The organism is Caballeronia sp. AZ1_KS37 (assembly GCF_023631165.1).
GTDB classification, from domain to species: Bacteria; Pseudomonadota; Gammaproteobacteria; order Burkholderiales; family Burkholderiaceae; genus Caballeronia; species Caballeronia zhejiangensis.
Genome location: NZ_JALQDP010000037.1, coordinates 169,770 through 226,962 on the forward strand (window position 1 = coordinate 169,770; position 57,193 = coordinate 226,962).

The following is a 57,193-nucleotide window of genomic DNA, read 5'->3' on the forward strand; positions in this document are numbered from 1 at the left end:
TTGCCGCGATGGCCATGGCGCGTGGCCTGACGCTCGCCATTTCCGATGGCCGCACCAAGTTCGATTTTCCTGACGCGTTCACGATGTTCGGTGCGAAGACCGTTGCTGGCTTGCCTATGCCGATGGTCGTGATGCTCGTCGTGTTCGTCGTCGGACATGTGTTGCTACGCAAGACGACGTTCGGGCATCAGGTGTTCGCCGTCGGCGGGAATCAGGAAGCGGCGCGGCTTGCCGGGATTCCGGTTCGACGTGTGGTGTTCTTCACTTACATGCTTGCCGGTGCGACGGCGGCGATTGCAGGCATCGTGCTTGCCGGGCGGTTGAATTCCGCTTTGCCTTCGGCGGCTAATGGGCTGGAGTTGCAGGTTATCGCGGCTATTGTGATTGGGGGGACTTCGCTGGCGGGCGGGCGTGGGTCCATCGTCGGGACTTTTATCGGTGTCGTGCTGATTGGGGTCATCAATGTTGGACTCTCTCTTCTTGGGGTGAATCCGTTCTGGACGCAGTTCATTCAAGGCGGTGTCATCTTTGCTGCGGTCTTGCTCGATGCGCTTAGTCAGCGGAGGAAGGTTTGATGGTTTCTGCTTTTTATCGCCGGATCCCGCTGTCGTGTCGGTCTATTAGCGTTGCCCCTGTGCGGGGCGGCAGTCACTTTCTTTGCTGCTGCAAAGAAAGTAACCAAAGAAAGCAGCTCGTCACCGCCCGCGGTCACACGCAATTTGGGTAGTTCTCTCGTCCACGGCGGCACTCGCCTAAAGAGTGCCCTCATAAGCCCCATCCGGCTTGGCTCGCGCACGGTCCGCCGCCCAATAACTTCGAGCGCGCCGGTTCAGCACGAAACAGCTTCGGCACAGCGCTACGCGCTGCCGCCGGGTATGCAAGGGAAACCAAAGGGCGGCGAAGGCGGCGAGATGGAGACGTTAGCAGAGAAGCACATGCACTCCCGATTGACCCATCGGCCGCGAAGCGGGCCGGAGCTATTTGGTGCTGAACCCGTTTGGCGTGTGGTGCGATGAGACAGACCGTGCGCGAGCCAAGTCCGATGGGGCCTATGAGGGCACTCTTTAGGCAGCCCACGAAGGACGAGAGGACTACCCAAATTGCGTGTGACCGCGGGCGTATCGGAAGCTGCTTTCTTTGCTTACTTTCTTTGCAGCAGCAAAGAAAGTGAGTGCCGCCCCGCACAGGGGCAGTGCTAATAGACCGACACGAAATCAGGCTTCACACAAACGCAAGCGAACAGAACAGAACCGAACCGAAACAAGGAGCAAACAAAGAGATGAAGAAGATCATCAACAACCCTGAAGCCTTCGTCGATGAAATCATCGAATCCCTGCTGATAGCGCATCCAAAATGGATCAAACCCGCGACAGAAGACAAACGCGCACTCGTCCGCGCTGACGCCCCGACGCAAGGCCGCGTAGGTATCGTCACCGGCGGTGGCTCGGGCCACATGCCCGGCTTCCTCGGCTACGTAGGCGAGGGCCTATGCGCCGGCGTGGCAGTAGGCAACGTCTTCTCATCGCCATCATCGGAACAGATCTTCGAAGCGACGAAAGCAGTCAACGGCGATGCAGGCGTGCTCTACGTCTACGGCAACTACGGCGGCGACGTGCTCAACTTCGAACTCGCCGCGGACCTCGCGGAAGCCGAAGGCATCGACATCAAAACGGTCGTGCTGACCGACGATGTCGCCTCCGCACCGAAAGACCGCGCCGCCGACCGACGCGGCGTCGCCGGCATGGTCTTCGCATTCAAATGCGCTGGCGCCGCAGCAGAACGCGGCGATTCGCTCGACGACGTCGCGCGCATCTGCGCCAAGGCCAACGCGAATTGCCGCACGATGGGCGTCGGCCTCTCGCCGACCATCCTGCCCGCCGCAGGCAAACCGACGTTCACGCTGCCCGAAGGCGAGATGGAAATCGGCATCGGCATACACGGCGAACCCGGCACGCATCGCGGCAAGCTCGAATCCGCCGATGCCATCGCCGAGCGCATCACGAAGCAGATCGTCGGCGATCTCGCCGCGCCGAAAGGCTCGCGCGTCGCGTTGCTCGTCAACGGCCTCGGCGCGACGCCGCTCGAAGAGCTCTATCTGCTGTACCGGCATTCGGCGAAACTCATCGCCGATGAAGGGCTGAAAATCGCGCGCTCGTATGTCGGCGAATACGTGACGAGTCTCGAGATGGCGGGCGCATCGATCACGATCATGCTGCTCGACGACGAACTCGAGGCGCTGCTCGAAGCGCCCGCGCGTTCGCCGTTCTTCCGCGACGGCACCGAATCCTGAAAGGAGCGTGCAATGAGTGTGACGAGCAAGGAACTGCGGGATATCCTCACGCGCGCGCTGAACGCGCTTCCCGCACACGCCGATGAACTGCGCGATCTCGACGCGGCGCTCGGCGATGGCGATCTCGGCATCACGGTGCAGGCGGGATCGACGGCAGTCGTGAAAGCGTTGAACGCATTGCCCGACGAGGCGTCGTTGAACGACATCATGCTGGCCGCGGCCAAGGCATTCTCGACGGCGAATCCGTCGACGTTCGCGGCGCTCGTCGGCGGCGGATTGATCGCAGCGGCGAAGACGGTGAAGGACAAGGACGCGATCGGCCGCGACGATGCGCTTGCGATCGGTCAGGCGGTGGCGGCGCGCATCATCGAACGCGGCAAGAGCCAGGTCGGCGACAAGACCGTGCTCGATGCGCTCGTGCCGAGTCTCGATGTGCTGGCCGCATCGCAAGGCAGCGCGACGGACACGCTCGATGCCATGATCGCCAAGGCACGCGAGCAGGTCAGCGCGACTGCCACGATGCAGTCGAAGAAGGGCCGCGCGGCATGGGTGCAGGAGCGCAGCATCGGGCATGCGGATGCCGGTGCGACGGCTTACGTCAGGTTTCTAGAGGCGTTGAGAGATGCGGTCGGGGGATGAATGCCAACGCCTTCACGCTCGCTTCCTCTGCACCACGACCTCACGCTCGCGCTTGCCCGCCGGCACCACCTTCAACTTCTTGCGCGTAAGAGCGAGCGCTTCGGCCTTCGTTGCGACGCACGGCCCTGAGCCGAGCAAAGGCTGACGCGCCGTCTCGCGCAACGCGAGCACGGACACCACGCCAATCACGGATGCCGCCATCAGGTAATACGCGGGCATCATCAGATTGCCGGTCGCATCGACGAGCCACGCCGTGACGAGCGGCGTCGTGCCGCCGAAGAGCGACACGGATACGTTGAAACCGATGGCGAGCGCGCCATAACGAATGCGCGTCGGAAAGAGCGCGGGCAGCGATGAAGGCATCACGCCGGTGAACGTCGATAGCAGCGCGCCGAGTATCAGCAAGCCGAGAAACACCGGAAGCATCGCGCCCGTTTGCACGAGCAGCAACGCGGGAATCGACAGCGCGAAAAGCCCGATGCAGCCGATCATCATCACCGGCTTGCGGCCGATGAGATCGGAGAGATGGCCCGCGAAGAGCGTCATCGGGATCATCAGCATCATCACGAGCAACACGAGAAACAGGCCGTGCGTTTCATCGAAGTGCAGCGTCGCCGAAAGAAAGCTCGGCAGATAAGACAGCGCCATATAGTCGGTAACGTTGAAGATCAGCACGAGGCCGACGCATTGCATCATCGGCTTGAATTGCCGCGACAGCAGTTCGGCCAACGATTGTTTCGGACGCGACCGTTCATGCGCCTCCCGTGTCTCGGCTTCCTTCTTGAACGCGGGCGTCTCTTCGAGCTTCATGCGGATATACAAGCCGACCAGCCCGAGCGGACCCGCGATCATGAACGGCACGCGCCATCCCCATGAAAGCAGCGCGTCGTGCGGGAGCAGGGCGGTCAGCAACGCGACCGTGCCCGCGCCGAGGATATAGCCCGCGAGCGTGCCGACCTCCAGAAAGCTGCCATAGAAGCCGCGCCGCGCATCGGTCGAGAACTCAGCGATGAACGTCGCCGCGCCGCCGTATTCGCCGCCCGTCGAGAAGCCTTGCACGAGACGCGCGACGAGCAGGAGAACGGGCGCGAGAATGCCGATCGAGTGATAGCTCGGAATCAGGCCGATGCAGAACGTGCCGACGGCCATCATGATCATCGTCATTGCGAGCACGCGCTGGCGGCCGATCCTGTCGCCGAGCGGCCCGAAGACCATCCCGCCGACAGGACGCACGAGAAACGCAGCGGCGAACGTGCCGAAGGTCGCGATCAACTGCGCGGACGGACTGCTCGACGGAAAAAATACTTTCCCCAGCACGACGGCGATATAGCTATACACGCCAAAGTCGAACCATTCCATGGCGTTACCGAGCGCCATCGCGCCGACGGCACGCTTCAGCAAGGCATGGTCGACTACCGTGATATCGCCCAGCGTGAGATGCGGCGACGTTTTGCTTCGGGCGTTGCGCTCGTGCGAGAGGCTCAATTGTCTCACTCCTGATTTCGCGGCGAACGCGAGGGACTGCGTTGCGTTCGCGCGGAAGGCCGCCGATGGGGCGCGGGGCCCTCGGCACGATGAATGATCAGAGTGTGCGGGTCGCGCCGCGTGCATGCCTTCGCTCACGCGTCCTTGAATCGGCAGAAAACGACACTCGCATCATTGCAATGTCGGATTGCATCGCACACGCGACGCGCAAGCGTTGGCCTCGGTCCGACAGGAGCGCCTTGACGCGATCATCGCTCAACGCGCCAATCCCTTTACACGCAACGCTCACAGCGATTCAGCGCGTCATTGGCACGAGCCATGCATTTGATGAAGCGGGCGCGATGCCGCCGGCACGATGATTTCATTCCGGGAACCGTGTCGACGGATCGCGCCTCTTTTTATCGACGGATTCACGGGGTTGCCATGAAAGCGAAGACCATCGCCGTTCTTCTCGCCGCGAGCGCGGCGTCGTCGGCCGTGCCTGCGCTCGCGCACGATTGCGGCGCGGCGAACATGCAGTGCGAAAGCGCGGTGAAGCATGTATCGCACAAGGAGAACAGCGCGCGGGCGGTTCATGGGATGCGCGCGAAGAGCACCGGACACGAAATGCCCGACGCTGCCAAGACGCCGCCAATCGAACACGAGCAGCACGACAGCATCGATGCGTGGTATCGCGGCGGCTGATCGCTCAATCGAACGTGATGCCGTCGAAACGATGTCCGCCGAGCGGGCTGATCAGATAGCCATGCACGCGTTTCGATATCGGCTGGAAGATGTTGGCGTGCGCGAGCGGCGTGTACGGCACCTGATCCTTGAACACCACTTGCGCTTCTTCATAGAGCTTCGTGCGCGCGTTCTGATCGGTGACGAGACGCGCTTTCGCGAGCAGATCGTCGAACTGCCTGTTGCACCACTTCGCCATGTTGCTGCCGTGAACCGCGTCGCAACCGAGCGTCGTGCCGAGCCAGTTGTCTGGATCGCCGTTGTCGCCGAGCCAGCCGTAAAGAATCGCGTCGTGCTCGCCGTTCGTCTTCGCGCGCTTGTTGTACTCGGCCCATTCGTAAGTGACGATGTTCGCCTTCACGCCGATCTTCGCCCAGTCCGATTGAATCAGTTGCGCCATCAGACGCGCGTTCGGGTTATAGCCGCGCTGCACCGGCATCGCCCATAGCGTGATCGTGAAGCCGTTTGGAAAGCCCGCTTCCTTCAGCAGTTCCTTCGCCTTCGCGGGGTCGCGCGGTGCGTCCTTCAGCGCCTTGTTATACGACCATTGCGACGGCGGCATCGGATTCGTCGCGATGGTCGCTGCGCCTTCGTAGACCGTCTTGATGATCGCCTGCTTGTCGATCGCCATGTCGAGCGCGCGGCGCACGTTCACGTTATCGAGCGGCTTGTGCGTCGTGTTGTAGCCCACATACGCGACGTTGAAGCCGACGCCCGACAGCACCGTGAGCTTCGGATCCTGCTTCGCTGCGGCAATGTCGGCGGGACGCGGAAACGACGTCACCTGGCATTCTCCGCTCGATAGCTTCTGCTGACGCACGGCGGCATCGGGCGTGATCGAGAAAACCAGCTTGTCGATATGCACGTCCTTGCGGTTCCAGTAAGTCGGATTGGCGTCGTAGCGGATCGTCGCGTCCTTCTGATAGTCGCGGAACACGAACGCGCCCGTGCCCACTGGCTTCTGATTGAGGTCTTCCGGCTTGCCCTGCTTCAGCCGTTGCGCGGCATATTCCGCCGATACGATCGATGCGAACTCCATCGCGATGTTGCGCACGAACACGACATCAGGCGTCTTCAACGTGAAGCGCACGGTGTAGTCGTCGAGCTTGTCGACGGATGCAATGTTCTTGTCGTAGCCGAGATCGGTCAGATACGGGAAGCTGACGGGATGCGCCTTCTGAAGCGGCTCGTTCGGATCGATCATGCGCTTGAACGTGAATACGACATCGTCCGCGTCGAAGTCGCGCGTCGGCTTGAACCAGGCGGTCGACTGAAACTTCACGCCGCGCCGAAGATGAAACGTGAAGGTCTTCGCATCCGCGGACTCATCCCACTTCTCGGCGAGACCCGGCACGAGATCGAGCGTGCCGCGCTTGAATTCGACGAGCTGATCGTAGACCGCATGCGCGCCCGCATCGAAGTCGGTGCTCGTCGTGTATTGCGCGGAATCGAAACCGGCGGGGCTGCCTTCGGAACAGAACACGAGCGTCTTGTTCGCCGCCGATGCGGCTTGCGACGTCAATGCGAATGCGGCAAAGAGGGAAACGGCAAGGAGTCGATGCGTCAGAACCATTTTTCTTGTTTGCTCGGAAGAGTGGGCAAGCCGCCTCGCGGCGGGCGTGAGCCATACTCTACCAAGCAAACGTTTTTCGAGCTTGCTACATCGAGCGCAACGCGAAGCGCTTGAGCTTGCCCGTCTCGGTGCGCGGCAACGCCGTTAGAAACGTCACGATGCGCGGATACTTGTAAGGCGCGACAGTGCGCTTGACGAACGCCTGCAATTCAGCAATGAGCGCATCGTCGCCGGTGAAACCGGGATTGAGCACGACGAACGCCTTTACCGCTTGCCCGCGCGTTTCATCGGGCACGCCGATCACGCCGCATTCCGCCACCGCTTCATGCTGCATCAGCACGCTTTCCACTTCCGGCCCGGAGATGTTGTAGCCCGCCGATACGATCATGTCGTCGGCGCGCGCCTGATAGAACACGTAACCGTCATCATCGATCACGACGGAATCGCCGGGCAAGTTCCAGCCGTCGCGCACGAATTTCGACTGACGTTCATCGGCGAGATAGCGGCAACCCGTCGGGCCGCGCACCGCGAGCTTGCCGATGGTTCCGGGCGGCACCGGCTGCATCGCATCGTCGACGGCCTGCACGATATAGCCCGGCACCGCGCGTCCGATCGCGTGCTCGCGCACGTCCGCACCCGCCGACGAAACGAAGATATGGATCATCTCCGTGCCGCCGATGCCGTCGATCATTTCGATGCCGCTCGCTTCGCGCCATGACGCGCGCGTGGAATCGGGCAACGCTTCGCCCGCCGACACGGTCTTCTTCAGGCTCGACACATCGAAGCCTTCGATGAGCGGCGCCATCTGCCGATAGAACGTCGGCGCAGTGAACATGATCGTCGCGCGAAAGCGCTGCACGGTTTGCAGGAGCGTTTCGGGCGTGAGCTTTTCGAGCAGGATCGTCGACGCGCCCACGCGCAATGGAAAGCACAGCAGGCCGCCGAGGCCGAACGTGAACGCGAGCGGCGGCGTGCCGCAGAACACATCGTCGGCCGTGGGCTTCAGGATGTGTCGCGGGAACAGATCGCACATCGCAAGGACGTCGCGATGAAAGTGCATGCAGCCTTTCGGCGCGCCGGTCGTGCCGCTCGTGAATGCGATGAGGCACACGTCGTCGGCGGCGGTGTCGCAGGCATCGAAATGATCGGGCTTGCTTCGAGCCAGCGATTCGAGCGACGCGGGTGCATCGTCGTGAAACGTCAGCACTTGCGCGAGCGCTTCGCAATGGAAGTCGTCGCCTTTCGTCGTGCAGCGCTGCAGTTCTTCCATGAGACGCACATCGCATAGCGCCGCCGATATCCGCGCCTTCTCGATGATCTGCTTCAGTTCTTTCGCGCGCAGCAGCGGCATCGTCGGCACGACGACGAGACCGGCCTTCAGCGCCGCGAAGAACGCGACGGCCATCTGCAACGTATTCGGCCCGCGCAACAACACGCGATTGCCCGGACGCAAACCCATTTCATCGACGAGCACATGCGCGCTGCGATTCACGAGCGTGCGCAACTCGCGATACGTCGTTGCGTGCGGCTCGCCGTTCGCATCGGACCAGATTGCCGTGCGGTCGCCATGTCCGCTTTCGATCGCGCGATCCAGCAATTCGGTCGCGCAATTCACGCGCGCCGGATAAGCGACGTCCGCATTGTCGAGCATGAGCACCGGCCATTGTTCCTGCGGCGGCAAATGATCGCGCGCGAAAGTATCGATGTGTGCCGAGCGTTCCATCGTGTCCTCCGCTTAGTCGGGGATAACAGCCGTGGCTTCGATCTCCACCAGCGCATCGTCTTCGATGAGCGCGACGACTTGCACCGCACTCATCGCGATGTCGTAATCGCCGATCAGCTCGCGGAACGCCGCGCCGATTTCCTTCGCCGCCGCGAGATACGCGCGCTTGTCGGTCACGTACCACGTCATGCGAACGAGATGCTCCGGCTTGCCGCCCGCTTCGCGCAGCACGGCCACGATATTGCGCAGCGCCTGCGCGGCCTGAGCGCCGAATGCGTTGCTGACGAAGCGCGCCTCTTCGTCCCAGCCGATCTGCCCCGCGATGAACACCTGCGTGCCGCGCACCGCGACGCCGTTCGCGTAACCGCGCGGCTTGATCCAGTCCGAAGGCTGAAGGGTCTTTTTCATGAGCGTGATTCCTCTTGAAGTGCGCGGCTCGTGTCCGGCGCGAACCGTTCGATCGCGAGGGCGATGTCGCCGGGAATGGCGATCGAGCGGCCATCGTCGAGCGATGTCGTCACGAGGACCTGCTTCGCGCGAAAGCGCACTTCGCCGTCGCAATGACAGACGATGTCGATGCGGATCGAGCGCTGTCCGACGGAATCGACCGCGAGCGACAGCGTCACCGTTTCGCCCATGCGGCTCGGTCGCGAGAACTCGCAATTGAGCTTGACGATGGGAAGTCCGACGCGGCGCCGCGAGATCATGTGCGCGTAGTCGATGCCGAGCGCATCGTCGAACCAGTCTTCGACGAGCATGTTCGTCATCACCAGGTATTGCGGAAAGTACACGATGCCCGCCGGATCGCAGTGCGCGAAGCGGATTCGCATCGGCATGTCGAAGCGTTGTGTCATCGTTGATGTGCTCCGTGCGCCTTGAGCAAGTCGCGTCCGACGATCAACTGCTGCACTTCCGTCGCGCCTTCATAGATGCGCAGCGCGCGTATCTCGCGATACAGCGATTCGACCGCCGTACCGCTCTTCACGCCGAGGCCGCCCCACAACTGCACGGCTGCATCGATGACCTGTTGCGCGCCTTCGCTCGCGTGCCATTTCGCCATCGCGGCTTCGCGCGTCACGCTCTCGCCCTGATCGCGCAGCCACGCGGCGCGATACACGAGTAGCGCGCTCGTGTCGATGGTCAACGCCATCTGCGCGAGCTTCGCCTGCGTGAGCTGAAAGTCGCCGAGCGTCTGGCCGAACATCTTGCGCGATGCGGCGCGTTCGAGCCCTTCCTGCATCGCGTGACGCGCGAAGCCGAGCGATGCCGCCGCCACCGACGTGCGGAAGATATCGAGCGTGCGCATCGCGATCTTGAAGCCTTCGCCCGCGGCGCCCAGCATCTGACTGCGCGGCACGCGCGCGTTCTCGAAGTGCAGGCGCGCGAGCGGATGCGGCGCGATCACGTCGATGCGTTCGGCGATCTGCAAGCCGGGCGTATCCGCATCGACGATGAACGCGCTGATGCCGCGCGAGCCCGGCGCTTCGCCTGTGCGCGCGAACACGACATGGAAGTCCGCGATGCCGCCGTTCGATATCCACGTCTTGTCGCCGTTCAGCACGTAGGCGTCGCCATCGGCGCGCGCATCGAGCGACATCGCCGCGACATCCGATCCCGCTTCCGGTTCCGACAACGCGAACGCCGCCAATGCAGTGCCGTTCGCGACGCGCGGCAAATAGCGCTCTTTCTGCGCATCGGTGCCGGCGAGCGATATGGCGCCCGAGCCGAGCCCTTGCATCGCGAAGGCGAAGTCCGCGAGGCCGTCGTGTTTCGCGAGCGTTTCGCGCAGCAGGCACACGGCGCGCGTGTCGATCGTATCGTTCGATGCGCCGTATCGGGTGCCGCCGATGCAGTGCCTGAGCCATCCCGCATCGCCGAGCATGCGCACGAGGCGCTTGCAGGCCGCGTCGGTATCGGCGTGATCGACATGCTTCAGATGCTCGTTCGCCCATGCATCGGCATCGCGTGCGAGTTCGCGATGTCTCTCATCGAAGAAGGGCCATGCGAGCGCGCTGTGTGGATCGGCGTTCATTCAGTCTCCTTCGAACACGGGACGCGTCTTCCCCGCGAACGCGCGATAGGCGCGCTCGAAATCGCGCGTGCTCATGCAGATGGCTTGCGCCTGCGCTTCCGATTCGATCGCTTCGTCGATGCTCATGCTCCATTCCTGATGCAGCATCTTCTTCGTGATGCCGTGCGCGAAGGTCGGCCCGGCGACGAGTTCGGACGCGAGCTTCGCGGCTTCGTCGAGCAAGGTTTCGGGTGCGCAAAGGCGGTTGTAGAAGCCCCAGTGATAGCCTTCTTCGCCGCTTGCCGAGCGGCCCGTGAAGAGCAATTCGGCAGCGCGTCCCTGACCGATGATGCGCGGCAGAATCGAACACGCGCCCATGTCGCAGCCCGCGAGACCGACGCGCGCAAAGAGAAATGCGAGCTTGCTGCGCGCGGTGCCGAGACGCATGTCGGACGCCATCGCGAGGATCGCGCCCGCGCCCGCGCAGACGCCATCGACGGCGGCTATGATCGGCTGCGGGCAATGACGCATCGCCTTGACGAGATCGCCCGTCATGCGTGTGAAGAGCAATAGCTCGGGCATCGGTAGATCGATCAGCGGTGCGATGATTTCATGCACGTCGCCGCCGGAGCAGAAGTTGTCGCCCGCGCCGTGGATCACGACGGCTTTCACATCGGTCGCATAGGCGAGTTGCCGAAACAGATCGCGCAACTCCGCATACGATTCGAACGTCAGCGGGTTCTTGCGTTCGGGCCGGTTCAGCATGATCGTCGCGACATCGTTCGTGACGGACCATCCGAAGTGCGTCGCGCGATAGTCCGCGAGCGTTACGCGATTGCCGGCGAGAAGCGCATCGGCGCTCGATGAGCTCATCTGTGTCTCCTTAGTCCTTCAGCGTCTTCCGCAGATGCTGCTTTAGCTTGCCGAGCCGCTGATGCGTCTGCGATTTTTCGTTCAGTTCGAGACCGCCGAACATTTCGACGACCCATTGCTCATGCGCGGTCGCCATCTTGTCGAACGCGGCGCGGCCTTGCGGCGTGAGACGCACGCTCGTCGAACGGCGATCGTTCGGATCGGCATAACGCGATACCAGTCCTTCTTTTTCGAGCTGATCCGTGATGCCCGTCACATTGCCGCCGGTGACCATCATGCGGCGCGATAGCTCGGTCATCTTCAGGCCCTCGGGATGACGTTTGAGTTGGGCCATCAGGTCGAAGCGCGGCAACGTCGTATCGAACTCGGTGCGCAGGCGCTTGCGCAGTTCGGCTTGCACGAGGTTCGTCGTGGTCAGCATGCGCAGCCATAAGCGCAGTCCCATGTGGCTGTCGGCGCCGGTGCTCATCTCGAGATCGACGACGTTGTCCGCCGGTTTCTCCACGCCCTTGCGCGGCGCTTTCTGCTCGGTTGCGGCGTTCGTCTTCTTGTTGCCTGCGATGTTGCTCACGTTACTTCTCCACCTGATACGGATATCGACTGGCCGTTCATCGCATCGGAACCGGGCGCGCACAGCCATAGCACGGCGTTGGCGACTTCTTCCGGCTGCACGAAACGGCGTTGCGGGTTGTTGCGCACGAGCGCATCGCGTGCGTGCTGTTCGCTGCGCGCGGTCTTCGACATGATCTGATCGAGCGATGCGCGCAGCAGCTTGGTTTCGGTATAACCGGGGCATACCGCGTTGACGGTTATGCCCTTCGTCGCGACTTCGAGAGCGAGCGCGCGCGTGAGACCGATGACGCCATGCTTCGCTGCGCAATACGCCGCGACATACGCATAACCGATCTGTCCCGCCGTGCTCGCGACATTCACGATGCGGCCGAAGCCACGCTCCAGCATCGACGGCAACACGGCGCGCGTGCAGAAAAACACGCCGGTGAGATTGACGTCGATCATGCGTTGCCACAGTGCCGCATCGGTTTGCGTGAAAGGCGCGGCTTGCGCGTGGCCTGCGTTGTTCACGAGGATATCGGCCGGACCGGCGCGCGAGAAGGCTTCGGCGACGGCGGCTTCATTCGTCACATCGACGCGTATGCACGCGACGTCGGCGTAATCGCGCATCGCGTCGCGCTGCGCTTCGAGGCGCGCGAGATCGCGGCCCATCAGCGTGATGCGTGCGCCGGCATGCGCGAGCGCCTCTGCGCACGATGCGCCGATGCCGCTGCCACCGCCTGTCACGACCGCGTGTTTGTCGGCGAGAGTCGTCATGATCAGACCGTTCCTTCAGCGCGTTGCGCGCGTTCTTGCGGCGTGAGGCGCGCATTGTCGGCGGCCAGTGCGCGCTCGCGTTCGAGATTGCGTTCCAGTTGCGATTTGGCGGCCGCGTATTGCTTCGGCCACGCGATATCGAAGTAGCCGATCTTCGCGGCCTCGTTCAATGTCCACGATGGATTCGCGAGATGCGGGCGCGCCACCGCGCACAAGTCCGCACGTCCCGCGGCGATGATGCTGTTCACGTGATCCGCTTCCGAGATCGCGCCGACCGCGATGGTCGCGATACCCGCTTCATTGCGTATGCGATCCGCGAACGGCGTCTGGAACATGCGCCCGAACACAGGCTTCTCCTGCTTGCTGACTTGCCCTGAAGAGACGTCGATCATGTCCGCGCCGGCGGCCTTGAATGCGCGCGCGATCTCGACGGCGTCGTCGGGCGTCGTCCCGCCATCGACCCAATCGTGCGCGGAAATGCGAACGGACATCGGCTTGTCTTGCGGCCACACAGCGCGCATCGCCTTGAATACTTCGAGCGGATAACGCAGGCGATTTTCGAGCGAGCCGCCGTATTCGTCAGTGCGATGATTGGTCAGCGGCGAGAGAAAGCTCGACAGAAAGTAGCCATGCGCGCAGTGCAGTTCGAGCCAGTCGAAGCCTGCAAGCGCGGCCATTTCCGTGGCGCGCACGAACTGCGTTTCGATCTCGCGCAATTCGTCGTGCGATGCCTCGCGCGACCATTGGCTCACGCCTTGCAGATACTGTTGTGGCGATGCCGAAACCAGCGGCCAGTTGCCATCGGGAAGCGGCTGATCGATGCCTTCCCAGCTCACGCGCGTCGATGCCTTCGCGCCCGCATGGCCGAGCTGCATGCCGATCTTCGCATCCGATTGCGCATGCACGAAATCGACGATGCGCTTCCACGCCGCGAGATGCTCCGGCGCATACATGCCCGGACATCCCGGCGTGATGCGCGCTTCGGGCGACACGCAGGTCATCTCGGTCATCACGAGCGCGGCGCCGCCCATCGCGCGCGCGCCGAGATGCATCAGGTGATAGTCGCCCGCGATGCCATCGACGGCGGAATACTGCGCCATCGGCGAAACGACCACGCGATTCTTCAGCGTGACGCCGCGCAATGTGAACGGCGTGAACATCGGCGGAACGGATCGTTGCCGCGCGTTGCGCTCGATGCCCGCACGCGCGGCGAGCCAGTCTTCGAATGAGGCGAGATATCCTGCATCGCGCTCGCGCAGGTTTTCATGCGAAATGCGCTGCGAGCGCGTGAGCAACGAGTATGCAAACTGCTCGGGCTCGAACGACGCGTATCGATCCACATGCTCGAACCACTCCGTCGAATTGCGCGCGGCATTCTGAATGCGCAATACATCGACGCTGCGTACTTGCGTGTAATGCGCGAGCGCGCCGTCGAGATCGCCGTTCTTCATCGCGAACGCAGTGTCGATGCTGTTCGCGAGTTCGATCGCATCTTCGAGTGCGAGCTTCGTCCCCGATCCGATCGAAAAATGCGCGGTATGCGCGGCATCGCCCATCAACACGACGGGCGTCCGTTTGCCGTTCGCGGATTCGCGCCAATGCACCCATTCGCGATTGACGACGCGCGGAAAGCGGATCCATTGCGCCGATCCGCGCAAGTGCGTGGCGTTCGAGATCAGCGCGTGGCCGTCGAGATGCTTCGCAAAAAGCTTTTCGCAGAACGCGATGCCGTCTTCCTTGCTCATGTCGGCGAGGCCGGCCGCACGCCATACGCGTTCGGGCGCCTCGACGATGAACGTCGACGTGTCTTCATCGAAGCGATAAGCATGCGCCTGAAACCAGCCCCATTCGGTTTTTTCGAACGCGAACGTGAATGCGTCGAAGCACTTGTGCGTGCCGAGCCACACGAAGCGGCAATCGCGCATGTCGATATCGGGCTGATACGTCGACGCGTATTTCTGCCGAATCGCGCTGTTCAATCCGTCGCTCGCGATGATGAGATCGGCGTCGTAGTCCTCGTCGTTCGTGACTTGCGTTTCGAAGACGAGCTTCGCGCCGAGGTCTTCGCAACGCGCTTGCAGGATATTCAGCAGACGTTTGCGGCCGATGCCGCAGAAGCCGTGACCCGACGAGCGCACGGTGCGCCCGCCGATGTGGACGTCGATGTCGTCCCAGTGATTGAAGGCGTCGAGAATGGCATCGGCGCTTGGCGGGTCCGCCGCGCGCAGGTTGCCGAGCGTCTGGTCGGAGAACACGACGCCCCAGCCGAACGTGTCGTAAGGACGGTTGCGTTCGACCACGGTGATGTCGTAAGCGGGATGGCGGCGCTTCATCAAAAGCGCGAAATACAGGCCCGCCGGACCTCCGCCGATGCAGACGATACGCATGCTTGCTCTCCGACTCGTGTCTTTCCTCGTGATAATTTAGGTTTGGATAATTTAGATGTCAAGTAAAAAGACGACGGAGCGCACCGCGCGTCCGTACTTTCCCCCGCTAGTCTTCGCGGATTTCCCGTGCGCAACGCTGCAAGCGGATGAATGCCCGATACCGCGCGTCGTGAAGGCGCGCGAGATCGCCCGTTGCCGGCGCGTAGGTTTTTTCGACGCGCGCCATGCCGCTCATCGCCGATCGAACGTCGCCGAACAGGCCGCCCGCCACCGCGCCGAGCATCGCGGCGCCGAGCAGCACCGGCTCATCGACCTGCGTGGCCAGCACCGGCTTGCCGGTCGCATCGGCGAGCAGCTGCCGGACGAGATCGAGCCGGCCCGCGCCGCCGCTGATCATCACGCGCTCGATCGGCGCGCCGGCGTCCGCCTGCGCTTCGATGATCTGCCGCAGACCATAAGCGATGCTGCACACGCCGGCGACATACAGCGCGACCAGATTGTCGAGGCCGGCTTCCATGCCGAGACCGGCGATGACCGCGCGCGCGTGCGGATCGGCGAAGGGCGCGCGGTTGCCGAGAAACTCCGGGACGACGTGCAGGCCATCGGCGAGCTTCACCGCGTCCGACAGGCTGCCGGAGCCCTGAGCCGCCAAGCCGGCGAGCATGGCCGGCAGCGATTCGCCGCGCTCTTTCGCGCCAAGCGTGGCTTCGGCGGCGGCGGGATGCATCGCGAGCAGGCGCTCGATCGCCGCGCCGGCGACCGATTGACCGCCTTCGTTGAGCCACGCCTGCGGCACCATCGCCGAGAAGTACGGGCCCCAGACGCCGGGCACGAAGACCGGCTCGGCGGTCGTCGTCATCGTGCATGACGACGTGCCGAACACATAGGCGAGGCACGACTCCGGATCGCCCTGTGCGCCCACGGTGCCGATGCCGCCCGCATGGGCATCGATCACGCCCGCGCCGACCGGCGTGCCCGCGATCAGCCCGAGTTCCGCGGCGGCGCGTTCGGTCAGCCCGTTGCCGAGCCGCGTGCCCGGTTCGACCACCTGCTGGCCGATGCGCGCGAAGCCCTCGTCCGCCAGCGCGCCGAGACCGATGGTCCGGAAATAGCTCTCGTTCCAGCGCCGTTCATGCGCGAGATAGGTCCACTTGCAGGTCACGGTGCAGACCGACCGCGACGTATCGCCGGTCGCGCGCCATGTCAGGAAGTCGGTGAGATCGAAGAATTGCCATGCGGCGTCGAAGACGCGCGGACGGTTTTCCAGAAGCCACAACAGCTTCGGCGTCTCCATTTCCGGTGAGATCCTGCCGCCGACGTATTTCAGCACCGCGTGGCCGGTCGCGTTTATGCGCTCCGCCTGCCCGATCGCGCGATGATCCATCCAGACGACGATGTCGCGTTCCGCCTGCTCCGACGGTCCCACGGGCAGCGGTTTGCCGCCATCGCCGAGCACGACGAGCGAGCAGGTCGCATCGAAGCTGATGCCCGCGACGGACTCCGGCGCGATTGCCGCCTGCGCGAGCGCCGCTTTCACGGCGTGGCAGACGGCGCTCCAGATTTCCCCGCTCGATTGCTCGACGATGCCGCCGCTTTCGTGAAACAGCGTGATGTCCTTTTTCGCCGATGCGGCCATGTTGCCGGCGGTATCGAAAATTCCGGCGCGTGCGCTGCCGGTGCCGACGTCGACGCCAACGACGTAGCGTTCGCCGGCGCTGCGGTTGCTTGCGTTCATCTCTCTGTCCGTGGTTCGGGATAGGGGCGTCGCAGATCGACGCTGTTCGGCAAACCTGCCGCCGAGTAGTATGCCCGAACCCCGAATTCCGAAGACGGCAACGCGAGGCGCTCGTCTAAAGCCGCTACTTGATGAAGCTGAGTTCCTTGCTGATCTTTTCGAGGATCGGCTTCTTTCTCTCGTTGAAGACCGCCTTGTTTTCCTGGATGAGATTGTTGCCCTTGGTATCGATCGAGATGATCAGCGGGCCGAACTCCTTCACGCGGTTGATCCACAAGGTTTCGGGCATGCCGAGATCCTGCCATTCGGCGCCTTCGATTTCCTCGACGAGCGTCGCCGCGAGCACCGCGCATCCGCCCGGGAAGATCGCATGAACCGCCTTGTGCTCCATGCAGCCCGCGGCCGTTTCCGGTCCCATGCCGCCTTTGCCGACGATCAGCTTCACGCCGGTCTGCTCGATGAACTCGCGCTCGAATTTCTCCATGCGCATGCTCGTCGTCGGTCCGATGGACACCATCTCGAACGCGCCGTCGTCCTTCTTGCGCACGATCGGGCCCGCATGAAAGATCGCGCCGCCGTTGAGATCGACGGGCAGCTCGCGCCCTTGCTCGATCAATCGACGATGCGCGACATCGCGGCACGTCACCAGGCGCCCCGTCAGATAGACGACGTCGCCGACCTTCAGATCCTCGAGGTCTTCGCTTTTGATGGGGGTTGTCAGAACCTTCTTCACAGTACGACTCCTTCATGCGAGAGCACTTCGTAGGACATGTCTGCGTTGATGCGGATCTTGCCGCGGCGATGCGCCCAGCATCCGGTGTTGATGGCCACCCCGATGGTCGACGGATGCCGCGCCGACGATTCGATGTTGACGCCCATCACGCTATTGTTTCCGGTGAGCCCCTGAGGGCCGATGCCGACTTCGTTGAGCCCTTGTTCGAGCAACTCTTCCATCAGCGCGGCGCGCGGATTCGCGCTCTTCGAATCGACCGGACGAAGGATCGCCAGCTTCGACAGTCGCGCGGCAGTCTCGACCGAAGTGGATACGCCGACGCCGACGAGCAGCGGCGGGCACGCATTCACGCCGCGCTCGGTGATGACGTCCATCACGAATTCGGCGACGCCTTCATAGCCTTGCCCCGGCATCAGAACCTTCGCCGCGCCGGGAAGCGTGCAGCCGCCGCCCGCCATGTAGACGTCGATCGTGCAGCTGTCCTTCTCCGGCACGATGCGCCAGTCGAGCCACGGAATCTGCGTGCCGGTGTTCGTGCCCGTGTTCTTCTCGTCGAACGTTTCGACGGCGTTGTGACGCAAAGGCCCGAGCTTCGTCGCGCCGGCGGTGGCTTCCTGAAGGATTTCCTCGAGCTCGCCGAGCAGCGGAAAATTCGCGCCCGCCTCGACGAAATACTGGATCACGCCCGTGTCCTGACAGCTCGGACGGTTCAGCTTGTCGGCGGCGTCCTGGTTGCTGTCCATCGAATCGTAAATCGACTTGGCGAGCGGATTGGTTTCCATCGTGCGCAATTCCGCGAGCTTCGCCTTGACATCCTTCGGCAGGCGCTTGCCGATATAGGCGGTGAACTTCGCCATGGTGTCCGTGACGGACTGAATGGCCGCTTCCTTTTCCATCTTGATTCCTCTACGACGTGTTGAGTTGGGGGACGCGCGCGTGCTTTTTCAGTGTGCGGCGGCGTTGCTGGTCGATACCGAAGGCTTCTGCGAGCGGGCGAGAAGCAAGGTCAGCACGGCGGACATCACGAGAAGACCGGCGACGAAATAGAGGCCGCCCGCATAGCTGCCCGTCGATTCCTTGAGCCAGCCGATGACGACCGGACCGGCGAAGCCGCCCAGATTGCCGATCGAGTTGATCGTCGCGATGCCGGTGGCGGCCGCCGCGCCGGAGAGAAACATCGTCGGCATGGTCCAGAGCGGCGGCTTCGCGCAACTGATGCCGATGTTCACCAGCGTCAGCGAGGCGATCAGACCGACGACGCTATTGGCCATCGCCGCCACGATCAGGCCGACCGCCGCCGCGACGCACGCCAGCACGACGTGCCAGGTTCGCTCGCCGGTGCGATCCGAATGGCGCGACCACAGCACCATCGCGATGACGGACACGATCGGCGGAATCGCGTTGAGCAGGCCGACGGTCATCGACGACACGCCCAGTTGCTTGATGATCTGCGGCGCCCAGATGCCGAGCGTGTACAGCCCCGCCGACGTGCCGAAGTAAATCAGCGACAGCGCGATTACGCGGGGATTCGCAAGGCCGCTGATGATGCCGTGCTTCGCCGTGGTCGCGCGGCTGGCGGTTTCGGCGTTCATGACATCGACCAGCCAGTTGCGCTCGTCGTCCTTCAGCCATTTGGCCTTCTCGGGCTTGTCGGTCATGTAGAAGAAGACGACCACGCCGAGAATGAGCGCCGGCACGGCTTCGAGGATGAAGAGCCATTGCCATCCGTGCAGTCCCATTACGCCGTCCATTTCGAGCAGCGCGGCGGACAGCGGCGAGCCGAGCGCGGTGGAAAGCGGCGCGGCGGCCATGAAGAACGCGACGACGCCAGCGCGATGCCGCGCGGGAAACCAGTAGCTGAGATACAGGATGATGCCGGGGAAGAAGCCCGCTTCGGCCGCGCCCAGCAGGAAGCGGATGATGTAGAAGCTCGTCGGCCCGGTGACGAACGCCATCGCCGCCGAGATGATCGCCCACGTCACCATGACCCGCGCAATCCAGATGCGCGCGCCGACCTTGTGCAGCACGATGTTCGACGGCACTTCGAACAGGAAATAGCCCCAGAAGAAGATGCCCGCGCCGAAGCCGAGAATCGACGCGGTGAAGCCGAGGTCGGTCTTCATCGTGAGCGCCGCGAAGCCGATATTCACCCGGTCGATATACGCGATGAAGTACAGCAGCATGATGAACGGCACGATGCGCCAGCTGACCTTGCGCAGAGTGCGCTTCTCGATGTCCATTTCCATGGAACGTCTCCTGATTCCGATTGATAGGGTTCGAAACCGTCTGGTGCGGTTTTGATGCCGTCTTCGAACGTCGGCTCGAAGCGGGTCGCCCTTTACGTGAGCTGACGCCTAGGTTAAAACCGTTGGAATCGCGTATGAATCGACTTAAACTTAATTCATCATTGCAAAAAAATCACGAATGGGCACCGACTCGGAACTGGGATTCTTCTGCCTGCTGGTGAAGCAAGGCAGTCTGGCCGCGACCGCGCGAGAGCTGAATCTGACGCCGCCGGCGGTCTCGCGGCGGCTCTCTTCGCTGGAAGACCGGCTCGGCGTGCGCCTGCTCAACCGCACGACGCGGCGCATCAGCCTGACGAGCGAAGGCGAGGTGTATTTCGCGAACGCCCAGCGAATATTGAGCGACATCGACGACATGGAGCGGACGGTCTCCAGCAGCCGGGCCGCGCCGAAAGGACTGTTGCGCGTCAATGCGCCGTTGGGATTCGGGCGGTCGTATATCGGTCCGGCGATCTCGGAATTCAGCGAGGCGTTTCCCGATGTCGAAGTGCAACTGCATCTGACCGATCGGCCGATCAGCCTGCCGGACGAGAGCATCGACGTGTCCGTGCGCTTCGGGGAGATGCCGGATTCACGGCTGATCGCGAAGAAGATCGCGTCGAATCGGCGGCTTCTGGTGTCGTCGCCGGGATATTTGCGTGTGGCCGGGGAGCCGGCGCATCCGCATGATCTGACTTCGCATCAATGCATCGTACTGCGTCAGAACGAGGCCGCCTATGGCAACTGGCGTCTGACGCGCAGCGGGCGCACGGAGACCGTGAAAGTGCACGGCAAGCTCAGCACCAACGACGGCGAAGTGGCGCTGAACTGGGCGCTGGAAGGGCGCGGCATTCTCATGCGCGCGGAATGGGACGTCGCGAAGTATCTGCGCAGCGGAAGGCTGGTTCAGGTGTTGAGCGAATACGACACGCCGCCCGCCGATATCTACGCGGTCTATCCCGAACGGCTGAATCTGTCGCCGAAGGTCGCGGTTTTCGTCGATCATCTGCGTCACTATCTCGGCCAGCACGCCGACGGCCCGTCGCCCGCCGGCTCGCCGTGGTAGCGGCGCTTCACGCGTCGCCCTTCAGCTCCTGCGCGATGAAGTCGACGAACGTGCGAATGCGGTTCGACATCTGATGCCGCTGCGAGTAGACCGCGAAGATATCGGCGTTGGGCGTTTCGTGGTCGGGCAGCACGCGCACGAGCGAACCATCGGCCAGATACGGCTTCAAATCCCATTCGGCGCGCATCAGGATGCCGTGGCCTTCGAGCGCCCACTTCACGGCTATTTCGCCGTCGTTCGTCGTGAGCGTGCCGTCGATGCGCACCGCTTCCGTCTTGCGCGACGCGCCGCGTCCGGACGTGAGCCGCCACACGCCGTAGGCTTCGTCGCCCTGACGAATGCCGATGCAGTTATGCCGCGTCAGATCGTGCGGGACGAGCGGCATGCCATGCGCCTCGATATACGACGGCGCGGCGCACAACAGCCGCCGGTTTCCCGCGAGACGCCGCGCGATCACGCGCGTATCGGGCGGTTCGCCGAACCGGATGCAGACGTCGAACTTGTCGTCGGTGAGCGGCGGCGGCGTGACCGACAACTGCAACTGCACCGACACTTGCGGATACATCCTGCTGAAACGCGAAATCAGCGGCGCGACGTGACTGCGCCCGAAACCGAGCGTCGCGTTCACGCGCAGCAGACCTTTCGGGCTTTGCTTGGCGGCGCCGAGCAGTTCGGAGAGTTCGTCGATCTCGTCGAGAATCCGGCGCGCGTGTTCCAGATACAGCTCGCCTTCCGGCGTGAGCATCATCCGCCGCGTCGTGCGATTGACGAGCGCCACGCCGGCGCGCGCTTCCATCTGCGAAAGACGCTTGCTGACGGCCGCCGCCGTGAGGCCGAGCTCGCGCGCGGCCGCGCTCAGACTGCCTGCCGCCGACAGCGTGGAGAAGAAGCTCAGATCGGCGGGCTGGACGGCATCGGGCATCGGTTCATTCGTAACTTCAGGTTAAAGATGCTTTGAGTCTAGCACCGGTTTTGGAGCCGGAATGCGGTTAAAGTTCGCCCATACCCGACAACATCGAAGGACGGAGACATGAAGACCTATCGCATTGCAACGATTCCCGGCGACGGCATCGGCAAGGAAGTGGTTCCGGCGGGCCAGCAAGTGCTCGAAGCGCTCGCCAAGTCCACGCAGGCATTCGCTTTCGAATTCGAGAATTTCGACTGGGGCGCGGACTATTACCGTCAGCATGGCGTGATGATGCCCGCGAACGGACTCGATGCGATCCGGGACAAGGACGCCATTCTCTTCGGCTCGGCGGGCGATCCGGACGTGCCCGATCACATCACGCTGTGGGGCCTGCGTCTCAAGATTTGCCAGGGATTCGACCAGTACGCGAACGTGCGTCCGACGCGCATCCTGCCGGGCATCGACGCGCCGCTGAAGCGCTGCAAGCCCGAAGACCTGAACTGGGTGATCGTGCGCGAAAACTCGGAAGGCGAATATTCCGGCGTGGGCGGGCGCGTGCATCAAGGTCATCCGATCGAAGCCGCGACCGATGTGTCGATCATGACGCGCGCGGGCGTCGAGCGCATTCTGCGGTTCGCGTTCCGCCTCGCGCAGTCGCGTCCGCGCAAGCTGCTGACCGTCATCACGAAGAGCAACGCGCAACGTCACGCAATGGTCATGTGGGACGAGATCGCGAACGAAGTCGCCGCCGAATTCCCCGATGTCAAATGGGACAAGGAACTCGTCGACGCCGCCACCGCGCGCATGGTCAATCGTCCGCAGACGCTCGATACGATCGTCGCCACCAATCTTCACGCCGACATTCTCAGCGATCTCGCCGCCGCGCTCGCGGGCAGTCTCGGCATCGCGCCGACGGGCAACATCGATCCGGAGCGCCGCTATCCGTCGATGTTCGAACCGATTCACGGCTCCGCGTTCGACATCATGGGCAAGGGCCTGGCGAATCCCGTCGGCACGTTCTGGTCGGTCGTGATGCTGCTCGAACATCTCGGCGAGTTCGACGCGGCCAAACGCGTCATGCAGGCGATCGAAGCCGTGACATCCGACAAGTCGCTGCACACCGGCGATCTCGGCGGCACCGCGACGACGGCGCAAGTGACGGCCGCCGTCTGCGCGCTGGTCGACAAGCAGGCGGCTAACGCGGCCTGAATCGGTTGCCCGATGACGTTCCGCGAGCGCGTCTATTTCTCCGCGCCGATGGTCGTCACGGGCTGCCATTTCATCGACTTGACCTGATACAGCGTCGATGTCGGGTTGTTCAGATCGCCGAACTTGTCGAACGAGATATTTCCGGTGATGCCGTTGTACTGGATCGTGCGCAGCGTCTCGATGATCGCGGCGGGCTTCACGGAATTTGCCTTCTTCATCGCGGTGATGGCGAGCCACGCGCAGTCATACGCGAACGGCGCGTAGGTGAGCGTCTCCGCGCCGAAGCGCTTCTTGAATTTCGCGGCGAATGCGCGGCCTTCGGGCAATGAATCGACGGGCCGGCCGTATTCCCAGGCCATCGCGCCTTCAGCCGCGTTTCCCGCCGAACTGATGAACACACTGTCGGCAATCCCGCCGCTGCCGACGAACTGCGCGCGGATGCCGAGCTGCTTCATGCGCTTGACGATCAGCCCGGCCTGACCATCGAGTCCGCCGAAGTACAGAAGATCGGCGTTGGCGGCCTTGATGTTCGTCAGTTGCGCATTGAATTCGACGGCCTTGTCGTTGGTGTATTCCTCCGACACGACCTGGCCGCCCGCCGCCTGCACCGCCTTCCTGAACTCTTCGACCGCGCCTTGCCCGAAGGCGGTCCGGTCGTCCATGACCGCGATCCGCTTCGCCTTCGTGACCTTCACGGCATACGTGCCGGCGTTGCCGGAATTCTGCGTGTCGGTGGCGATGATGCGGAACACGTTGTTCAAGCCCTGACGCGTAATCGCGGGATTCGTCGCCGCGGGATCGAGCAGCGGAATGCCGGCCTTCCCGAAGATGGGCGCGGAAGGCAGCGCGACGCCGGAGTTGTAATAGCCGACGACCGCAACGACGCCATCGTCGACGAGCTTCTGCGCCACCTGAACGCCGATGCGCGGATCGCCCTGATCGTCGACGGATGCGAGCTCGAACTGGACCGGCTGTCCGTCGATGCTGATGTGCTGGGCGTTGGCTTCTTCGATCGCGAGCCGCACGCCGTTTTCCAGATCCTTGCCGTTCGCGGCGCTGATGCCGGTGAGCGGCGCGGACAGGCCGATCTTGACGGTCTGCTGCGCGCTTGCAATGAGCGGAACCAGGCAGAGCGCGGACGCCGCGAAGAGGGAAACGAACGTTTTCATGACAGGGCACTCCATCAAGTGAAGGTCATACGCGGTTCGGGCGTTCGCTTAACGCGGGCGAAGGCCGTCATTCGGCTTGTCGTATCGTTTCGGGACTTATTTTCTGTCGAATTCCGGCGGTTCGTATTCGGGGGAAAATACTGATTTCTCCGCGAGCGAACGATTGTTCTGCGGCGCGCCCATCATGAGTCGAGGATTTGCAGATGAATCGGACAGAGAAAGAAAAGATGCTGGCTGGCGAGCTGTACACGGCCAACGACGCAGAAATTCAGGCCGATCAGGCAGCGGCGCGCGCATGGATGGCGCGCTTCAATGGCGCGATGGACATGCCGCTCGCACAGCGGTACGGGTTGCTCGGCGAACGGTTCGCCGCCATCGGTCCGGACTCGATGGTCCGGCCGCCGTTTCATTGCGACTACGGCTACAACATCACGCTCGGCGCGGGCGTGTTCTTGAACTACAACTGCACGATTCTCGATGTCGTCGCCGTGGAGATCGGCGACATGACGCAGATCGCGACGGGCGTGCAGATTCTGACCGCCGATCATCCGCGCGATCCTGCCGTGCGCGCGACGGGCCTCGAACTGGGGCGTCCCGTGCGGATCGGCCGCAATGTGTGGATCGGCGCGGGCGCGATCATCCTGCCGGGCGTGACGATCGGCGATGACGCTTTGATCGGCGCAGGCAGCATCGTGACGCGCGATGTGCCCGCCGGCGCCACGGCGGTCGGGAATCCGGCGCGTGTTCGTCCTGCTGTCCGCGACTAGAAGTCCCGATCGCCGTTACCAGTTCTTCGATGCGAGCAGCGCCTTCACCTGTCCGGCGACGATGGTATAGCCGGCGTCGTTGAGATGGATCGCGTCGGAGCGCAGTGAAGACGGCGGAATGTCGTGGCTGTGATCGATGACGTCCTGAGGAAGGCTCGGATTGTAGGCATTGACGAGCGCAGACTCGACGTCGATGAAATTGTCGGGATACGCCGCCTTCAGGGACGCGTTGAGATCGTCGAGATATTTCGCGACTTCTCCGCCCGCATACTCACCGGTGAAATCGCCCTTGATGATCGAAAGCACCGCGAAGTGCGCGCCCGCGGGCTTGAGCCACTGTACGATGGACTTCACGTCCGCGAGGACGGTCTGTGCGTCATAGCCATTGTTGCGGCCGACCCAGATGATCGCGGTCCATGTGTCATAGCCTTCCGAATCGCCGAGGAATGCCGATCCGGCGGCGCAAGGCACTGCCGATCCGGCGCTGTCCCGCACGAACGTATAGGTTTCGGTCGTCGATGGCGGCCCGCCGTCCGCTGTGCGCTGGAGCGCGCCATGCACCGAGCAGAGCGTGCCCGGCTTGCTCCGAGCGACGTCATCGGCGGGTGTCGAGAGCATGTCGATCGACACGCTCGAAAGATGGACCGCCGTGTTGCCCGCCGGCACGGCGTCGCCATCGACCGTGACCGTCGATGGCAATGCTCCGACGCGCGCCGCGATCTGCGTCGATGTCTGCCCGCCGATGCCGAGATTCGCAAAGGTCCGATTATTTAGCATGCCGGACAAAATTGCCGGGTAGCCGCCGATATCCGATCCGACTCCCTGCGTCAGGCTATCGCCGATGGCAACGATATTCGGCGACGAACCCGCGGGCGTGGCAGCGGGAGCAGGCTCTGAAGCCGGCGTAGGCGCGGTCGCGGTGGACGTGCTTTGAACGCCCGAAGAACTGTCGCCGCCGCCGCCGCAAGCCGCCAGCAACGAAGTGGCGGCCAATGCCGCCAAGAGTGCCTGAATCCGGTTCATGTCTCCCCCAAGTCGACTGGACGTGGTTGTCATTGCCTGCGAGGGTACTGTCATGAAACCGGGGACATGCCGGCCGGACGGAAATCGCCAAGACCTTGTCGGCCTGGAACCTGTCCGGCGCGCGCATCCGCATGTCGCGTTGGGACTAACTGCTTACTCAAACTTCGCGATCGGGCAGCAGCGCCGCAAGCAGCCGCCGCAACTCGAGACATTCCTTTTTCGTCAGCCGCGCGGTGAGAATGCGCTCGACTTCCTCGACGCGCGGACGCAGCGCCGCCAGTTGCTTCTTTCCGGCCGGCGTCAGGAAGAGCACGTAACTTCGCTTGTCGACGGGATCGTCCGAGCGTTCGATGAGACCGTTGCGAACCATGCGCGCGACGAGATCGGCGATCGTCGAACGGTCCACATCGAGTTCATCGCCGAGCTGGCGCTGATTGACGCCTGGCGTTTCGTGCAGGACCTCGAGCGCCGCGTACTGCACGCTCGTAATCTCGGCGGAAACCTCGGCGAGCCACACCGCGACATGGCGCTGCTGCGCGCGACGCACGAGGCTGCCCGTGTATCGCGACAGCGCGCGGTCATCTTCTTTATTCGGCAATTTGATCAGTTCATGAGCGGGTTGAAGCACGCGGAAAGATCGGATCGAAAAAGGCGTTCAGTTCCGCGTACGCGTCCAGGGGCAGGACATGCGCGACGTATTGATCCGGACGGACCACGACGATCGCGCCCCGTTCACGATCGATGCCGCGCTCGTGGAAAATATCAGTCGCCGCATCGTTGGTAAATGCTTTCTCGTAGTCGACCAGACCATAGCGCCCCTTGCGCGGCAGGAGAATGCCCGGCAGTTCATTCAACGCGACGTCGCGATGATCCCGCTGCAACACCGCGCGCAGATCGAGAACGCTGTCCGGATCGGCGCCTTCCGGCGTCACGCGCCGCAGAACGGAATCGGGCGAAGCGCAAAGATGTTCGCACAGCGCATGCAGCGCGCGGCCGTTCCCATCAGCAAACGCATACAGACGCCAGCGGCCATCGGCGCGCGCGACGTGTCCGAGATGCATCGGCTTGGCATCGGCCAGACGAATCACGGGCGACGAGTGAAAGCGCGTGCCGATCGCGAAGCCGCTCGCGAGCGCCTGATGCGTCGGCTCGCCCGTCAGCATGGCCGGACGGTAGCGCGTCGCGACGCCCGCCGTGTAGCGGCCCGCGCGCACGAAGTACGCCTGAAGCTCGGCGGGATCGACGCCGCCCGCTTCGGGCCGGTTCGGGTCTTTGGGCGGTGCGGCCATCATGGCCGACCATTCTTTGTCGAAATCGATGAGCTCCTGCGCGATCGGCTGACGTTCGTCGGAATAGGTGCGCAGCAGGTCGGCGTCGCCGAGTCCGCGCAGCACCGCGCCGAGTTTCCAGCCGAGATTGAAGCCGTCCTGCATCGAGACGTTCATGCCCTGGCCGGCCTTCGCGCTATGCGTGTGGCAGGCATCGCCCGCGATGAACACGCGCGGCTCGCGACTCGTGCCATCGGCAGCGATGGCATCGTCGAAACGGTCCGTCAGACGCTGCCCGACCTCGTACACGGAGAACCACGCGACTTCCTTCACGTCGAGCGAATAGGGATGAAGGATACGTTGCGCGGTCTGAATGATGCGATCGACCTTGATCTGCTTGATGGTGTCGCGATTGTCCGCCGTGACCTCGCCCAGATCGACGTAAAAGCGCACCAGATACCCGCCTTCGCGCGGAATGATGAGCAGATTGCCTTCGCTCGCGGATTGAATCGCGACCTTCAGACGAATGTCGGGGAAGTCCGTGACAGCGAGCGCATCCATCACGCCCCACGCGTGATTGGCCGCATCGCCACGCAGCGTTTGCCCGATGGCCGTCCGCACGCGGCTGCGCGCGCCATCGCAACCCACGACATAACGCGCGCGCACGGTGACGGTCTCGTCGAGCCGCGCCGCATCGGTGCGCCGCAGCGTGACTTTCACCGGATGATCGCCGTCGCCGTCGCCGTCGCCGTCGCCGTCGTCGTCGCGCTCGACATCGACGACTTCGAGATCGTAGTCCGGTTCGAGACGCAAGGCGGAACGCCGCATCACACCCAGCAGATAGTCCTGCACGCGCGCCTGATTGACGATGACGTGCGGAAACTCCGACAAACCTGTTTCGGTATCCTGAACGCGGCCGGTACGCCTGATCGCGCCGCGATCTTCGGCATCGGGCCGCCAGAAAGCCGTTTCGTTGACCCAGTACGCCTCGCGCTGCAGGCGATCGCTCAGGCCGAACGCATTGAACATCTCGACGGTGCGGCACGCGACGCCGTCCGCCTGGCCCATCAAGAGCGGTCCGGAACGGCGCTCGACGATGCGCGTATCGATCGTCGGAAACTGCGAGAGTTGCGCGGCCAGCACGAGTCCCGCAGGCCCGCTGCCGACGATCAGGACATCGACCGTTTCGGGCATGTCGACGCGAGGCGCGTCGCTGGCGGCAGGTTCGATCGTCGGATCGCCGACGCGGAAACCGTCGAGATGAAATTGCATGGTGTCTCCCTCTTTGACTGGATGTCTCGATGGCCTGAAATATACTCCGTACACCAACTATATCAAAGCGATTCCGACGAACTGGATGTTTACCCCTAGATCGGCGCGTCTCGTGCAGCAAAGCATGACGGGTTGCGTCGGCTGGCTCGGGCCGCAGCGTGCGTTATGCGCGCGTGGCGGCATCGACGAATGCGGATATATTCAATTGCGTGGCGGCGGGCGATCGGCTCGTACATCTGATTCGCTCGGATCGGCGACGGCGATCTGGATCGTCAGCCGCACGGGCGGCTGAGCCGCGCATGTGATGGAGCAGCGCACGCAGACTTTCCTGCTGCGTCCGCGGGCGAAGTATGAGATGACGCCGTCATCCGAAAACGCGACCGGTTCGCAGGAATCGCGTGCGGCGGGAAACGATCAACCAAGGAGGCATCCATGGTCATCACGAACTCGCAGTCCGGCACGAACGTCGAGGAAATCGCCGCTGGCGTGTATCGCATCAACACGCCCGTGACGCTGCCCGGCGATGCGGGCGGTTTTTCCTTCAACCAGTATCTGATCGTCGATGACGATCCGCTGCTCTTTCATACCGGTCCGCGCAAGATGTTCCCGCTCGTGCGGGAAGCGCTCGCGAGCGTGATCGATCCGGCGCGCTTGCGGCACATCGCGTTCTCGCACGTCGAAGCGGACGAGTGCGGTTCGCTCAACGAGTGGCTTGCGGCGTCGCCCGATGCCACGCCGCTGTGCGGCACGGTTGCGGCGATGGTGTCGATCACCGATCTCGCCGATCGCGCGCCCGTCGCGCTCGCCGACGGAGAATCGATCTCGCTCGGACGTCATCGCGTGCGATGGATCGACACGCCGCATCTGCCGCACGCCTGGGAGTGCGGCTTCATGATGGAAGACAGCACGCGCACGCTGTTATGCGGCGATCTGTTCACGCAAGGCGGCGCGACGCTGCCCGCGTTGACCACCGGGGATATTCTGGGCCCGAGCGAAGCGTTCCGGCGCAGCATGGATTACTTCTCTCACACGCGTAACGCCGACGCGATGTTCGAGCGCCTCGCGCAACTCGCTCCGACCACGCTCGCCTGCATGCACGGCAGCGCGTGGAGCGGTGACGGCGCTGCGTTGCTGCGCGCATTGGCGCAGAGCGTGAAGCAATGAAACGTCCGACGTCATTCGATATCGAGTTTCGTCAGGCACATTCCTTTCGCCCCGACGACACAGCCCGTCACGACATCGAAACGCAGGCCGTGCGCGGGGCATTGAAGGATATGTCCGTCGAGCCGGCCGTTCGCGAGCGAAGCGCCGTTGTGCGGACATGAATTGTCGATCGCGTGAACGACGCCTTCGATATTGAAGAGCACGACGCTGCGTCCATCGACGAACGTGAGCGTGCGCGCGCCGGTCTGCGGCACGTTCTCCGGCGCGATCGATAGTTTGCGTGTCATCGCGGATTCAATGCCACGGACTCAGGTCATCGCACGGCGTGTGCGCGTCCATCCAGTCGTAGGGGCCGTATGACGCTCCCCACGCCCATGTCCGCGTGGACGTCGAGGTCGACGGGACCTCCGGCTTCGATTGTTCGACGGTGTCGGCGGTTTCGGTCGACGAAGCCGTGTGCAGGCGATCGGTCATTGCGGTTTCTCCTTGAAGTGGCGTGAATTTATCGGCTGATTTCGGTTGCTTGCTGCTCTGATGCACGTCCGCGCAGCGCGTCGATCTTGTCGAGATCGCGTGCATATCTCGCTCTGCCGAGCGCGAATGCGACCATTGCCGCCACGCCGACGAGCGGAATCACCTGTAAGGCGCCCAACAGACCGATGCGGTCGGCGATCGCGCCCGTCACGAGCGGGCCGGGCGCGAGGCCGAGCAGGTTGTTGGCGAGCGTGAGGGTCGCGAATGCGGAGGCGTGGATCGTCGATGGCGTGAGGTTGGCCACCATCGCGCCCGCCGGCCCCGACGTACCCGCGACGACCAGAATGCCCGCGCCGAGCAGCACGAGCTGCAATGCGCCGGGAGCAACGCGGAAGCCGATCGACAGCAGCACGATCGAGATCAGGCAATAGGCCAGCGCCGTGATCCACTTGCGCGACGGCGCGTTGCGGCAAATCTTGTCCGTGACGACACCGCACGCGACCATGCCGATGCCGCCGAGCAGCACGAAGACGGCGGCGCCTGCCGCGGCCTTGTCGGCGGGCATCGCGTAGTAGCGGTTGAGGAAGCTCGGCATCCACGCGATCACCGCGCCCATGATGAAAAGCTGCAAGCCGCTGCCGACGTACGCGCAGACGACGGAAACCGTCGAGAAGAGTCCGGCCAGCAGCGCGCGCAGACTCGTGCGGATGCCGTCCGCCTGTCGCGTGGCGGGTTGCGCGTCGCCATATCGCGCGGCGATGCGCTTGTCGGAAACCGTCAGACGATAGACGATCACGAGCACGATGCCGAAGATCGCCATCGCCGCGAACGAGGCACGCCATCCGAAGTGCATGGCGACGAAGCCGCCGAGCGCCATGCCGAGCACCGAGCCGAACGCACCGCCGGCCATGAACGCGCCGGTGAGCGTGGAGCGCAAGTGCGCGGGGAAAATGCTGAGAATCAGCGCGATGCCGACGCTGCCGTAAGCCGCCTCGCCGAGACCGACGCAGGCGCGCGCCACGAGCATTTCGCCGTAGTTGGTCGCGATCGCACAGCCGAGCGTCGCGAGACTCCAGAGCGTCGCCATCAGAACGAGGCTGCGCACGCGGCCCCAGCGGTCGGCGAGCACGGAAAGCGGAAAGGTGAGTAGGCCGACCATCAGCGCGACGACGCCGCTCAACGAGCCCAACTGCGTGTCGGAAAGGCCCCATGCCTGCTTGAGTAGCGGAAACACCGCGTTCAGCACTTGCCGGGACATGTAGTCCGATAAAAGCAGACCGAAGGTCAGCGCGAAAACGATCCACGCGTATTTGCGTGATTTGGCCGTGGCGGTGTTGTCGTCACACTTCGCCGGCTCGATGCAATGAATATCCAAGATTGTCTCCTCCGATGTCGGGCTTCCGGCAGGACGCGTGAGCATCCCGCCATCGCCGTGGAGTATTGATGTCAGGCCGCGCGCAGCGGCAGATTGACCTGGCCGGCCTTGCGGTTCGGCGCCATGCCGTTGGCGGCGAGCGTTTCGTCGATGGTTTCGTATTGCACGCCGATGCGATAGATCTCGCGCGCTTCCTTGCCGCTCGCGATCTCGCGTCCCAGTTCGCGCGCCACGCGCACGCACTGCTCGATCTGCTGCACCGACGTGAATCGGTTGCCGTGCTGATCGATGATCGTATCCTCGATGCCGCAGCGCGGATGCAGGCCCATCGACATCGCCATCATGTTGAACGGCAGCACGTTCTTCAGCAGCGACTCCGCCGTGAGCGTGCAGCCGTCCGGCGCGCGATGCACGAAGTTGAAGAAGTTGAACGGATTCGGACCGTCGAAGCCGCCGCCGATGCCGATCCACGTCAGATTCAGCGGCCCCTTGTACACGCCCTTGCGCACGAGGCGTTCGAGCGTCTCCAGCGCGTGGATGCCGGTCAACTGGAAATGCGGCTGGATGCCGGACGCCTGCAGACGGCGCAGATGCTCCTCGACCCATGCGGGGCCGGCGGGAACCGTCATTTCCGCGTAGGCGGCCATGAACGCCGGGTTGGAGAGCGAAGTGCCCGCCAGATACTCCGGATACAGCAGCTCCATGATGTTCATCTGCGTCGTGTTGATCGCGACGGTCACCTGATCGGGCTTCGGATCGAGTTCGGCGAGCATGTGACGCGTATCGTCGGAGAGCCACTTGGCCGCCTGACCGTCGTCTTCCGGCGCGAAAGAGATCGAACCGCCGACCTGGATGATCATGTCCGGCACCGCCGCGCGCACGCCGGCGATCAGCTCGTTGAACTTCGAGAGGCGCTTGCTGCCCTTGCCATCGAGTTCCCGCACATGCAGATGGAGAACGGTCGCGCCCGCGTTGTAGCAGTCGACGGCTTTCTGCACCTGCTCTTCCATCGTCACGGGGATATCTTCAGGGAAATCTTCCGGCATCCACTCGGGACCGTAAGGCGCAACGGTGATTACGACCTTGTCCTGGTTTTCGGGGTGCAGGGAATCGTCGAGGAATTGCATGTTCGCTCCTGTGAATTGGATTCGTTGACCTGAACCCATCGTAGTGGAGAGATGTCTCGTGCAACCCTCTCGCGTCGGGAGGGGAGGGCGCGATATTGAGGGCGCGATCTGCAGCCGTTGCCCCTCCCGCCGCGAGAGGGGTTTTGACCGCGCGCTTTCCGTATTCTTGCAACATGACTTCACGCGCCGTGAAGCGGCCGATTACGCGGCTGCCTTTTCGATCACGACGTCCGGAAGCAAAAAGATACGGAGACCTTATGAAACTCGGAAGAATTCCATGCTTCGCAGCGTTGCTCGCGTGCTCAGGCGCTGCGGCGGCACAAGGTTCGGTGACGCTTTACGGCGTCGTCGATGCAGGCTTGCTTTATCAGAGCACGTCGGCCGCGTCGTTCGCGCCGAACGCGCCCAATCTGGGCAAGGTGTATCGCTACAAGGACGGCGGCATCTACGCCAGCTACTGGGGCCTTAAAGGCTACGAAGATCTCGGCGGCGGATATCGCGTCAACTTCAGGCTGCAGGGCACCTTCGATTCGGGCAGCGGCCGCTTCGGTCTGTCCGATACACCCGGCGTGCCCGCGCAGTTCAACCAGTTCGCGACGCTCGGCATTTCCGGCCCGTTCGGCACGTTCAACGCGGGCCGCCAGATCGTGCCGATGGTCTACGCAATGTTCGATACCGACGTGCGCGGCGCGCAGTACTTCGGCAGCATTCTCACCGCGTGGCTCGGCATGAATCAGGCCGCCGGCTGGCCGGGCACCAGCACGAACGGTCCGATCGGCGCGCTGTACGACAGCAACGCGCTCGTCTACGAATCGCCGAAATTCTATGGCGCGTCGCTCGCGCTCGAATACGCGCCGGGCGGCGTACCGGGCGAATTCCAGGGCGGCACGCGCGAGTCCGCCGTGGTCAAGTATTCGAACTTCGGCCTCAACCTCGCGGCGGTCTACTACAACGGACACGATGCGAACCCGCTGCCCGGCGTCGCGGCGACCGGCCTCAACAACAACCGGCTCGTCTACTTCGGCGCGATGTACACGTTCAGCGACATTTCGGTGTCCGGCTCGTACAGCCACGGCAAGAATCCGGCGAACGCGGGCCGCGCGGACTACGACCTCTATTCGGCGGGCCTCGGCTATCGCTTCTCGCCGGTGTTCAAGATGACTTCGGGCTTCTATTACCTGAAGGACAACAACAACTCGACGAATCATTCGAGCGAATTCGCGCTCGGCGCGGAGTACAGCCTGTCGAAGCGCACGCTCGCTTATGCGCAAGTCGGCTATGTCGACAATCACGGCACGATGAACCAGACGATCGTCTATGGGCAACCCGTGGCTCCGGGCGAGTCGACCACCGCGGCGATGATCGGCCTGCGGCACAACTTCTAAGACGATAAACGGAGCAACCATGAAGAAAATCATGTCACGCAATGCGGTGGGCGGCGCAGCGATCGTGATGGCGTCGATGAGCGCCGGCCTCGAATCGAGCCAGTCGATCGCGGCGGCGAGCGCGCCTTCGATGGCCTCGGCCGCGAGCGCGCCTGTCGCGACGCGCAAGGAGAATCGCGCGCTGCGCAAGCTCGTGTACGCGGCGTTCGCGAAGGACAAGAGCATCGATGCGGGCGATATCGGCGTGAGCGCGAAAGACGGCGCGGTGACGCTGACGGGCACCGCGGCCGACGCGGCGCAGATCGAGAAGGCTGCAACGCTGGCGAAAGGCGTCCCGGGCGTGACGTCTGTCACGAACAAGCTGACCGTCCGGCGCAATTTCGCGCAATAACGGAGATTGCATGAGAACGATGGAATACAGCATGGCGACGATCGATGAATTCGTCGGCCAGGAATTGGGCGTGTCGGACTGGGTCATCGTCGATCAGGCGCGCATCGAGGCATTCGCGCAATGCACGGGCGACATGCAGTGGATTCACGTCAACGAGGAACGCGCGAAACGCGAGAGCCCGTTCGGCGGAACGATCGCGCACGGCTATCTGACGCTGTCGCTCCTGGCGACGCTCGCGATCGAAGTCGGCCTCATTCCGCCCGATGCATCCGCCGCGCTGAACTACGGACTCGACAAGGTGCGCTTCATGACGCCGGTGCGATCCGGCAAGCGCGTGCGATGCCGCGTCGTGCTCAGTGCGGTGGAGCGCAAGGACGGCGGACGCATCCTCGTGAAGACGGACAGTGAATTGCAGATCGAAGGCGAGACGAAGCCGGCGCTGATCGCACAAACGCTCGCAATGCTCGTCGCGTAACGGCGGCGCGTGGAAGGAATTTCAAATGATCAACGAGAACGAAGGCCTCACGGCCAGCGCCGCCGACGGCATGCTCGGACCCAACCCGTTCGTCGGATTGCGTGCGGTCGACATGTTTGCGGCTGCGGGACAGATCGGCGCTCAGGCGATGCTGCATCCCGCGTTGCTGATGGGACAGACCGCGGCGCTCGTCCGCGATCTGAGCTCGGCGGTCAACGGCGCTCACGCGCCTTCGCCGCAGCAAGGCGACAAGCGATTCGCCGATCCGGCATGGCGCGAACAGCCGCTGTATCGCACGACGCTGACGGGGTATCTGGCATGGCGCGATGCGCTCGCCGGATTCATCGATCGGTCCGCGCTCGACGATGCCAGCAAGGAGCGCGCGCAGTTCGTGATGTCGCTCCTGACCGATGCGCTCGCGCCGACCAACACGCTCGCGGGCAATCCGGCGGCGCTGCGCAAGCTCGTCGACACGCGCGGTGCGAGCGTCGTCGCCGGCATGCGCAACATGCTCACCGATACGCTCAACAACAAGGGCATGCCTTCGCAGGTCGACAAGCGAGCGTTTCGCGTCGGCGGGAATCTCGCGACGACGCCGGGCGCGGTCGTCTTCCGCAACGAAGTGCTCGAACTCATCCACTATGCGCCGGCGACGCCGAACGTCCGCGCGCGTCCGCAGCTCATCGTGCCGCCGCAGATCAACAAGTTCTATATCTTCGATCTGTCGGCGGGGAAGAGCATCGTCGAATATCTGGTGCAGAGCGAGTTCCAGGTGTTCGCCGTGAGCTGGCGCAATCCGACCGAGGCGCAGCGCGACTGGGACATGGACACGTATGTCGCCGCGCTCATCGAAGCGATCGACGCGGTGCGCGACATCACCGGTCACGCGGATGTGAACCTGCACGGCGCGTGCTCCGGCGCGATGACGATCTCCGCGCTGCTCGGCCATCTGGCGGCGCGCGGCGACAAGACGGTCCACGCGGCCACGCTGATGGTCGCCGTGCTCGACAGCAGCGCCGATTCGCAACTCGGTCTCTTTACGACGCCCGAAGCCATCGAAGTCGCCAAGCGCAACAGCCGCGCGAAGGGCGTGCTGCCCGGCGAGGAAATGGGCCGCGTGTTCGCATGGATGCGGCCGAACGATCTCGTCTGGAGCTTCTGGGTCAACAACTATCTGATGGGCGAGGCGCCGCCGGCCTTCGACATCCTCTACTGGAACAACGACACGACGCGCCTGCCCGCGAAGCTGCACGGCCAGTTGCTCGACATCTTCACGCGCAACCTGCTCAGCGAGCCGGGCAAGCTGACGGTGCTCGGCACGCCGGTCGATCTGTCGAAGGTCGAGTGCGACACGTATGTGATGGCCGGCATGACCGATCACATCACGCCGTGGAAGGGCGTCTACAACACGGCGCGCGCGTTCGGCGGCAAGACGCGCTATGTGCTGAGTTCGAGCGGGCATATCCAGAGCCTCATCAATCCGCCGGGCAATCCGAAGGCGAAGTTCTTCCGTAACGACGCATTGCCCGAAGACGCCGATGCATGGTTCGCCGGCGCGCGCCCCGAAGCGGATTCGTGGTGGAACGACTGGCGCGACTGGCTTGCGCAACGCTCGGGCGAACTGCGTCCCGCGCCGCGAGCCCTCGGCAACCGGCGTCACAAGCGACTGGCCGACGCGCCCGGAACGTATGTCAGCGAGGCCTGAAGCGAAGCGTCCAAACGGAAAACAAAGATGAAAAACGTGCGCGCACCGGAAATACAGACTGTTTCGCTGGATGGCCAAACGCTTCGCGTGGGCATCTGGCGTGGCAACGAGACTTCGCCGCCGCTCGTCGTGTTCAACGGCATCGGCGCGAATCTCGAACTGATTCAGCCATTCGCCGATGCGCTCGGCGATGTCGAAGTCGTCGTCTTCGATGTTCCCGGCGTCGGCGGATCGCCCGCGCCGCTCGTGCCGTATCGCTTCGCGACGCTCGCGGTGATGACCGACAAGCTGCTCGGGAAGCTCGGCTACGAAGGGCCGGTCGACATTCTCGGCGTGTCGTGGGGCGGCGCGCTGGCGCAACAGTTCGCGTATATGTATCCGTATCGCTGCCGCAGGCTGGTGTTGGCCGCGACATCGCCGGGCGTCATCATGGTGCCGGGGCGGCTATCGGTGCTGTCGAAGCTCGTCGGCGCGCGGCGTTATCGCGATCCGGACTATCTGCGGGAAGTGGGCGCGGAGATTTACGGCGGCGCTTACCGGCGCGATCCCGCGCTGCTGGCGGAACATGGCCGTCACATTCGCGCGCCGGGCGGACGCGGATACATGTATCAACTGCTCGCGACGTGCGGATGGAGCAGCCTGCTCTGGCTCGGCTCCCTGCGCCAGCCGACGCTCGTCATGCACGGCGACGACGATCCCATCGTTCCGCTCGTCAACGCGCAAATCCTTGCACGCCGCATCCGGCGCGCGACGCTGCATGTCATCGAGGACGGGCATCTGTTTCTCATCACGCGAACATGCGAAGTCGGGCCGCTGGTGCGCAGTTTCCTGGCGAGCGAATAGCGAAAGAAGCGCGTATCGTGTCGAATACCTCGGACTCGCATCGTGCTTCATGAACCTCATTCGCCTCGACATGCGGCGCGCGATCGTCATCGCCGCCGCCAGCTTCATGCTCGCGCTGACAGGATGCGCGTCTTCTTCACGCGATGCGCAATCGTCGCTCGATGCCGCGATTAACGGATCGCAACGCAGCGACAAGGCGAGGGCGCGCGACGTCTATCGTCATCCGAGAGAAACGCTGCAGTTCTTCGAGCTGACTCCGACACAGGCGGTGCTCGAAATCGCGCCGGGCGGCGGGTGGTACACGGACATACTCGCGCCCTATCTGCACGATTCGGGTCAGCTTTACGAGGCGCAATATCTGAGCATATCCGCCGATCTCGCCGCCGAGGACAGCGAAACCGACGCCGCTTATCGGCGCAAGCTCGCGGCTGCGCCCGCGGTGTATGGAAACGTCGTCGTCGGCACGTTGCACGCGGGGCGCTTCATCGGCTTTAACGCGCATGAGCGGTTCGACCGCGTGTTCACGTTCAGGAACATCCATAACTGGATCAAGGACGGCCAGATCGATGCAAACCTGCGCGCGTTCAATGACGCGCTCAAGCATGGCGGCGTGCTCGGCGTGGAGGAGCATCGCGCGCGGCCGGGAACGACCGTGCAGCAAATGATCGATTCCGGCTACGTGACCGAAGCATTCGTGATCGAGCACGCGCAAGCAGCGGGTTTCGTGCTGGTTGCGCGCAGCGAGATCAACGCGAATGCAAAGGATACGAAGGACTATCCGAACGGCGTGTGGTCCTTGCCGCCCACTTACCGGGGCGGCGATGTCGACCGGTCGCGTTACGCCGCCATCGGCGAGTCGGATCGCATGACGCTCAGGTTCGTCAAGCCTTAGTGACGTCTCAGACCTGAGCGATGCCGCCGTCCACGAAGAATTCCGCGCCCGCGACGAAGCTCGATTCATCGGATCCGAGGAACAGCACGACCTTCGCGACTTCGTCCGGATCGCCGACGCGTCCGAGCGGCACGTTCGACGCCATGTAGTCGAGCAGGCCTTGCTGCTGCGCCTGATCGGGGCCGGCCAGCTCGACGAGACCAGGCGTTTTCACCGGCCCCGGGCTGACGACGTTCACGCGAATTCCGCGATCCTTCAGGTCCAGCGTCCAGCTACGCGCGAGGTTGCGCACGGCCGCCTTCGACGCGCTATAGACGCTGAACGCGGCGGTGCCCACGCTGCCCGCCGTCGACCCGGTCAGGATCACCGACGCGCCGTCGCGCAGCAGCGGAAGCGCCTTCTGAACGGTGAAGATCGTGCCCTTCACGTTGCGCCCGAACGTGTCTTCGTAGTGCTCTTCGGTGATCGCGCCGAGCGGCAGCATCGAGCCGCCGCCGGCGTTGGCGAACAGCACGTCGATGTGCGAATGCTTCTGCTGAACGGCATCGTAGACGCGGTCGATATCCGAGAGGTTCGACATGTCCGCGCGGATGCCGACGACGCGGCCCTTCATCGACTCGACAGCCGCGTCGAGCTCCTTCTGACGACGGCCGGTGATGAACACCGACGCGCCTTCCGCCGCGAAACGCGCCGCCGTTGCATAGCCGATTCCGCTGGTGCCGCCCGTCACGACCACGACCTTGTTTTCGAATTTGCCAGTCATTTGAGTTCTCCGTTGGTTTCGCGTCGCACGTTGCGTCGCGTTGAAGACATCATGCCGATGAGACAATCGGCGCGGTAGACTGCGAAACTGGGTTTGATAGTTCCAAAAATGGGTCAATCGAGGCATTCGGCATGGCGGACATCAACGATTACGTTCTATTTGCGGAAGTCGTCGGGCATGGAGGCTTCGCGGCGGCGAGCCGCGTCCTGCGCACGCCTAAATCGACGATCAGCCGACGCATCGCCGGGCTCGAAGCGCGGCTCGGCGTGCGCCTGATCGAACGTTCGACGCGCCGCTTTCGCGTGACCGACGTCGGACAGGCGTTCTACGAGCGTTGCCGGACGATCGTGCTCGACGTACAGCAAGCCGATTCGGTCGTCTCCGAAGCGCTCAGCGAACCGCGCGGCGTGATCCGCTGCAGTTGTCCGCTCGGTCTCATGCCGACTTTGTCGAAGGCATACAACACGTTTCTCACGCGCTTTCCGAAGGCGCGCTTGCAGGTGATCGCCGTGGATCGTCCCGTCGATCTGATCGAGGAACGCATCGACATTGCCATTCGCGTGCGCGTCAGGCTGGACACGGACGCGTCGTTGATCGTGCGGACGCTGGGGCATTCGAGCCGCATTCTGGTGGCCGCGCCCGTCGTCGCGTCGCTTTGCACGAGCGGCGACATTGCGGTGTTATCGACATTGCCGACGCTCGCGACCACCGATCAGATGGGCGAGATCGAATGGCAATTCACCGGACCGGATGGCGCGTCGCATACGATCCGCAGCGAGCCGCGCATGACGTGCGTGGACTATGTCTCACTGCGCGATGCGACGATGGCTGGGCTCGGCGTCGCCTTGCTGCCGGATCACGTTTGTCGCGAGCAGGTTGCGAGCGGCGAGCTCGTGCATGTATTTCCGTCGTGGAAAACCGAAACCGGGATCGTCCACCTCGTCTTTACGACCCGTCGCGGGCTGCCGCCTGTCGTCCGCGCGTTCATCGATCATGTGGCGTCCATCTTTCAGCTTTGAATCTCGCTCACGGAATGCGATAGCTGCCGGTCTTCTTGCCGACGTAGTTATATGTCCCTTTGTCCGAGGGCAGGGCGACGACTTGCTGCCAGTCGAACTGACCTTCGATGCCCTTGTATTTTCCCGTGCCCGAGCCGATCGTTCCCTTGCCCTTGGGCGTGCCGCCCTGATACGTGTAGGACTCGATGAACTTGTCGCCGTCCTTGTCCGAATAGACGCAATATCCGGTCGCCGTGCCCGCGCTGAAGCCGGCTTCGACGCAGCGCGCGGTGACGTTCTGCATCAGCGGCGATTTGTTGTTCGTCATCAGGAGCGTGGATTCGAAGAGATACACGGCGTCATCGCCGCTCACGCTGATATTGCGCACATCCGCGCCGGATGCGGTGTACGTGGCTTCGATATTGCCTTGCTTCGGAAGCGTCTGCGCCCAAGCGGCGGATGCGCCTGCCATCAGGCTCAGAACCGGCAACGCAAGGAGTTTCGTTGAACAGGGGAAACGGGTCATGATCAACCTCCAAAATTTTCTTCAGAACATATGGTTCGAGTTCCTAACTAATTCGAGCGAGCTTCGTCGCGGACGGATGCCTTTCGGACGGCGCTTGCACATCCCGTTATAGAAGTTTCAATCTGAAAGGTCCAGCGATTCGTCCGCACCGGTCCGGACGTTCGCGATGAAGCACGAACGTACGCGTTCCGCGCTACGCCGCCCGGCGGCTATGACAAAATCGGCCTCATGAGGCCTCCTTCCCCAACCGTTCCCATCTCGGTCGTCAACGGCTTCCTTTCGGGCGCCGACCGCGCCGCGGTCATCCGGCTCGCGGAGCATTCCGGCATTCCGCACGAGCTGCTCGGCATGCCAGCCGCGCGCGTCACACAGGAGCAGTTTTCGACGCTTTATCGCCTGCTTGCGATGGAACTCGACGACGAGATGCCGGGAATCTTCGCGCGTCCGCTGCGCAACGGCACGCTCAAATTTCTGTGTTTGAGCCTGCTCGACGCGCCGCGTCTGGAGGTCGCGCTGCATCGCTTCGGGCAGTTCTTCCATCTGGTGCTCGATGAATTCCAGCTCGTGTCGCGCCGCGAGGGACCGTATGCGACCGTCGAATTCGTCGCGAATCCCGCTGGACCGCCCGCGAGCGCGCTCGCGCGGGAACTCGTGCTGAAGCTCGTGCACGGCGTCGCGTCGTGGCTGATCCGCGCGAAGATTCCACTCATCGAAGCGGCGTTCGAATTCATGCGGCCCGCGCAGTCCGGCGATCTGCTGTACCTGTTTCCGGGGCCGGTGCGTTTCGGCCGCGACCGCACGCTCATCGCGTTCGATGCGCGCTATCTCGACCGCCCGATCCGTCAGCGCAAATCCGACCTCGACGCGTTTCTTCAGCGCGCGCCGGAGGACTGGATTTTCGTGTCGTTCACGGAAGAGATGGTGTGTCATCGCGTGCGGCAGTGCATCGCGACGGGCCTGCCGTCGACGCCGACCGTCGATGCCGTCGCGCAGCAGTTGCACTATTCGATGCGCACGCTCTGCCGACGTCTCGAAGCCGAGGGCACGACCTTTCAGGCGATCAAGGACGAAGTGCGCCGCGACATCGCGATCCAGCGTCTCACCCGTTCGAACGATGCCATCGCGGCCATTGCATACGACGTCGGCTTCGATAATCCGACCGCGTTTCATCGCGCGTTCCGTCACTGGACCGGCAGCACGCCCGCGGCGTACCGGCAAAGAAAAGGCGAGTGACGCGCCCAAAAGCGGCCGGCGCGTTTGGCAGATTTTGTCAGTGAAAGGGCAGATTCCGGTAGCTAAGGATTTCGGCGGCGTTGATACCATGCATCGCAACACATCAACGTTTGTTTGCCACAGCGCGCGTTTCGTCGAAAGGCTGTGGGCCCAGGAGTCATCGATGAATTACACGCCGCCCGTCAAGGAAATGATGTTTGTCATGGAAGAGCTGGCAGATATTGCAAGCATCAGCCAGCTTCCCGGACTTGCCGATTCGAACGCGGACACAGCGCTTGCCATTCTCGACGAAGGCGCGAAACTCGCCGTCGAAGTCATCGCGCCGCTGAATGCGCGCGGCGACCAGCAGCCGAGCGAGTGGCGCGACGGCGAAGTGACGGCGACGCCCGGTTTCGCCGATGCCTTCCGTCGATACACGGAAGGCGGCTGGCAAGGCATCAGCCATCCGGCCGAATTCGGCGGACAAGGGCTCGCGAAACTGATCGCGTCGCCGTGCATCGAGATGCTGAACGCGTCGAACCTTTCCTTCGCGCTGTGCCCGCTGCTCACCGATGGCGCCATCGAAGCGTTGCTGCTCGCGGGCTCGGACGAACTGAAGGCGCGCTATCTGCCGAAGCTGATCGAAGGCGTCTGGACCGGCACGATGAATCTGACCGAGCCGCAAGCCGGCTCCGATCTCGCGCTCGTGCGTTCGCGCGCCGAACGGCAGGGCGACGGCACCTACAAGGTGTTCGGCACCAAGATTTTCATCACCTGGGGCGAGCACGACATGGCCGAGAACATCGTCCATCTCGTGCTGGCGCGCACGCCGGACGCGCCCGAAGGCGTGAAAGGCATCTCGCTGTTCGTCGTGCCGAAGTTGCTCGTCAACGACGACGGCAGCCTCGGCGCGCGCAACGACGTGCATTGCGTGTCGATCGAGCACAAGCTCGGCATCAAAGCGAGCCCGACCGCCGTGCTCCAGTACGGCGATAACGGCGGCGCGACCGGCTATCTCGTCGGCGAAGAGAATCGCGGCCTCGAATACATGTTCGTGATGATGAACGCGGCGCGCTTCGGCGTCGGCTTGCAGGGCATCGCGCTGTCCGACGCCGCTTATCAGAAGGCCGCCGACTATGCGAAGGAACGCGTGCAGAGCCGTCCCGTCGATGGTTCGAGCGCGGGTTCCGTCGCGATCATCCGTCATCCCGACGTGCGGCGCATGCTCGGCACGATGCGCGCGATGACCGAAGGCGCGCGTGCGCTCGCCTACGTCGCGGCTGCGCACGCGGATATCGCCCATCATCACGACGACGCCGACACGCGCGCCCGCCATCTCGCGCTCAACGAATTCCTCGTGCCGGTCGTGAAAGGCTGGAGCACCGAAATGGCGAACGACGTGACGAGCCTCGGCGTTCAGGTTCACGGCGGCATGGGTTTCATCGAGGAGACCGGCGCGGCGCAGCTCTATCGCGACGCGCGCATCCTCGCGATCTACGAAGGCACGACGGCGATTCAGGCGAACGATCTCGTCGGCCGCAAGACGCTGCGCGATCGCGGCGCGACGGCGCAGGTGCTGCTCGCGCAGATCGACGAGACGCTCGACGCTCTGAAATCCGTCGATGCCGGCGATGCCGCGCGCGTTTTCGATTCGATGCATCGCCGTCTCGCCGATGGCCGCGACGCGCTCGCGAACGTCGTCGCCTACGTGCTCGAATCCGCGAAGCGCGATCCGAACGCGGTGTTCGCGGGCAGCGTGCTGTATCTGAAGCTCGCGGGCATCGTGTTGTCGGGCTGGCAGATGGCGCGCGCGCTGCTCGTCGCGCAAGCCAGACGGGCCGACGATCCGGCGTTCCACGGCGCGAAGATCGCGACCGCGCACTGCTTCTCCGAATACGTGCTGACGCAGGCGCGCGCGCTGGAAACCGCGATCGTCTCGGCGCACGGCGACGATCCGCTGTTCACATTGAGCGAGGCGCAATTCTGACGCCTGCGCGCGAAATCAACAGGAGCGATGCAATGCGTGAAGTAGTGGTGGCAAGCGGCGTGCGAACTGCGATCGGCGACTTCGGCGGCAGCCTGAAGGATTTCTCTCCGACGCAACTCGGCGCGATGATCGTGCGCGAAACGCTTCAGCGCGCGAACGTCGCGGGCGACGACGTCGGTCACGTCGTCTTCGGCAATGTCGTGCATACGGAACCGAAGGACATGTATCTCGCGCGCGTCGCGGCGATCGACGGCGGCGTCGCGCAGCACGTTCCGGCGCTGACGGTGAACCGGCTGTGCGGATCGGGCTTGCAGGCCATCGTATCGGCTGCGCAGACGATCATGCTCGGCGACGCGGACATCGCGATCGGCGGCGGCGCGGAATCCATGAGCCGCGCGCTCTACGCGTTGCCGGGCGCGCGCTTCGGGCAGCGCATGGGCGACGGCAAGCTCGTCGACATGATGCTCGGCGCGCTGCACGATCCCTTTCAGACAATCCACATGGGCGTGACGGCGGAAAACGTGGCGCGCAAATACGGCATTTCCCGCGAGGCGCAGGACGCGCTCGCGCTCGAATCGCATCGCCGTGCGGCGCGTGCGATCGCGGAAGGCCGTTTCGGCGAGCAGATTCTGCCGATCACCGTGCGCGCGAAAAAAGGCGATGCCGTCTTCGACACCGACGAGCACGTCCGCCACGACGCGCGCCCGAGCGACTTCGAAAGCCTGAAGGCCGTGTTCGTCAAGGAGAACGGCACGGTGACGGCCGGCAACGCATCGGGCATCAACGACGCGGCGGCGGCCGTGCTGCTGATGGAGCGTGGCGAAGCCGAGCGGCGCGGCGCGAAACCGCTCGCGCGGCTCGTGTCCTACGCGCACGCGGGCGTCGATCCGGCGTATATGGGCATCGGTCCCGTGCCCGCGACGCGCAAGGCGCTGGAACGGGCGGGTCTGTCCGTCGATCAGCTCGATGTCGTCGAGGCCAACGAAGCGTTCGCCGCGCAGGCGTGCGCGGTGACGAACGAGCTCGGACTCGATCCGCGCAAGGTGAATCCGAACGGTTCGGGCATTTCGCTCGGGCATCCGGTCGGCGCGACGGGCGCGCTCATCACGGTGAAGGCGCTTTATGAACTGAAGCGCATCGGCGGGCGTTACGCGCTCGTCACGATGTGCATCGGCGGCGGTCAGGGCATCGCGGCGATCTTCGAAAATCTTCAGTGAATCAGCCGAACGCGGGGACGACCTGCAGGAGCGGCTCGGGCTTCACCGCGATCTCGCCGGAGAATGGGCGGTCGTGCGAGAGAATCAGCAGCATGGTCGTCGCGAGACTCGCGCAGAAGAGCCCGATCGCGACGGCCGATGTCAGCCGGTTTTCGCCATGAACGAGCGCGATCGCGAAGACGAGACACACGGCGAGAAAGCCGAGGCACAGCCATTTGATGCCGCTGACTTCGGACCGGCTCACCAGAATGCGCTCGCGGCGCGCTTCGAGCGCCCGTTCCAGCGATACCGCTACCTGCCGCTGCGCGGTCTGCTGTCCGGGGGTTATCGCGGGCAGGGCGAGCGCGAACTGAAGCGCCTTGTTCAGCGTCGGCGGACTGATTTTCAGCGTGACCGCGCCTTGCGCCATCATCGGCCATTCCGTATTGACGGTGTATTCGATGTATTCCCGGATCAGCTTGCGCAACTGGATCTGCGCGTCTGGCGGAAAAGCGGCGGACAGCACGACGACGGATCGCAGCGCGCCGGCTTCGGCATCGACGGCGCCGTTGGCGCGCGCGGTGTCGTTCCAGACCTGCGCGGCGGTGAACGCGATGAGCAAGCCGAAGATGACGCCGATCGGCGAAAGCAGGCCCGGCGAAAGCGTCGTGAAGGCGCGCCGATGCGCGCTGGCCGCGAGCCGGCCCGTTACGAAGTGGATCGCCGCCCCCGCGACGCCCGTCGCGCCGAATACCACGAGCGTCATCTGCCAAAGCGGAAGGTTGTGCAACCAGGTGCTCGTCATCGGATGCGCTCCGTGGACCCGAACGGAGCACATTAAATCACAGTCGATGGGGGGCTTCGAAGGTGCCCGTGCGGATTTCGCCGCTGGGCTGATAGCGGGTGATAGCCGCTTCCCGAACGTCAGCACATTCGCGGCGCGAAAATCGACGCGGCGGTGAGTGCGGGCCACGCGCTAGCGAATTTTCTGTTGGCGGTCGAGTTCGCCGAGGTTCGCGAAGAATTCGTTGCCGTCGACGTGGTCAGCGCGATCGATTTGCGTATGCCCGATGGCAAGGGATTGATCGTCGGTTTCATGGGGTCGGCTATGTTCACGGTCAATTCAGTCAAGGAATGAACAACCGAATCTCGACCATATTCAGTCCCGTAGCAACGCGATTCCGCCCAAAATCGCCCGATTCACCGCCAAAGCACCATAAAAAAATCCCGTATAGTTAATGACTTGCGGGATTTTTGTTTTGGCGACCCACAAAATGACCCACGTCTGTCACGGCCTTTGATGTGCCGTTGGTCTGACATTGAGCGTTGCCGTTCGAATTGATACAAACGGTCCTCACATCTTTCTTGTGGCGTGTCGGAGCGAAGAGCGACACGTCCTGACGCATCGCTAACTCGCACGACTTGGAATGCTCTCGCAAGCGGGGAGCAAGCGAGAGCGGGACTTACCCGACATCAATATGACGCTAGCTATTTCTGGCTATTGAACTTCGCGAACAATCCGCTTTCTGCAACCTTCGATAGACTTCTCGTCAGTCTGCGCTATTCCATACGCATATTTGCAATATTCAGAAAGCTCTTTTTGGATGTCAGGTGATAGCTCATTCGCAGGAAAAGGATTTCCCTCATTTGCGAACGGATTGACGAACTCTCTTCGAAGCGTCAGCCTCCTTTTCAAGAAGTAGATGACGTTATCCTCATGATCGATATAGGAATGGTAATATCCGATGCTCAACCAAAATCCGAGCGTGAGCAAAGCAAAAACCATAAAAATAGCAGCAACGTTTCTCTTTCTATTCATAGAAATTACTTCCCCGGATCGGCAAGTGACAGTTCCGAGCGCAGCAATTTAACAATATCCATTCCGAGATTTCCGGGGCACGCGCGTCCCTTTTTTGTTGCGAGTTGCTGATATTCACGGTGCCCGCCTAACCTTTGAATATCGAAGAATTCCACGAGCACGCTACACAACGCTTTGCTTGCCTTTATTTGTTCAAGCGTTGGTTTGTCATGCCACAAAACAACCTGGTCCGTTAAAATTCCGCGAATATTCTTAATCTTATCAACCAACGATAAGCGGCTATATTCTTCCTGATACGCTTCACCAGCTTGCACAAGATCGGCAAGAAAAACTATTCCTATCTTACCCGTGTTATCGCCGGCGACGTGCTCGCCGGTGAACCGTATATCGCGACCTTCATAGATTTCACCTTGGCACGAAATAGCGTAGTGGTATCCGGCATCATCAAATGGCGGGCTTCTACCCATGTCTTCTGCTTGAACGCGCTGCATTTCCTCAATAGAGGGCGCGCCACACGAATAACTTCGGCCAGCGTGATGCAAAACAATATCTTGGTAGTCCCAATAACTATCCTTCAATACTTTTCGCGGCGGTTTTGCGTGCCATTCCGATCGCTCGATCAGCTTGTAGCCCTTTCTTGAAAGCGCATTAATGATCGCCTGCCGGGTCGCCGCACGATTATTCACAGAGATGGCTATCGCATCATCTTTACTGCTTCCCAGCGCTGAACGACTCGATGTCCAGTGTTCGATCTTGTAATCCGTGCTCATGTGCTTAAGCTCCTCTTCCGGGGTTTAGCTCCCGTTTGGGTGACGAGAACGAGACGTGGATATCGATAGCACTCACGCCATCTGTCTCAATTTTTGCGTAGCCGTTGGCGTCTGTCTTTCCGGATTGTTCGACGCCGGACACGCGCGCAACATACTTCTGATCGCGTAGCGGCTCACCGGTAACGCTGTCCTGCACATAGAACCAACTCGTATGCTTGCCTTCGCGGGCTGCCTGTGTAGGTGGCGCTGCAATTGGAGCACCACCATCTGTTGATGTGTGAGTCCCGTCTCCTTTCCCGTCCCTTATCAAGAACTCGGGATGCCCCGAAAGCACGCGATTCTGCCCACACGGACAAAGCACTCGATCCATATGCCTGACGAGCGGTAGCCCTTCGTCGAGCATCGTGTCGGCAGTGCCCAATATCGGAAAACCACCTTCACAATTCCCACAACTAGCAATGTCGTTGCGGCGTGAGAGCGTTCGCCCGTTCTCCGCGAAGAACGACGAAGAGCCGCCTAGAACTCGGCCTCGCGTAGTCGTCCAATCGCCTTTTCCAACCAGCTTGTCAGTCATGCAATGCTCGCCGCTCTATCGGCAAGGATCATTGATTCGTTATGCTTGCTTTTTGGCATTTGTTTCTATCCCTGTCGTGAATGCTCGCCCGGTTTGAGCGGCATCGTCAGCATACGAAGGCAGCGACCACGCGCAAGCAGCCGACGACATAGACACGGCGAAATCAACGAATTTTTACGGCATCATAAAATCAGCGCTGCGGAGTTCTGTCGTATTCGGCGAATCTGGCGCGTGGTTGCGCAGGGACGGGCTTGGCAGCCTTTAGTGAGTTTTCCAACCCGCGACGGTCGCGCAATGCGAGCGAAGCGATAGAACCCCAAGCGCCAAAAGGACCGTTGACGCATGGTGCTTTGGCACGCCTATGGGCGGGACGTGGCAGGGAATCCGAAAGGGTTGCCGGTAATGGTTGTACTCACCCGGTCTGCCACCCTTGTCACTGTTCCCGCCCGCCCCTTCCATCGAAGGGCGCGGCTCCGGGCTTCACACAGGAGTGAGACATGGGTAATCGAAGCGTCCATTCTGTCACAGGCACAGTCAGGATCGAGCATCGGCTGAGTCAGACAGCCGTGACTATCAAACGGACGCAAGACATCATCGCACAACAGAAGCAGACGCTTTGCGCTGAACAGGCGGCAAAGCTGGATGCCGTTGAGTCCAGTCTGTTGGCGGCATTGGCAAATGCCAGATTGTCAATACAGCTTTTGCAATCGGTGCGCGCCATGCTTCGACCGATGGACGCCGCCGAACAACAGCTTTTCGATGAGCTTGTTAAATGCGGCGTCGTGTCAAAGACCAGCGCGCGAACATAAAGGGAACCGTCTATCGCTCGAATGTCCGCAATTGACATGCGAACGTTCGCGTGAGGCGTTCGCATTGTCCGCACCAATTCGCACCTGCGTCGGAACGTGCCAGTCTAAATGAGCATGAGTGCATTCGTTCATGCGTACACCTTTGCGAATACTTAGCTACTGAGTATTTGCGCGTCATCGCGCCCGCATAGCGATTCTGATTTAGGAAGGACCCGCGCCGCCGTTTTTCAACCACCCCCCGTGCGAAGCGCATTTCGGGGCATGGGGTGTCGATGCGAGTCATGTGTTGTTCGCCAGTCGCGCTCGGCATTCGCGCAGAAATTTGTTTAGGCGGCGCGCTCTTCCAGCCGCTGCGATGCGCTTCTATATAGGCGCTGGCGCATTCGTCGAACGTGATCGCTTTCGCTTTGGCCGTTTCGTCGGCGGCGCGGTCTTTCTGCTTGGCGTCGAGCGGGTCAATCCCGTCGAGCAGGAGCCGCCGACATTCGAGCGCGCGTACGGGCGTCGGCGAGTCCGATCGTGTGGAGTGGCCCGAGACCCATGTATCGGGCGCGGCCCTGCCGCATGTAGCGGAACAGCCACGTTGACGCCGTTCTTTGTAATCTGTAAGTACAGCCCGTTCCCGTCACAGTAGTTCCCGGCGCGGCAGTCTTGTTGGCGAACGCCTGAGAGAGACGATTGATTGCGTTTGCCATGATTGAACCCACATATCGACCCACAAAATAATAGCGGATTCGCGCGGAAAGGTGCGGATTGATGCGGTTAGCATTTCCCTCTATTTAATTGATGTATAAGGGATTCTTGGATCGATGTGCAAAAGCATGGAATGCAAATGGGCGGACCCACTCACCGCCCGAGCCCGCTCGCCGCGATCTGCTGCTCGACATACTGCGCGAAGAGCGCGTGCATGCGCGTCGTCGGATGCAGTTCGTCGGCGAACATGTACGTCTGGTCCGCGTTCGACGTCACGTAGGTCGCCGGCGAGCACAGCAGCGACGTATCGTGCGGCGTCTTCGACGGATCGCACGCCTGCGCCGTGTTCGACACGGTGAATCCGTTGGCCTGATAGTTCGCGATGGTCTGCGTCGTCCACGTATAGGAATCGACGACGATGACCTTGCCTTGCAGCCCGTTCGTCTGCAACGCCGAGGTCAGCGTCGCATTGAAAAGCTGCGACAGTTGCGTGAGGTTGCCGCCGCCATCGGACTGGCGGAGGCCATCGGGCGAGAGTCCGATATTCGGCACGTTCACCACCACCACATGCGTGGCTCCGCTCTGCACGATCTTGCCGACGAGTTGCGCGAGCGTCGTCGCGGCGGTCTGCACGGTCGTGTTGGCGGCGGGCGGCGTGCCCGCGCGCAGAACATCGTTCGCGCCGGCCCAAACGAGCACGAGCTGATTCGAATTGAAACTTCCGTGCGACGACAGATAGCTCGAAATCTGCTGATTGACCGGCATTTCAATATCGCCGATCACATCGGTCAGGAACTGGTTCTGATCGGCCGGCGTGGCGACCGTGGAACCGCCTTGCGCGTAGCCCAAACCGCTTTGCGGCTTCAACTCGTGTCCGAGGTCGATCGTGAATGCCGCCGTCAGCGTGTCGCCGTAATACTGCGCGACATCCTGCGTCCAGACCTGGCCCGGATTGGTCGTGAAGCGCCCGCCTTTGACCGCGCTCGCGATGGGCGCGTACGTGCCGACATCCGACAAGCTGTCGCCGAACGCGACGACCTGCAGCTTCACGCCGCCCGCCGGCGCGGACGGACTCGTTCCGCCCGAGTCGCTATCGCTGCCGCTGCCGCCGCCGCATGAGGTAAGCAGTGCAATCAGCACGGCAGAAATTGCGCGGCGAATGCCGGGCGTGATTCCGATCTGGCGCATCGCTCCTCCGTCTCATCCTTGTCCGGGGCGGCTTCGCGCGCGTCGACGGAATGTCGTCCGGCGAGGAAGAAGTCGCGGCTCCGGGTATCGATGGCAACGTCAAGCAAGAAAGATGCGCTTCCCACTCCAGCGTCAGTAACCCGCTTATTCCGTCCCGCAGTCGTTGCAGGTGTTGTCGATGTACCTCGCCGGTTTGCCGTGCGTGGGCGGGCTGATCTGCATATAGCCGCCATCCAGGATGTTGTGACGCACGACGTTCCCGCTATAGTCGACGCCGCCTTCACCATTCGCCCCGCCCGTGATGTTGCCCCCGTTGACCATGCGGTTGCATTCGAGCACGTTGCCGCCGGTGTCCTGCGTGGCGTCGTTGTTCTCGGGGCCCATGCGGCAGTTGTCGGCGAGGTTGTAGGCCACGCGCCCGTTCACCGAGCCCACGAGCGCGATGCCGTACAGCGGGCAGTTGGCGAACGAGTTGAACATCAGCACGGCGCCGGTGCCGCCGCCCTGGCCTTCGGTCTGGAACATAGACTGGCCGAAGAAATCGCGGAAGCTGTTGCCCGCGAGGACGAAGTTGTCGACCGCGCCATTGGTCTGGACGGGAATGTCGTATTCGCCGGGGCGATCCCATTCGCGGATACGCGTCGGATTCGCGCCCACGAAGTTGCAGCCGACGAGACTGTTGCCCGTCGACGGCCCTTCGTAATTGAACATGTTGCCGTTGTTGCGGATCGTCTTCCTGAGCGTCACGCCCGGCTCGCACTGTAGATGCCGGTTGCTGGCCGTGACGACGACCGTGTGATTGAGCAGATACGTGCCGGCGGGCACCAGCACATCGCCGGCATCGATGGCGGCCTGGAACGCCTTGGTGTCGTCGGTCTTGCCGTCGCCGGCCGCGCCGAAATCCTTCGGGCTGCGCGGATCGACGAGCTTCGGCGGCGTGAACGACGTCAGCGGACAACTCGGCGTCGCCGGGACCGGCGAACTCGTGAGCGTGGCGCGATGCGCGCCGCCGTAGTTCTCGTTCCTCAGCCGATGCCACCAGCGCACGAAGGTTTGCCAGTTCAGCCGGTTCAGAACCCGGCCATCGTCCCAGACTGCGTAGACCGTCTGCACATGCTGCGTCACGCGTGGTGTGTTTATCGCGAGCACGGAAACAACAATCATTATTACGACAACCCAAATGGATTTCTTCATTTGCCTTCCGTACGCGCATTGAGATTCACGATGACGAGGCTCCGATGACGCCGCGCGCAGCCGCCACTCTCGCACGTTATGAACGTGGACTTCTGCACGGTAGCGCACCCGGCAAGCGCGCAAACTGCCCGGGCGTGCCAGCATGACCGTGCAGAATCGCGGGGTTCGCGCATGGCATCGGCGCGCGCCGTGCTGTGGCGAACAGTTCGCGCATGCCGTTTGATGCACTCTCCCCCGGTGCGCAAGCAAGCATCCGTCTTGCGCGGATCGAGGTCAATTTGCCGGAGGGAGAGTGCTGACCGCAACAGTGCAATCGCTAAGAGAACGTCTGCTCGGGGTTCATCAGGATCACAAGCGCATCGCGAGGAGCGCCTTCGTCCTGCTGCTGTTCGTTCTTGCCGGGAAGCTGATCGGCGCATCGAAGGAAATGGCGATCGCGTATCGATACGGCGTCAGCGGCACCGTCGATGCCTATCAGCTCGCGCTCACGATCATTACCTGGCTGCCCGCGACGATCACGAATCAGTTGAGCGTGCTGCTCGTGCCCGCGCTCGTCGCGCTCAGGAACGACAAGCACCGGCAGAACCAGCTTCTCAGCGAGCTCGAGGGCGCGGGGCTTGCCATCGGCATCGTGGTATCGCTGCTGCTGTATTTTTTGTGGCCGCACATGGTCGGTCTCTTCGCCGGAACGCTCTCCGAATCGACGCGCGAAATGTGCCGGCAGATGGTCGTCGGGATGACGCCGGTCGGCGTGCTGGCCTTCACGATCTGCATTTCGGCGGCGCGGCTCCAGGCATCCGAAAGGCACATCAACACGCTGCTGGAATGCGTGCCGGCCATCGCGCTGCTGGTGTTCGTGCTGAGCGCGCGCAACAACACGTCGATCATGCCGCTCATCGTCGGCACGACGATCGGCATCGTGATTCAGGCCGTGTGGCTGCGCATCCTCGCCCGGCGCGCCGATGGCGTGCCCGCGCGCCCGCGTCTCTCCGTGCGCGCGCCGCATTGGCCGGGCATGACGCGCTCGCTCGGCATGTTGCTGATCGGCTCGGTGGTGGCGAACCTGTGGCTTCCCGTCGATCAATACTTCATGGCGCATATGGGCGATGGCGCCATCGCGACGCTCGGCTACGCGAACCGGCTGCTGTCGCTGCTCGTGAGCATGGGCGCGATCGCGATCAGTCGGGCGACCTTGCCGATTCTTTCGGAAATCCTGCATCGCGGCGATCACGCGCGGGCGCGCAGCACGGCGCGCAAATGGTCGTTCGTGATGCTGGGCGTGGGAACGGTCGGCGCGATGATCGCCTATGCGCTTGCGCCGTACGCGATCAAGCTGCTGTTCCAGAAGGGCGCGTTCACGAGCGAGGACACGATCGCGGTCACGAGCCTGTTCCGCTGCGGGCTTTCGCAGATTCCGTTTTCGTTCGGGATGTGCGTGCTCATTCAGTCGTTCGCGAGCGAGGCGCGCTACAAGGCGATCACGGTCATTTCCGTGCTGGGATTCGCGACCAAGCTAGCGGCCACGGCGATTCTGATCCGCTTTTTCGGATCGCAGGGCGTGCTGCTCGGGACCGGCGTGGGCGCGGCGAGCGTCTTCATCTCCTACTTCTTCCTCACCAGTTTCGCGCCGACCGCTACCGCACCGCGTTCCGATAGCCAGTGATTCATCGGCAGTCAGCCGCTCCGTTCGCGCGAGCGGCTGACCCGGTCCAAGTCCTACGCGCCCCGCACCATCACGCCATGACCGCGACGCTGCATTTCGGTGTCGTCCTCGGCGCTGTAGTCGCGGTCGAGCGCGGCAGCCGCCGCATACACGCCCGGTTCCTCGATGACGCCCGCATGGTTGCCCGGCACTTCCGCGACCGTCAGCCCACGGCGCGCAATCTTGCGCCAGAGCGGCAGCGGATCGCCCCGGTCTTCCTCGCGCGACGCGGCCCGTACGTAGACGATCGGGCCGCCTTCGTACGGCTTCGGCCGATAGTTGTTCATCGCGGCGCGGAACGTGTCGCGCATGCGCCGCAAAACCGGCGGCATCGGATCGGCGGATGCGACTTGCGCCGGCGTCTGCGGCACGCGGCCGAGGCGCATCGCCAGCTTGTTCCCGGCGGCCGACAATTTAGCGCCCGCAAAACCGACGCGTTCGCGCGGCGACATCCGCGCGAGCGTCTTCCATAGACGGCTCGCGTAATCGCGGCGGAATTCGAGCAGCGCGAACCACGGCAGCCAGCGTTCCTGCACGTAGGTGTCGAGCAGACACACGAACTCTGTCTGCTCGCCTGCGCCGAACAACTGCTGCGCGATTTCGAGCGCGACCAGTCCGCCGAACGAGAATCCGGCGAGCGCATACGGGCCGTTCGGCTGAACCTTGCGAATCTGCTCGACGTAAGTCTTCGCCATGTCCTCGACGCGGCGTTGCGGCGCCGTCTCGCCATCGAGCCCGAGCGCCTGAAGGCCGTACACCGGGCGCTCCTTGCGCATATTGCCGATCAGGCGCGTGCATTCGAGCACCGATCCCGTCACGCTATGCACGAGGAAGAGCGGGACGCCTTCGCCTTCGCGCATCGGCACGAGCACTTCCGATGTCTGCGGCAGCGCGCCGTTGTCGATGACATCGGCGAGCTTCGCGATGGTCGGCGCGCGCAACATCGTCGAGAGCGGGATTGGCCGTCCGATGATCGGTTGCAGTTCCGCCAGCAGACGCGCCGCAAGCAGCGAATGTCCGCCGAGTTCGAAGAAATTGTCGTCGCGAGCGATCGGGGCGAACGCGAAGAGCTGCTCCCATTTGGTCTGCAACAGCCGCTCCAGTTCCTCGCGCGTCGCGTAGCTCTGCGGCACGTCGCCGGATCGCGGCTGCAACGCGGGATGATGACGGATCGCATCGAGCGATGCCGGATTGCGCAGCGCGGCGGCGTTGGTCACATCGAGCCCGTTGACGGCATTGCGCACCGCGGCTTCCGTCAGCTTGCCGCTATGCGTGACCGGCAGATCGTCGACGGCCGCGATCACGTCGGGGACATGGGCGGCGGACGTGCGGCTCACGAGATCGCGCCGGATGCGCGCGATCAGCGTGCCGGTGAGCCGCGCGCCGGCTTTCAGCGTCACGAGCAGCACGAGCCGTTCGCCGACCGGATTGCCGGGCGCATCGGCATCGGCATCGGCGGCGCGCACGCGCTGCTGAACGACGATGCCCTCGCGAATCTCGGGAATGTCGTTGAGCACGCGATAGATCTCGCCCGGCCCGACATTGATGCCGCGCACGACGAGCACGCCGTCGCTGCGTCCGTGCAGACGCGCCGTGCCTTCCGGCGGAAACTCGATCTGATCGCCGTGCGTCCACAAGCCCGCATTGGCGCTGAAATACGCCTTGTGAAAGCGCTCGCCGTCCGGATCGTTGAGAAATCCGAGCGGGCGCGACGGGAACGGGTTCACGCACACCAGATCGCCGACGCCTTGCGTGCGCGCGCCGTCGCGCCACGCCTGCACATCGAACGCGAGGCTCTTGCATTGCGCCTCGCCCGCATAAACCGGCAGGTCCGGGTTGCCGAGCACGAAGCAGCCGAGGATGTCGGTGCCGCCGGAAATCGACTGCAATCGCAGCGGCTTCACGTTGTCGCGGACCCATTCGAACTGCGCGTCGAAGAGGATCGCGCCGGTGGACATCATCGCGTGAAGGCCGCCCAGATCGAATTCGCGCGACGGCACGAGCCCGGCGTCCTCGCACATCTTCAGATACGCGGGACTCGTGCCGAACACGTTGACGCGTTCTTCGGCGACGAGCCGCCACAACGTATCGACCGATGCGATCGGCCCGTCATAGGTAACGATTTCGACGCCCGACGCGAGCGCCGACAACTGCCAGTTCCACATCATCCACGCGCAACTCGTGTGGAAGAACATGCGGTCGCCCGGCCGGAGATCGCAATGCAGCCGATGCTCCTTCAGATGCTCGATGAGGCTCCCGCCCGCGCCGTGCACGATGCATTTGGGCTTGCCGGTCGTGCCGGACGAGAACATCACGAAGAGCGGGTGATTGAAGTTAAAGCGCTTCCATTCGACCCGCGCCGGATCGCCGGCCGCGAGCAGCGCGTCCAGCGAGTTGACGGGCGGCGCGGCATGCACGGCCGACGGATCGCCATCGAGACTGACGATGCCCGCAAGCGTTGGGAGCGCGTCGGCGAGCATCGATATCTTCTTGTCGAGCGGCGTGCCGGTGTCGAACGGCTTGGCGGCGGTATGCGCGAACAGGAAGCGCGGTTCGAGTTGCGTGAAGCGGTCGAGCAGCGTTTCGATGCCCATTTCCGGCGCGGCGGTGGACAGCGTCGCGCCGATCGCGGTCACGGCGAGCGCGGTGACGATCGCATCGGCGTCGTTGCGCATCACGCCCGCGACGCGGTCGCCTTCGCGCAGGCCGAGTTGCGTGAGCGCGTCGGCGAGACGAGCCACGCGCGCACGCAAGTCGCCGCGCGTAAAGCGCACGCGGCGGCCATCGGCGTGACAGGCGGTGAGCGCTGGCGAATCCGCGGGCGCAATCGAGAAGCCGAGCAGATTCTCAGCGTAATTCAGCGTGACGTCGGGGAAAAACCGCGCGTGTTCGCAACTATCGCCGACGCATACCGGCTCGGCTTTGCCCGACCACGTCAATCCTGGCGCCCATTGCAGAAAGGACTTCCAGAAGCCGCGGTAATCGCGGATCGAGAAGTCGTGTAACTCGCTAAAGTCTTTTAATGGCTGGCCGGATTGCGCTCGCAGCGCCGCGGTGAATGCGGATATCTGCGATGGTGTGGTTTGGACGGTTTCCTGGACAAAAATCGGCAGACGCGACTTCGCCTCGCCGGGCGATTCCGAACGATCCATGAAGTGGCTCCCTCAGCAGTTATGGCAATACCTTTGGGCACTCGGTTTGCCTTCTTTTTTAAATCTCTGGATTGTCTGCGGCGCTTTTTCGCGCTCTCGAATAGGTCCGATTCCGGCGGACATGTGCCATCGACGATTAAGCGTATCCAGACAGATCGCCCGGTAATGTGCGGAGAGAAACACAAGTCGTTCGCTGATTAATGAAGCGCGTTGGGAGTCGGTAGGAATGACGCGAATCGCCGGCTGGTCATGCCATATTATTTAATCAGGGGCTGAAGAGTTAATTCGCGACCTCGCGCGACCGAAACAATGCGA

The 57,193-nt window shown here is 63.0% G+C and carries 53 protein-coding genes (1 of these 53 running past the window's edge); 22 read left to right on the forward strand and 31 right to left on the reverse strand.

All coding sequences use genetic code 11. The features are described 5' to 3' along the window. The 3 genes from NCS00_RS25170 to NCS00_RS25180 form a co-directional block, all read left to right on the forward strand. Positions 1-575, forward strand: the 3' portion of a protein-coding gene (locus NCS00_RS25170) for an ABC transporter permease (protein ID WP_175983266.1). Its footprint begins 427 nt before the window's first position; only the last 575 of its 1,002 coding nucleotides appear in the window; its start codon lies off the left edge, out of view; it ends in the stop codon at positions 573-575. Between the two features lie 704 nt (positions 576-1,279). Next, the gene (locus tag NCS00_RS25175; RefSeq protein ID WP_250441281.1) at positions 1,280-2,290 is read left to right on the forward strand and encodes a dihydroxyacetone kinase subunit DhaK; all 1,011 of its coding nucleotides are present in this window, start codon (positions 1,280-1,282) and stop codon (positions 2,288-2,290) included. Positions 2,291-2,302: 12 nt separating this feature from the next. After that, a complete protein-coding gene (locus tag NCS00_RS25180) occupies positions 2,303-2,929 on the forward strand; it encodes a DAK2 domain-containing protein (protein ID WP_250441282.1) in 627 nt (208 codons plus the stop codon). A 12-nt stretch (positions 2,930-2,941) separates the two neighbouring features. Here the strand turns inward: NCS00_RS25180 and proP are convergent, their stop codons facing one another. Further along, positions 2,942-4,414, reverse strand: a complete 1,473-nt coding sequence (gene proP / locus NCS00_RS25185; protein ID WP_175980499.1) for a glycine betaine/L-proline transporter ProP — start codon at positions 4,412-4,414, stop codon at positions 2,942-2,944. A gap of 423 nt (positions 4,415-4,837) precedes the next feature. Here proP and NCS00_RS25190 point away from each other — a divergent pair, with 423 nt between their 5' ends. Further along, positions 4,838-5,098 (forward strand): hypothetical protein, encoded by a 261-nt coding sequence (locus NCS00_RS25190; RefSeq protein WP_250441283.1) that lies wholly within the window; start codon positions 4,838-4,840, stop codon positions 5,096-5,098. 4 nt (positions 5,099-5,102) lie between these two features. Here NCS00_RS25190 and NCS00_RS25195 read toward each other — a convergent pair whose 3' ends face one another. The 13 genes from NCS00_RS25195 to NCS00_RS25255 form a co-directional block, all read right to left on the reverse strand. Next, the gene (locus NCS00_RS25195; RefSeq protein ID WP_250441284.1) at positions 5,103-6,710 is read right to left on the reverse strand and encodes an ABC transporter substrate-binding protein; all 1,608 of its coding nucleotides are present in this window, start codon (positions 6,708-6,710) and stop codon (positions 5,103-5,105) included. 85 nt (positions 6,711-6,795) lie between these two features. Then, on the reverse strand, positions 6,796-8,433 hold the full coding sequence (locus NCS00_RS25200) for an AMP-binding protein (RefSeq protein WP_008347481.1): 1,638 nt from the start codon (positions 8,431-8,433) through the stop codon (positions 6,796-6,798). A 12-nt stretch (positions 8,434-8,445) separates the two neighbouring features. Further along, the gene (locus tag NCS00_RS25205; RefSeq protein WP_008347482.1) at positions 8,446-8,841 is read right to left on the reverse strand and encodes a RidA family protein; all 396 of its coding nucleotides are present in this window, start codon (positions 8,839-8,841) and stop codon (positions 8,446-8,448) included. Next, on the reverse strand, positions 8,838-9,287 hold the full coding sequence (locus NCS00_RS25210; protein WP_250441285.1) for an acyl-CoA thioesterase: 450 nt from the start codon (positions 9,285-9,287) through the stop codon (positions 8,838-8,840). Before NCS00_RS25210 ends, NCS00_RS25205 begins: the two co-directional genes overlap by 4 nt. Continuing rightward, positions 9,284-10,465, reverse strand: coding sequence for an acyl-CoA dehydrogenase family protein (locus NCS00_RS25215; protein WP_008347485.1), 1,182 nt, complete (start codon positions 10,463-10,465; stop codon positions 9,284-9,286). The genes NCS00_RS25210 and NCS00_RS25215 overlap by 4 nt, the downstream gene beginning before the upstream one ends. Beyond that, on the reverse strand, positions 10,466-11,317 hold the full coding sequence (locus NCS00_RS25220; protein WP_250441286.1) for an enoyl-CoA hydratase family protein: 852 nt from the start codon (positions 11,315-11,317) through the stop codon (positions 10,466-10,468). A 10-nt stretch (positions 11,318-11,327) separates the two neighbouring features. Continuing rightward, complete coding sequence (locus NCS00_RS25225; protein ID WP_250441287.1) at positions 11,328-11,888, reverse strand: MarR family winged helix-turn-helix transcriptional regulator; 561 nt, start codon at positions 11,886-11,888, stop codon at positions 11,328-11,330. Further along, the gene (locus NCS00_RS25230; protein WP_250441288.1) at positions 11,885-12,646 is read right to left on the reverse strand and encodes an SDR family NAD(P)-dependent oxidoreductase; all 762 of its coding nucleotides are present in this window, start codon (positions 12,644-12,646) and stop codon (positions 11,885-11,887) included. The genes NCS00_RS25225 and NCS00_RS25230 overlap by 4 nt, the downstream gene beginning before the upstream one ends. A 2-nt stretch (positions 12,647-12,648) precedes the next feature. Next, positions 12,649-15,033 (reverse strand): bifunctional salicylyl-CoA 5-hydroxylase/oxidoreductase, encoded by a 2,385-nt coding sequence (locus tag NCS00_RS25235; RefSeq protein WP_250441289.1) that lies wholly within the window; start codon positions 15,031-15,033, stop codon positions 12,649-12,651. 106 nt (positions 15,034-15,139) lie between these two features. After that, positions 15,140-16,768: an FGGY-family carbohydrate kinase gene (locus tag NCS00_RS25240; protein ID WP_250441290.1), complete on the reverse strand. Its 1,629-nt coding sequence runs from the start codon at positions 16,766-16,768 to the stop codon at positions 15,140-15,142. Between the two features lie 124 nt (positions 16,769-16,892). After that, complete coding sequence (gene ttdB / locus NCS00_RS25245; RefSeq protein ID WP_175980506.1) at positions 16,893-17,501, reverse strand: L(+)-tartrate dehydratase subunit beta; 609 nt, start codon at positions 17,499-17,501, stop codon at positions 16,893-16,895. Continuing rightward, on the reverse strand, positions 17,498-18,397 hold the full coding sequence (ttdA, locus tag NCS00_RS25250; RefSeq protein WP_008347498.1) for a L(+)-tartrate dehydratase subunit alpha: 900 nt from the start codon (positions 18,395-18,397) through the stop codon (positions 17,498-17,500). Before ttdA ends, ttdB begins: the two co-directional genes overlap by 4 nt. Positions 18,398-18,445: 48 nt before the next feature. Continuing rightward, positions 18,446-19,747: an MFS transporter gene (locus tag NCS00_RS25255; protein WP_008347500.1), complete on the reverse strand. Its 1,302-nt coding sequence runs from the start codon at positions 19,745-19,747 to the stop codon at positions 18,446-18,448. A gap of 178 nt (positions 19,748-19,925) precedes the next feature. Between NCS00_RS25255 and NCS00_RS25260 the strand changes: the two genes are divergently transcribed. Beyond that, positions 19,926-20,849, forward strand: coding sequence for a LysR family transcriptional regulator (locus NCS00_RS25260; protein WP_008347501.1), 924 nt, complete (start codon positions 19,926-19,928; stop codon positions 20,847-20,849). A 7-nt stretch (positions 20,850-20,856) separates the two neighbouring features. Here the strand turns inward: NCS00_RS25260 and NCS00_RS25265 are convergent, their stop codons facing one another. Further along, complete coding sequence (locus NCS00_RS25265) at positions 20,857-21,771, reverse strand: LysR family transcriptional regulator (RefSeq protein WP_008347503.1); 915 nt, start codon at positions 21,769-21,771, stop codon at positions 20,857-20,859. Between the two features lie 108 nt (positions 21,772-21,879). Here NCS00_RS25265 and NCS00_RS25270 point away from each other — a divergent pair, with 108 nt between their 5' ends. After that, the gene (locus NCS00_RS25270) at positions 21,880-22,965 is read left to right on the forward strand and encodes a tartrate dehydrogenase (RefSeq protein WP_250437106.1); all 1,086 of its coding nucleotides are present in this window, start codon (positions 21,880-21,882) and stop codon (positions 22,963-22,965) included. A gap of 32 nt (positions 22,966-22,997) precedes the next feature. On the opposite strand, the gene NCS00_RS25275 is transcribed toward NCS00_RS25270, so the two are convergent. Next, complete coding sequence (locus tag NCS00_RS25275; RefSeq protein WP_250441291.1) at positions 22,998-24,134, reverse strand: branched-chain amino acid ABC transporter substrate-binding protein; 1,137 nt, start codon at positions 24,132-24,134, stop codon at positions 22,998-23,000. A 203-nt stretch (positions 24,135-24,337) separates the two neighbouring features. Between NCS00_RS25275 and NCS00_RS25280 the strand changes: the two genes are divergently transcribed. After that, positions 24,338-24,901, forward strand: a complete 564-nt coding sequence (locus NCS00_RS25280) for a sugar O-acetyltransferase (RefSeq protein ID WP_008347508.1) — start codon at positions 24,338-24,340, stop codon at positions 24,899-24,901. Between the two features lie 15 nt (positions 24,902-24,916). On the opposite strand, the gene NCS00_RS25285 is transcribed toward NCS00_RS25280, so the two are convergent. From NCS00_RS25285 to NCS00_RS25295, 3 genes are all read right to left on the reverse strand, one after another. Further along, entirely contained in the window at positions 24,917-25,924 is a 1,008-nt protein-coding gene (locus tag NCS00_RS25285; protein WP_250441292.1) for an SGNH/GDSL hydrolase family protein, read from the reverse strand. Between the two features lie 157 nt (positions 25,925-26,081). Continuing rightward, positions 26,082-26,522, reverse strand: a complete 441-nt coding sequence (locus NCS00_RS25290; RefSeq protein ID WP_033536433.1) for a MarR family winged helix-turn-helix transcriptional regulator — start codon at positions 26,520-26,522, stop codon at positions 26,082-26,084. Positions 26,523-26,532: 10 nt separating this feature from the next. Beyond that, entirely contained in the window at positions 26,533-28,464 is a 1,932-nt protein-coding gene (locus NCS00_RS25295) for an FAD-binding monooxygenase (protein ID WP_250441293.1), read from the reverse strand. An 85-nt stretch (positions 28,465-28,549) separates the two neighbouring features. On the opposite strand from NCS00_RS25295, the gene NCS00_RS25300 reads away from it, so the two are divergent. Further along, positions 28,550-28,756 (forward strand): hypothetical protein, encoded by a 207-nt coding sequence (locus NCS00_RS25300; protein ID WP_033536413.1) that lies wholly within the window; start codon positions 28,550-28,552, stop codon positions 28,754-28,756. A 140-nt stretch (positions 28,757-28,896) separates the two neighbouring features. After that, positions 28,897-29,628, forward strand: a complete 732-nt coding sequence (locus tag NCS00_RS25305) for an oxygen-binding di-iron domain-containing protein (RefSeq protein WP_250441294.1) — start codon at positions 28,897-28,899, stop codon at positions 29,626-29,628. A gap of 11 nt (positions 29,629-29,639) precedes the next feature. On the opposite strand, the gene NCS00_RS25310 is transcribed toward NCS00_RS25305, so the two are convergent. The 4 genes from NCS00_RS25310 to NCS00_RS25325 form a co-directional block, all read right to left on the reverse strand. After that, on the reverse strand, positions 29,640-29,915 hold the full coding sequence (locus tag NCS00_RS25310; RefSeq protein WP_250441295.1) for a Rieske (2Fe-2S) protein: 276 nt from the start codon (positions 29,913-29,915) through the stop codon (positions 29,640-29,642). A 7-nt stretch (positions 29,916-29,922) separates the two neighbouring features. After that, positions 29,923-30,102: a hypothetical protein gene (locus NCS00_RS25315; RefSeq protein WP_033536412.1), complete on the reverse strand. Its 180-nt coding sequence runs from the start codon at positions 30,100-30,102 to the stop codon at positions 29,923-29,925. Between the two features lie 28 nt (positions 30,103-30,130). Beyond that, positions 30,131-31,477, reverse strand: coding sequence for an MFS transporter (locus tag NCS00_RS25320; protein WP_008347520.1), 1,347 nt, complete (start codon positions 31,475-31,477; stop codon positions 30,131-30,133). Between the two features lie 71 nt (positions 31,478-31,548). After that, positions 31,549-32,604: a beta-keto acid cleavage family enzyme gene (locus NCS00_RS25325; protein ID WP_008347521.1), complete on the reverse strand. Its 1,056-nt coding sequence runs from the start codon at positions 32,602-32,604 to the stop codon at positions 31,549-31,551. Positions 32,605-32,861: 257 nt separating this feature from the next. Here NCS00_RS25325 and NCS00_RS25330 point away from each other — a divergent pair, with 257 nt between their 5' ends. From NCS00_RS25330 to NCS00_RS25355, 6 genes are read left to right on the forward strand one after another with little or no spacing between them, the layout of a single operon-like run. Beyond that, on the forward strand, positions 32,862-33,989 hold the full coding sequence (locus NCS00_RS25330; RefSeq protein WP_008347523.1) for a porin: 1,128 nt from the start codon (positions 32,862-32,864) through the stop codon (positions 33,987-33,989). A gap of 19 nt (positions 33,990-34,008) precedes the next feature. After that, positions 34,009-34,380 carry a BON domain-containing protein gene (locus NCS00_RS25335; RefSeq protein WP_008347525.1) on the forward strand — a complete coding sequence of 124 codons (372 nt, stop codon included), beginning with the start codon at positions 34,009-34,011 and terminating at the stop codon, positions 34,378-34,380. Positions 34,381-34,390: 10 nt separating this feature from the next. Then, positions 34,391-34,855, forward strand: coding sequence for a MaoC family dehydratase (locus NCS00_RS25340; protein ID WP_033536411.1), 465 nt, complete (start codon positions 34,391-34,393; stop codon positions 34,853-34,855). A gap of 25 nt (positions 34,856-34,880) precedes the next feature. Next, positions 34,881-36,560, forward strand: coding sequence for an alpha/beta fold hydrolase (locus NCS00_RS25345; protein WP_175980511.1), 1,680 nt, complete (start codon positions 34,881-34,883; stop codon positions 36,558-36,560). Positions 36,561-36,587: 27 nt separating this feature from the next. After that, a complete protein-coding gene (gene phaZ, locus NCS00_RS25350) occupies positions 36,588-37,403 on the forward strand; it encodes a poly(3-hydroxyalkanoate) depolymerase (protein ID WP_008347529.1) in 816 nt (271 codons plus the stop codon). 49 nt (positions 37,404-37,452) lie between these two features. Beyond that, entirely contained in the window at positions 37,453-38,295 is an 843-nt protein-coding gene (locus NCS00_RS25355) for a class I SAM-dependent methyltransferase (RefSeq protein WP_250441296.1), read from the forward strand. 7 nt (positions 38,296-38,302) lie between these two features. On the opposite strand, the gene NCS00_RS25360 is transcribed toward NCS00_RS25355, so the two are convergent. Further along, positions 38,303-39,058, reverse strand: a complete 756-nt coding sequence (locus NCS00_RS25360) for an SDR family NAD(P)-dependent oxidoreductase (RefSeq protein WP_250441297.1) — start codon at positions 39,056-39,058, stop codon at positions 38,303-38,305. 131 nt (positions 39,059-39,189) lie between these two features. Here NCS00_RS25360 and NCS00_RS25365 point away from each other — a divergent pair, with 131 nt between their 5' ends. Next, positions 39,190-40,077, forward strand: a complete 888-nt coding sequence (locus NCS00_RS25365) for a LysR substrate-binding domain-containing protein (protein WP_175980514.1) — start codon at positions 39,190-39,192, stop codon at positions 40,075-40,077. Positions 40,078-40,084: 7 nt separating this feature from the next. Here NCS00_RS25365 and NCS00_RS25370 read toward each other — a convergent pair whose 3' ends face one another. Further along, entirely contained in the window at positions 40,085-40,582 is a 498-nt protein-coding gene (locus tag NCS00_RS25370; protein ID WP_051079011.1) for a hypothetical protein, read from the reverse strand. A 228-nt stretch (positions 40,583-40,810) separates the two neighbouring features. Here NCS00_RS25370 and NCS00_RS25375 point away from each other — a divergent pair, with 228 nt between their 5' ends. From NCS00_RS25375 to bktB, 3 genes are all read left to right on the forward strand, one after another. Next, entirely contained in the window at positions 40,811-41,815 is a 1,005-nt protein-coding gene (locus NCS00_RS25375; RefSeq protein ID WP_081851888.1) for an AraC family transcriptional regulator, read from the forward strand. Positions 41,816-41,978: 163 nt separating this feature from the next. Further along, on the forward strand, positions 41,979-43,781 hold the full coding sequence (locus NCS00_RS25380; RefSeq protein WP_250441298.1) for an acyl-CoA dehydrogenase: 1,803 nt from the start codon (positions 41,979-41,981) through the stop codon (positions 43,779-43,781). A gap of 32 nt (positions 43,782-43,813) precedes the next feature. Beyond that, positions 43,814-44,998, forward strand: a complete 1,185-nt coding sequence (bktB, locus tag NCS00_RS25385) for a beta-ketothiolase BktB (RefSeq protein WP_008347546.1) — start codon at positions 43,814-43,816, stop codon at positions 44,996-44,998. A gap of 1 nt (position 44,999) precedes the next feature. Here bktB and NCS00_RS25390 read toward each other — a convergent pair whose 3' ends face one another. Next, positions 45,000-45,782, reverse strand: coding sequence for a bestrophin-like domain (locus tag NCS00_RS25390; RefSeq protein WP_008347548.1), 783 nt, complete (start codon positions 45,780-45,782; stop codon positions 45,000-45,002). 153 nt (positions 45,783-45,935) lie between these two features. On the opposite strand from NCS00_RS25390, the gene NCS00_RS25395 reads away from it, so the two are divergent. Further along, on the forward strand, positions 45,936-46,115 hold the full coding sequence (locus NCS00_RS25395) for a hypothetical protein (protein WP_250441299.1): 180 nt from the start codon (positions 45,936-45,938) through the stop codon (positions 46,113-46,115). Between the two features lie 686 nt (positions 46,116-46,801). On the opposite strand, the gene NCS00_RS25400 is transcribed toward NCS00_RS25395, so the two are convergent. Further along, positions 46,802-47,566 (reverse strand): peptidoglycan recognition protein family protein, encoded by a 765-nt coding sequence (locus NCS00_RS25400; protein WP_175980518.1) that lies wholly within the window; start codon positions 47,564-47,566, stop codon positions 46,802-46,804. Positions 47,567-47,570: 4 nt separating this feature from the next. Further along, positions 47,571-48,140, reverse strand: coding sequence for a PAAR domain-containing protein (locus tag NCS00_RS25405; RefSeq protein ID WP_175980519.1), 570 nt, complete (start codon positions 48,138-48,140; stop codon positions 47,571-47,573). Between the two features lie 497 nt (positions 48,141-48,637). Here NCS00_RS25405 and NCS00_RS25410 point away from each other — a divergent pair, with 497 nt between their 5' ends. Then, positions 48,638-48,949, forward strand: coding sequence for a hypothetical protein (locus tag NCS00_RS25410; protein WP_250441300.1), 312 nt, complete (start codon positions 48,638-48,640; stop codon positions 48,947-48,949). Between the two features lie 846 nt (positions 48,950-49,795). Here NCS00_RS25410 and NCS00_RS25415 read toward each other — a convergent pair. After that, entirely contained in the window at positions 49,796-50,830 is a 1,035-nt protein-coding gene (locus NCS00_RS25415) for an SGNH/GDSL hydrolase family protein (RefSeq protein ID WP_250441301.1), read from the reverse strand. A gap of 144 nt (positions 50,831-50,974) precedes the next feature. Further along, positions 50,975-52,024 (reverse strand): glycosyl hydrolase family 28-related protein, encoded by a 1,050-nt coding sequence (locus NCS00_RS25420; protein WP_144403709.1) that lies wholly within the window; start codon positions 52,022-52,024, stop codon positions 50,975-50,977. A 292-nt stretch (positions 52,025-52,316) separates the two neighbouring features. Here NCS00_RS25420 and murJ point away from each other — a divergent pair, with 292 nt between their 5' ends. After that, complete coding sequence (murJ, locus tag NCS00_RS25425) at positions 52,317-53,687, forward strand: murein biosynthesis integral membrane protein MurJ (RefSeq protein ID WP_250441302.1); 1,371 nt, start codon at positions 52,317-52,319, stop codon at positions 53,685-53,687. Between the two features lie 53 nt (positions 53,688-53,740). On the opposite strand, the gene NCS00_RS25430 is transcribed toward murJ, so the two are convergent. Beyond that, positions 53,741-56,878 carry an acetoacetate--CoA ligase gene (locus tag NCS00_RS25430; RefSeq protein WP_250441303.1) on the reverse strand — a complete coding sequence of 1,046 codons (3,138 nt, stop codon included), beginning with the start codon at positions 56,876-56,878 and terminating at the stop codon, positions 53,741-53,743. Positions 56,879-57,193: the final 315 nt, after the last annotated feature.

Coding starts and splice junctions, on each gene's coding strand:
- NCS00_RS25175 (WP_250441281.1), top strand. CDS start 1,280: ATGAAGAAGATCATCAACAACCCTGAAGCCTTCGTCGATGAAATCATC.
- NCS00_RS25180 (WP_250441282.1), top strand. CDS start 2,303: ATGAGTGTGACGAGCAAGGAACTGCGGGATATCCTCACGCGCGCGCTG.
- NCS00_RS25190 (WP_250441283.1), top strand. CDS start 4,838: ATGAAAGCGAAGACCATCGCCGTTCTTCTCGCCGCGAGCGCGGCGTCG.
- NCS00_RS25195 (WP_250441284.1), bottom strand. CDS start 6,710: ATGGTTCTGACGCATCGACTCCTTGCCGTTTCCCTCTTTGCCGCATTC.
- NCS00_RS25200 (WP_008347481.1), bottom strand. CDS start 8,433: ATGGAACGCTCGGCACACATCGATACTTTCGCGCGCGATCATTTGCCG.
- NCS00_RS25205 (WP_008347482.1), bottom strand. CDS start 8,841: ATGAAAAAGACCCTTCAGCCTTCGGACTGGATCAAGCCGCGCGGTTAC.
- NCS00_RS25210 (WP_250441285.1), bottom strand. CDS start 9,287: ATGACACAACGCTTCGACATGCCGATGCGAATCCGCTTCGCGCACTGC.
- NCS00_RS25215 (WP_008347485.1), bottom strand. CDS start 10,465: ATGAACGCCGATCCACACAGCGCGCTCGCATGGCCCTTCTTCGATGAG.
- NCS00_RS25220 (WP_250441286.1), bottom strand. CDS start 11,317: ATGAGCTCATCGAGCGCCGATGCGCTTCTCGCCGGCAATCGCGTAACG.
- NCS00_RS25230 (WP_250441288.1), bottom strand. CDS start 12,646: ATGACGACTCTCGCCGACAAACACGCGGTCGTGACAGGCGGTGGCAGC.
- NCS00_RS25235 (WP_250441289.1), bottom strand. CDS start 15,033: ATGCGTATCGTCTGCATCGGCGGAGGTCCGGCGGGCCTGTATTTCGCG.
- NCS00_RS25240 (WP_250441290.1), bottom strand. CDS start 16,768: ATGAACGCAAGCAACCGCAGCGCCGGCGAACGCTACGTCGTTGGCGTC.
- ttdA (WP_008347498.1), bottom strand. CDS start 18,397: ATGGAAAAGGAAGCGGCCATTCAGTCCGTCACGGACACCATGGCGAAG.
- NCS00_RS25255 (WP_008347500.1), bottom strand. CDS start 19,747: ATGGAAATGGACATCGAGAAGCGCACTCTGCGCAAGGTCAGCTGGCGC.
- NCS00_RS25260 (WP_008347501.1), top strand. CDS start 19,926: ATGGGCACCGACTCGGAACTGGGATTCTTCTGCCTGCTGGTGAAGCAA.
- NCS00_RS25265 (WP_008347503.1), bottom strand. CDS start 21,771: ATGCCCGATGCCGTCCAGCCCGCCGATCTGAGCTTCTTCTCCACGCTG.
- NCS00_RS25270 (WP_250437106.1), top strand. CDS start 21,880: ATGAAGACCTATCGCATTGCAACGATTCCCGGCGACGGCATCGGCAAG.
- NCS00_RS25275 (WP_250441291.1), bottom strand. CDS start 24,134: ATGAAAACGTTCGTTTCCCTCTTCGCGGCGTCCGCGCTCTGCCTGGTT.
- NCS00_RS25280 (WP_008347508.1), top strand. CDS start 24,338: ATGAATCGGACAGAGAAAGAAAAGATGCTGGCTGGCGAGCTGTACACG.
- NCS00_RS25285 (WP_250441292.1), bottom strand. CDS start 25,924: ATGAACCGGATTCAGGCACTCTTGGCGGCATTGGCCGCCACTTCGTTG.
- NCS00_RS25295 (WP_250441293.1), bottom strand. CDS start 28,464: ATGCAATTTCATCTCGACGGTTTCCGCGTCGGCGATCCGACGATCGAA.
- NCS00_RS25300 (WP_033536413.1), top strand. CDS start 28,550: ATGTTTACCCCTAGATCGGCGCGTCTCGTGCAGCAAAGCATGACGGGT.
- NCS00_RS25305 (WP_250441294.1), top strand. CDS start 28,897: ATGGTCATCACGAACTCGCAGTCCGGCACGAACGTCGAGGAAATCGCC.
- NCS00_RS25310 (WP_250441295.1), bottom strand. CDS start 29,915: ATGACACGCAAACTATCGATCGCGCCGGAGAACGTGCCGCAGACCGGC.
- NCS00_RS25315 (WP_033536412.1), bottom strand. CDS start 30,102: ATGACCGATCGCCTGCACACGGCTTCGTCGACCGAAACCGCCGACACC.
- NCS00_RS25325 (WP_008347521.1), bottom strand. CDS start 32,604: ATGCAATTCCTCGACGATTCCCTGCACCCCGAAAACCAGGACAAGGTC.
- NCS00_RS25330 (WP_008347523.1), top strand. CDS start 32,862: ATGAAACTCGGAAGAATTCCATGCTTCGCAGCGTTGCTCGCGTGCTCA.
- NCS00_RS25335 (WP_008347525.1), top strand. CDS start 34,009: ATGAAGAAAATCATGTCACGCAATGCGGTGGGCGGCGCAGCGATCGTG.
- NCS00_RS25340 (WP_033536411.1), top strand. CDS start 34,391: ATGAGAACGATGGAATACAGCATGGCGACGATCGATGAATTCGTCGGC.
- NCS00_RS25345 (WP_175980511.1), top strand. CDS start 34,881: ATGATCAACGAGAACGAAGGCCTCACGGCCAGCGCCGCCGACGGCATG.
- phaZ (WP_008347529.1), top strand. CDS start 36,588: ATGAAAAACGTGCGCGCACCGGAAATACAGACTGTTTCGCTGGATGGC.
- NCS00_RS25355 (WP_250441296.1), top strand. CDS start 37,453: ATGAACCTCATTCGCCTCGACATGCGGCGCGCGATCGTCATCGCCGCC.
- NCS00_RS25360 (WP_250441297.1), bottom strand. CDS start 39,058: ATGACTGGCAAATTCGAAAACAAGGTCGTGGTCGTGACGGGCGGCACC.
- NCS00_RS25365 (WP_175980514.1), top strand. CDS start 39,190: ATGGCGGACATCAACGATTACGTTCTATTTGCGGAAGTCGTCGGGCAT.
- NCS00_RS25370 (WP_051079011.1), bottom strand. CDS start 40,582: ATGACCCGTTTCCCCTGTTCAACGAAACTCCTTGCGTTGCCGGTTCTG.
- NCS00_RS25375 (WP_081851888.1), top strand. CDS start 40,811: ATGAGGCCTCCTTCCCCAACCGTTCCCATCTCGGTCGTCAACGGCTTC.
- NCS00_RS25380 (WP_250441298.1), top strand. CDS start 41,979: ATGAATTACACGCCGCCCGTCAAGGAAATGATGTTTGTCATGGAAGAG.
- bktB (WP_008347546.1), top strand. CDS start 43,814: ATGCGTGAAGTAGTGGTGGCAAGCGGCGTGCGAACTGCGATCGGCGAC.
- NCS00_RS25390 (WP_008347548.1), bottom strand. CDS start 45,782: ATGACGAGCACCTGGTTGCACAACCTTCCGCTTTGGCAGATGACGCTC.
- NCS00_RS25400 (WP_175980518.1), bottom strand. CDS start 47,566: ATGAGCACGGATTACAAGATCGAACACTGGACATCGAGTCGTTCAGCG.
- NCS00_RS25405 (WP_175980519.1), bottom strand. CDS start 48,140: ATGACTGACAAGCTGGTTGGAAAAGGCGATTGGACGACTACGCGAGGC.
- NCS00_RS25410 (WP_250441300.1), top strand. CDS start 48,638: ATGGGTAATCGAAGCGTCCATTCTGTCACAGGCACAGTCAGGATCGAG.
- NCS00_RS25415 (WP_250441301.1), bottom strand. CDS start 50,830: ATGCGCCAGATCGGAATCACGCCCGGCATTCGCCGCGCAATTTCTGCC.
- NCS00_RS25420 (WP_144403709.1), bottom strand. CDS start 52,024: ATGAAGAAATCCATTTGGGTTGTCGTAATAATGATTGTTGTTTCCGTG.
- NCS00_RS25430 (WP_250441303.1), bottom strand. CDS start 56,878: ATGGATCGTTCGGAATCGCCCGGCGAGGCGAAGTCGCGTCTGCCGATT.